This window comes from Spirosoma knui (assembly GCF_054780635.1).
The window spans coordinates 1-57,671 of sequence record NZ_BAAGVY010000020.1; the positions used below are offsets into that span (position 1 = coordinate 1).

Below are 57,671 nucleotides of genomic sequence, written 5' to 3' on the forward strand. Positions count from 1 at the left end.
ACACAGCGTCGGCGAAGTACTTCGTAGTCTGAGTGTTTGTATTTTGCCATACTAACAGCAAAATACAATTATTATAAGCTTATTCACGCATCAATAAAAGTCTACTTGAATATCAGGCTGCGATTGCGCCGTAGAGACGCAACACGGGCAGATTTCCCCAAGTACACCAATATCACGCCTACTATACTGATCAGTGAGGTGATAAAGTAATTTTCCAGGTTGCACAAATACCCATGGAATTCAAACTATGAACCGGAGTGCGTAATTTGGTACAAGCCTCGAAATTTGTAATTCTATTGGGCTTTGGCTCATAATTCAAGCTGACGTTTTTCACTTGTCTCTTCTTCGCCAATAGCCAAATCGTTATTAGCAATTTTGAACGAGACATTCCTTGATTTATACACTTTTACCAGATTTTTCGTCAATGTTATGAAGTACTTTATCGTATTCTTTATATTTCTCGCATCACAGGCAACAGCCCAAGTACCAAAGTTATACAATCATATTGCCAACGATGTCCATTTAATTCATTCCCGGGTACTAAATCAAGACCGTCAGATATACATTAACGTTCCAAAACTCGATTCTACAGATATAGGCAAGGCATTGCCTGTGCTGTATCTCTTGGATGGGGAGAACCATTTTCACATCGTTTCTGCATACGTAGAATATTTGAGGCATTGGAAAGTTATTCCTCCTATAATAGTAGTAGGGATTGTTAGTTTAGACCGGGTAAAAGACCTTACGCCCACTACTAGTTTAATCGACTTTGACGGTAAAGTTGATTCTAAATACAAGACATCTGGTGGCAATGAACAGTTTCTAAACTTTATTCAGCAGGAATTGATGCCTTATATAGAGACTACTTACAAAACAAGTTCTTTCAAAATATTTGCCGGACATTCGTTCGGTGGTCTTACAACTATTAATTGCATGCTTACGCGCCCTGCTATGTTTAATGCTTACATTGCGATAAGTCCTTCGCTATGGTTCGGCAACAAATATTTGTTATCATTGGCAGAAAAAAAGCTACCAAAATTACCAATAAAGGATAAAAAACTTTTCTATAGCGTAGGAAATGAAGACGGAGATTTTCGAAATAATGTATTGAAGTTTGATAAACTCGTTAAACAGAATAATTTGAAAACATTCCAACACAAGTATAAATATTACCCTGATGAAGACCACATGACAGAGCCAATTCACGCCTATTATGATGCGCTACGATTTGTGTATAGTGATTGGAAAGAGAATGCAGGGAAGTGATATATATTAAAGAAGTAAGTAACCTAAAAAACTATCATAACCAGGGTATTACGATAAGTGTGGTACTACGTTACCAACTAGGCAGACGAATTACTGATCAGTGAGGTGATAAAGTAATTCCCCAGGCTGCCACAAAGGCCTTGGCTAGGCTAATTCGGCACGTTCGTCGGGTTGTGGGCGGCAGATTCCTAGAAAGAACTCGACGGCGTTTGAATCAATTGTTGGAAGGGTCTGAAGTGCAGTACAAGAATCTTCTATGCTGAAACTAAAAGAGCGGTTTGACGCGGCCCGCGCTCGGTTAGGCAGGCTTATTGAATCGCTGACCGCTCATTCACTAAAAAAAGAGATCATTTATGTTGGCCGATTTTCGGTGACAATTCATAGTCTTCTACAAACGCATACGTTGCATATGTCTGGTCACCACTACCAGGTTCGATACATTCGAGGTACTTCGATACATTCGAGGTACATACAGCCGAATTTTCCATACCAACAAAGCAGATTTCGACCCGTGGTAAACCCTTAAAACCTCATGCCTTCAACGACACATACTGCCCTTTCGGCGATTGGTAATACGCCATTGGTGCGCTTACGCAACATCGTTCCCCAACCATGTGCCGCTATCTACCTGAAATTGGAATACCTGAACCCAACCGGTTCATTCAAAGATCGCATGGCGCAGGCAATCATCGAAGAAGCGGAACAACGAGGTACGCTCCGGCCTGATATGACCGTAGTCGAATGTACAGCAGGGAGCACAGGCACAGCGCTGGCCTTTGTCTGCGCGGTGAAAGGGTATCGGTTTCGGGTAATTTCGTCAGATGCTTTCGCTAAAGAAAAGCTACAGTCCATGCGGGCTCTAGGAGCCGAGATTCAGCTTGTACCGAGCGAAGGCGGCCAAATTACGCCAGACCTGATTCCACGGATGATTGGCTTAGCGTCGGAGTTAGGCCAGCACCCCGAGAACTATTGGACGCGCCAGTTCGAGAACCGCGATGCTATTGAAGGGTATCGAAAAATGGGGCAGGAAATTATTCAACAGTGTCCAGCCGCGGTGGATGTTTTTGTGGCAGCAGTTGGCACCGCAGGCATGCTTACCGGTGTGTCGCAGGAACTGAAACAGGCCCGTTCTCAGACAAACGTAGTGGCGCTTGAACCGGCCGAATCGCCCATGTTGACGCAGGGCACTAAAGGAAGCCATAGTATTGACGGTGTCGGCGTGGGATTTATTCCCCCAATGTTGTCGACTGATCATTACGACGAGGTACGTGCTATACCTGAAGCCCGCGCTCGCGAAACAGCAAGGTTCCTGGCCGCTCGTGAAGGTATCTTTGCCGGGACATCTACTGGGCTTAACGTAGCCGCAGCGCTGGATATCGGTTGTCAGTTGGGCCCTAATCACACGATTGTGACGGTTGCCTGTGATTCGGGAGTGAAGTACTTGGCCGGGGGCTTATTTGACGGGTAGGAGCTTCACCGCCCATGGGTCAGTTTTCCGCTGACAAGTCGCGGGATAAACGTACCATACCAACCTGTTACGTTATCTACCATCAGTATGCAAAAGTGCTGAGCGCTCCGTCCAATGATGTGAATGTTCTGACAAGATATAACAAAGACTGTCTGACCCGACTTGTGTAGTAAACAAGCTAAAAGTAGCCCTGAGCAAGCCAAACGGCCCAACTCGTTACCTACCTAATTAACACTGCTTATGAATGTTGCACCCCTTACTGTTATTGATATTCAAAAACTAACCGATGCGGTCAAGACCAATTACGCCAATTTCTCTTTAGCGCTGGTCAATGACCACGTAGTAAAGGTGAGTGTGATGACCCAAAGCTTCTACTGGCATTATCATCCCAATTCGGATGAAACGTTTATCATGCTTGAGGGGATTTTGTTGATCGATCTCGAATCAGAAACAATCGAGCTACTGCCGGGGCAACTGTTTACCATTCCTAAAAACGTTGTCCATAGAACCCGGCCGAAAGGTGAGCGTTCGGTTAACCTAACCGTTGAACATGCCCAACTTGAAACGGTGCAGGTGGCGATCTAAGCGGGAAGTCAGCTCAAAGTTCGTTACGTAGCACAAGACGAGCCTTATCAGGTGTTTTCACCAGGATTTTAGAAAAGCAGTGGTTACGTTGGTCTGATTAACGGGATTGGGGACATCAATACGTAGTAAAAAGGATGAAAGCTGATTTGTGGTGATTTAAAGACAAGAGGATGCTGGCAAAATATCTTTGGATTACAGGATCAACCGTAACGGCTCTGTTAGGATTTATTCACCTGTATCTCACGTTTTTCACAAATGCATTTTCGTCAAGGAACGGGAAAATGATTGACGACATGAAATCGTCTTCTCCCCTTCTGACTCCAGACATAACTATGTGGAAATCGTGGATTGGGTTTAATGGAAGTCATAGCGCGGGCGTGATTTTTATTGGCGCGATCAATCTGTATCTGGCCCTTCGCTATTTCCGAGTGCTGCCATCCGACCACCTTTTCTTTGTTATCAATATCCTTACCATTGGCTTTTATGTCTGGCTGGCCGGAAAGTACTGGTTCAGTGTTCCGCTGATTGGGCTGTTACTAACATTAGCCTGCTACCTTACTGCCTACATCCTGACTTTTATCAGTAAATAACTGGATAGGCTGTTCGCTCGCTCCGCGTCCTCTCGCGAAAGCGTTTGCAATGCGTACTACGTAGGTGCATACAGTAGAAGCAAGATCGTTTGCTCTGTCTGAATTCTTATCTGGCTCACCTTCAGGCAATTTTAAGGTAAATTTAAAGTGAGATTAAGTCCTGCTTAAGGTACGTGGCTTTGCTTTGTATTGCCATCCTGCAACAGGAGTGAGGGCAACATTCGGAAGCGTCAGGTTTTGTACTCCCGTTGGAAGTTGTAAACCAGGTCGCTTTTATTTATCAACCCTTTAATTTATCAAGTTATGAAAAAAGTAGTAGCCGCCAGCGCCTTCTTCATCGCGCTTGCCACGTACACAGCAAATGCCCAAACGACCAACACAACCAATTCATCGACCAGCGGCACTTCCGTAGGTACCCAAAGCTCGACCAGTACGACTGGAACCACTTCGGGCAATCAGGGAACCATGAGCAGCGGATCGATGTCCACAAATTCATCGGCCACGAGAGATACAACCCGGAAGTCGGGATCGAGTTCATCTTCGGGCACAACAAGTGGCAGCACCTCAACCCCTGCCACGCAAACTCCGCCCAGCACGACAGGTGCTAAACCACCGCGCCGGTAATCGTATCTTCGCTTTATCCAACAAAAACAGGTTTGGTCGTGGGCTTCCCTCATGCGACCAAACCTGTTTTTTGGTGTATGCCCAGCTACGTAACAACTCAGTTGGCAACGTATTGCCTGGATTAGCTACTCGATGAGCTGTTTTACAGACCAGTGTTCAACGAGCTTCTGCTCCTGTACCCGGAAGATGTCATAATACATGCACTGCTTCAGGTTCACCTTTCCCTCCGACTGAACAACAACAAAATCACCGTCGCCAAAAACGCGATGCAGCGTCCTGGCTGACTGGGTACGCTCCCACTCCAGCAAATACCGGCTCAATCCATCCAGACCGTTACTTATTTCGGGCGTGTGCTGAATGAGATCAGGGGCTACAAAATCGGCCAGTGCCGCAAATCGTCTCTCAACGAATACGTCCTCGAAAAATCGGGTCACCAGTTGCTTGTTAATTGGGGTCAGCTTGGCGTCATCCGTCGGCATGGGTCCATCCATCAGCGCATGGCCATTTAACGACGTTTCGGGGTAATCCTCAACGGCATCCCAATGTTCAGCGATCTGTCCGTCCTGAAACCTGAACAAGTCAACAACGGCTTTCTTCTTGCCGCCCCAATCAATACTCAGGTTCGTAACTACATAATCCCCTTCGGCAAGTAACCGCAAGAATGGGGTTGACGAGCTGGCCGGTTTGGGCAGTTGCTTCATGTAGGCCAACGCTTCGAGCACACCGGCTTTCCCCGGTTTCAGGGCTGTACTGTGCTGGATATAGTCGTCGGCAAGAATTTGACTGGCAAATTCAAGATCGCCCTGCCCAACGGCTCGCCGATAAAAATCGCGTATGATGGTTTTATTAGTTAATGCTGATTGCATGATCTGTCGTCATTTAAGTGTCTTATTCGGCATCAGGGCTCGATGCGATACGAACTGGAACCAGTACGCACAGCAAACCCAAGATGAAACGTTTGTTTTCATCGACTAAAAAATGAATAGAAGAAGGATGTACAGGTCGCTCAAAAGAACCTGCCGTTGCTGCAGCTACAGCAACGTAATAGAGCCGTCCGCCCAGGTTGAGGTGCGGATAGTCGGCGGTGGAGAGTATGTGATGAGATTACGTTTCAGCGAGACAAACGTACTATTTTTTTGGAATACAAGAAACTACGTCAGCCCGGAGAAGCCGACGTAGCACCAGTTGTTCAGATTGAATTCAACAACTAGTGTTCTTCAACCAGGACGGGTCACGCTGGGGTAACCTTCTCGAATACCAGTCGATAATGGTCCATCGTTTCCTGCTGGAAACACACCCGATTCGGGCTGACTCTAAATACTGCAATCAGGTCCCGGAAGGACTTGTTGGTTAACAGTCGGGGCAGCAATGAAACATATAGCCTGTATTTGCGCGGGTGAAACGCCCGAAAGCGCTTCCGCCACTGTCCAATCGTTTCAATATAGTCGAGCCGACCGCTGCTTTGTGACAGCAGCTTGAAATGAGGAGCCGCATTGCGAATGACCTGCTCCGGCCCGTAGGGTAACCAGGAACCCGGAAACTGGGCAATCATCAGCGCCAGGGCGTAGGAAGGGGAATCTTTAGGCGCTTGCAGACTGATTTTCTCGAATGGTATCATGTTCTTGCTGAACACCATCGTTTGCATGTAGAATCGTCCCCCAACGGGCAGCAGATCATTCAGCGTACCGAAAAAATCAGCGTACACCTGATCCTGTTTACCGACCTGGTACTGTTCAACGGAACAAAAATGCTCCATGCCCCCGATGCAGCTAATCCCGTCGAACGTACCGTAATCGGCCCGGGTAATCTGCCGACAATCCTTTACGTCGACCTGCAGACCATTGGCCTGGCAAGCCTCGGCCTGACCACGCGAGAGCGTAACACCACGGGCATCGGCACCGCGCTCCCTAAGATAATTCAGGAAAGGCCCCCACCCACAGCCCATGTCCAGCACCCGCGAGCCGGGTTTCACCTGTAGATTGTCGGCAATGAATTTATGCTTCTGCCGCTGAGCTTCCTCAAGGGTCATCGAGAAATCGCCGTTGTACATGGCCCCGCTATAGTCGCCGGTTTCGCCCATGCTCAGCCGAAAAATTTCGTCAATGGTCGTGTAGGTAAAGTCTAAATCCTGTTGGGTTGCCATGAGCTTAAGGAGAAAGGAATGAGGATAAACATGACAGGCGGGCGCCCAACCTATACGGGCCGTCCTAACTTCTGAAGTACCCGGTAATGCGACGAAAGGGCGGACCCGAAGCTTGCGTTTTCCATATAAGGCAAGCCAAACTCTTCGGCCGTTTGCTTGACAATCGCGGTAATGGCCGGGTAGTGAATGTGGCAGACTTTTGGAAATAGATGGTGCTCGATCTGGCGATTTAGTCCCCCACAGAAAAAAGCCGCCACCGCGCTCTGGGGCGCAAAATTGGCCGTTGTCTGCATCTGGTGAACGGCCCAGGCCCCCTGCATATCGCCTTCTTCGTTGGGCAACGGGAACGTAGTGCCTTCCACTACGTGGGCCAGCTGAAAGATCAGCCCCAGTACCAGTCCTTCGGCCAGGTGCATCACAATAAAGCCAATAATGATCTGCCACCAGGCTGCGTCAAGCACCAGAAAAGGTATAACCAAAAAGAACACGTAATAAATAGCCTTGGAAGCAAATAGCTTGATGTATTCCCGACGAGGATGCGAAGACGTATCGTGCTGCCCAATGCGTTTCTGAAAGAATTTAACGTAGTCCTTCCGGAATACCCACGAGAGCGATGCCAGGGCGTACAAGGGGAAGGTATACCAGTGCTGGTACCGGTGCCAGGGACGTAATGTTTCGTCGGGGTCCAGCCTGACTAGCCCCGGTGCAACCTCAATATCTTCATCGTGGCCGGGAATGTTGGTATAGGTGTGGTGCACTACGTTGTGCGTTATCCTCCAGACATAGGGATTAGCTCCCAGTAGGTAAAAACTTCCGCCCATTAATCGATTGACCCAGTCGTGAGCCGAAAAAGCACCATGCAGGGCATCGTGGGATACATTGAATCCGATAAAAGCGGCAAACATGCCCAATAAAATAGCCAGGCCCAACATGGGCCAGATCGTGAACTGATTGGACAGAATCAACCCGTAGAGTACGGCATACCCCAACAGAAAGAAAATGGCTTTGGCCCACATGGCTCCGTTGGCGTGGGGGGAAAGGGCCTGCTCACTGAAATACGCGTCCACTCGCTTACGCGCCGTAACGAAGAATGTGGAGCGGGTGGTATTCTTAAACTTTAGCTTATTGCTCATCAGTTGATTCCTGGTTAAATAATTTGCCTAGTTTCTGCATCTCCTTTAAAATAGGAAGAGCTAACTGGCCTTTTTCAGTAAGCGCATACTCGACCCGTGGCGGTACCTCGGCATATACCTTGCGCGTCAACACACCGAGTGCAGCGAGTGCTTTCAATTCGCTCGCCAGTACTTTCTGACTTATGTCGGGTAGTTTTTCGCTTAGCTGACTATAGCGAAGCGTGCGTTTATCGAGCAGCAGAATGATATACAGCCGCCATTTGCCACTCAGAATGGTCAGAGCTTTATGAATTAATGCGGGGTCGAAGGGGTCTTCGTTCAGATCGGTTTGTGGCATCGCGTGTAGTCATATACCGGACCGAATCAGGAAAGCCCAAGCCGAGACAGTGTAAAGTATTGCCGTTAATCGTCTATCGAATGTCTTTAGCGAAGTCGACTAAAGCCAATGGTGAGTCTTGTCAGCAACAGGGGTAAGCGAACGTTAAAATTTAAAAATAGGCGTTAAAGTAAGGGATATTAGAGAATGGAAGCGTAAAAAAGGGAAGACTGGCAAGCCAAACATGAAGGCAATACGCTGTCGTGTAAAGTCTCGACAGCACCGTGAAGCATGAAGAGATGATCAGAAAAGAAGTAGCAATATAGTTAGTAACTATCTTTCAGGCCAGTAAGTTTCTTCTCAGGTAACCGCTGGATGAAGAGCAAGCTGTGCTAAAGACACTGGAAAGTGGTAATAAATAAAGTCTACCCTATCCAACTGATCGGAAACCGGTTTTTTGGCTGGCCGACTCCAGAAGCTTGCCAGCAAAAAAACCGGTTTTCACCTTAAAAAAACATTTTGTCAGGGTGGGCCGAACAGAATATTGATCACCTCGCGGGCAGATTTGCTCTTCCGAACGTCCTGCCAGATAGCCGCCCACTCGTGAAAATTCAGGTAGATGACATTATACGACTTAACAGGCTTGGTTAATCCGTATACGGGTGTCTCGGTTTCTTCCTGGAATGTACCAAACAGCCGGTCCCAGATGATGAACGTCGTACCAAAATTTTTGTCGATGTACTGTGGGTTACGACCGTGGTGGACCCGGTGGTGCGAAGGCGTAACAAACACATACTCCAGCCAGCGGGGCAGTTTAGGCACTACCTCCGTATGAATCCAGAACTGATACAGCAGGTCGAGCTGGTAACAGGTGAAAATAATGGCCGGGTGAATGCCCGTTAGCCAGACCGGTACGAAAAACACAATTTTCAGGTACTGCGTCCAGGAGTTGCGGAAGGAGGTGGACAGATTCAGGTGCTCGGAAGAATGGTGCGTTACGTGCGTAGCCCACCAGATCCGTTGTTTATGAGCCACGTAATGAGCTAGGTAATTGCACGCGTCAATACCCACATAAGCGACCAGCCAGACCCACCAGGTGTTGGGCAAGCGCCAGGGAAGATGTTCGTAAACAAACCAGCTTAGGCCTACCGTGACCACTTTCAGAATGGCGTTAATAACCAGACTACCGATTCCGATTCCGAGCGATGCCTTGAAGTCACGACCATCGTATCGGCGATGGTCGTCGTGGCGGGTGAACCACCACTCCAGGGCTATACAAAACACAATAAGCGGCACGGCATACAGCAAAACAGGCTGTGTGCCAGGATTTACTTCAGGAAATTCCATGATCTAATTGTGGTAATAAGCCTCTATCGTCCGGCCAGTCAGACCAGTTCTATAGGCGCGTTACGTTGTATGTGAGAGCGTTAGAAAGTAATTCGTTCGTGAACCGGCGTGCCCCGCTGGGGGTCGATGCCATACATATCTATGAACTGAACCCGTGGGATTACACCCGACTCCGGGTCGACCTGCACGAATACTTTCTGGAGATGGGCGCTCCTCCCGTTGATGGTGGTTACGGCCATAGGCTTACCCTGGCTGTACACTACGTTGATGGGGCGTTTTCGAAATGCATTCAGGCATATATCATACCCTTCGGCTGCCGACTGGCGATGTTTATACCCGTATGCCATTTGCCACTGAAATAGAGTAAGGTCTTCGCGCTGCCCTTTATCCGCGTACCGAATCCAGTATACCGTCACGGGTTTTCGGGCATTCAGCCGCCCGTCGGTTGTCAGATTGGCGTCATACACAATCGTGTTGGCATCTTTGCTACGCTGGATGTAGAATAGCCGCTGCTGAGAACTTGGGGGCGTCGGGAAAGCCGGTTCACGGGCCTGGGCAGGCGAATTACTCTGTACGAAAAAGCCGGTTAGAACGGCCAAAAGAATTACTGATTTCAGTTTCATAATCGCTGTCGGTTTACTTGTACGCTGCGGTTTGGGCAATAGCGAACCCTTCCGCTTTTTGAGCGTAGATGACTAATTCAAAAAGGAGACAAATTTGACCTTACCGCGTGCGCTTAGCACAATGCGCCAGGCGGCACGTAGCACAGGATGAAGGCGCAGACACGGGCAATCCTAAAACCGACCGCTCGATGGCGCTACGTTCCAACGGGTCTGATTGGCCGATTTGGGTAGTATCCACTGGGGACTGCCGTGCATAGGCAGGTGGGCTGGTAGTGGATGGGGCTGACTGGGCGGTTACTTTCAGGTTGTATGGCTGCATGATTTCAATGGTGTCTACTGTTGTTTAACAGCCGTATGACAGCCGCTACAGCTCCTCCCCCTATCCGGCAGCCAAAAAGTTTTCAATCCTAGCCCTAATGAACCGTTTGCCAGACGGGTAAGAAAACAGCCTGCCCAGCCGCCTGAGCTGAGTCCCGCGCAATGATCACATTTTTTTTTGCGCAGCACGTAGGGGGAAGCGCATAACGAGCTGTCTTTATCCTGCTGAGCGACCAAAAGCTGGTGTTTACCCGCCGAATCTCAGCCTGAATTGAGTAGTAACCAGTAATACAATCACGCAAAATCATGAAACGCTTTTTTTCGTATTTAGCCAGTTTATCGCTTCTCTTTTTCGCCCTGACGTCCTGCATTCGCGAAGACGTTGGTCCGTACCAGGACGGTCAGCAAACCTATGCCCTGACCAACTTCAACCGCCTGGACATGGGAAGTGCCTTCACCATTACGGTTGTGCCCGGCACCGCGTTCAACATCATCGCGAACGGTGACCGGCGTAATCTCGACGATCTCGATGTCTACGTACGTAACAATACGTTGATTGCTCAGTATCGAAACAACCGCAACCGCAAGTACGGTACCAGCTTTACCATTACCATGCCCACATTACGGGGCGTTTCATTCTCGGGAGCTAGCCAATCGACCATCCGGGGATTCTCGAACCTCGATCAGCTTGATATTGAACTGACCGGTGCCTCAAAAGGAAATTTTGACATTGAAGCCGCCCGGACTACCATGCGCCTTTCGGGGGCTTCGGTGCTGCGCCTAGATGGAGAGAGTGAAACGTTACAGGCCGACCTATCAGGCGCTTCGAACTTAGATGCATTTAACTACCCCGCGCAACGGGCAGATGTTGAAGCATCAGGGGCCAGCAAAGCCAGCGTGAGCGTAGGATCATCGCTGGTGGTTAACGCCAGCGGAGCCAGCGTTGTGCGTTACCGGGGCAACCCAACGGTTAAACAGCACGTCAGCGGAGCCAGTAAAGTGCAACCCGACTAATCAGCCGGGCTTACCTCGCTATCTGTCAAAAGGCCCTATTCTCTGAATGGGGCTTTATTGCTGGCCTTCGAGCGTAACGGCACTCGGAGCGGCAACGGGTGGGGCCAGTGGGTTGTCAATTCGATCGGTCTGGGCCACAAAGTGCGTAACCACCGGTGGGTTTGGACCCAGGTGAAACTGCTTGACCATCCGTTCGATCGCTACGTCTTCCTGCGTAAACCGCTGATGTTGACGGAGGTGTTCTGCCCAGGACGCGACCATAAAAAATTCGACCTGCCGCGTAGGCTGGGCAATATCCGTGAACACCCCCACCCGCAGCGCGCCATCCCGTAGCCGGATGCGTTTCAACTGCTCCACCGCCCTCAGAAAGCTGGACAACATGGCCGGATCAATCCGATATTCAATCATGACGATTACGGGCCCTTCGTCGGGGCTTACTTGAGCATGATCTTCCGGGTCCGTCCACGGGCTGGCCGGGGACAGATTCAACCGTTCACTCTGCCGGATCGGAAACGGAAACACCAGCAACGTACTGACCAGCAGCCAGGCCGCGGCCATCAACAGGGCCGTCTCCAGACTGAACCGACTGGCCACACTCCCCCACACCAGGCTTCCGAACGCCATCCCGCCCTGAAACACCAAGAGATAAATGCTGAGCACCCGGGCCTGTACCCACTTCGGCAGGTGCAATTGCACCGATACGTTGAAACTAGTGAGCGTTAGCAGCCAACTGACGCCCGCTACGTACATCATCGGGTAAAGGAATGTAACAGAAGGCAATACCCCCAGCGCGACGGTGGCCAATGAGAAGCCGATAAGACCTACAATGATCCGTTTGTTGGTCGACAGCATCTGTCGAATATGATCCATAAGCAGCGCCCCCGTTACTGCTCCGGCTCCCAGACAGGAGAGCATGGCCCCGTAGGCACTCGCATTGAGGTGAAATTTGCGCGCGATGACCAGCGACAGCAACGCCCACAAAGCACTACCCCCAAATGTAAAGGCCGAGGCCCGAATCATGATGGCATGAATCGACGGCGAAAATTGAACGTAACGAATGCCCGCCCGCAGGGCACTCACAAAATTTTCGCTCGGCAGATTCGATGGGGTGTCCGTCCGCTTCCACTGATACAGCACCCAGCAGGTACCCAGAAACGATAAACTGTTGAGCAGAAAAACGTAGCCCGGCGAGTAATACGCGATAATCAGACCACCCACCGCCGGACCAACCGCCCTGGCGGCATTGATGCTCACCCCGTTGAGCGTAAGGGCAGCGGGCAGCAGATTGCGGGGAACCATCTCCGACGCTACTGTTTGCCAGGCGGGTGCGTTAAAAGCGGCTCCGATACCCAGCAGAAACGTTAAGAACAGCACGGATACGCTCGTCGACAGACCCAACAGCGTCGTAATTGCCAGGATGGAAGCGGCCACCGCCATGAACAATTGTGTGATTAGCAGCAATTTGCGCCGGTCCAGCAAATCCGCGATCACCCCCGCCGGTACGCTGAGCAGAAAGACGGGCAAACTGGTCGCCGTTTGCATCAGGGCCACCAGCACCGATGAGTCCGACAGCGTGGTAATAAGCCATACCCCGGCTGTGTTCTGCATCCAGGTTCCAATATTCGACACAAAAGCGGCAATCCAGATCGCCCGAAACATACCTACCTGAAAGGCCTGCCAGATGGTTGGCGGTTTCTCGGCTGGTACATCCATATTTATTGCACTCATGCGCTATCGTTAGAAAGGTTTTGGGAACCAGGCCGGTGATTTGATTCCTTTCAGATAACCGCCAAACCGGCCGAACGTTTGGATTCGTTTCGTGCATACACCCGCTTCCTCCTTTGCGGGAACGTAGCCGAGCAGGCGATACAGATAGCCATTCCGCCGAAGCTTACGTATCTTTGTCTATGCATTTAGAACAGGAACAACCTCTAGTAATGACTCACCCCTTACCCGTTATGGAAGCGTTTTATACCTTACAGGGGGAGGGTGCCCACACGGGCAAAGCGGCTTACTTCATCCGGCTCGGCGGCTGTGATGTTGGCTGCCACTGGTGCGACGTAAAAGAATCGTGGGATGCCGATGCGCATCCCAAGCTGCCCCTTGATACCATCGTAGACGGCGCGTTACGGTACCCCGGACGGATGGCCGTTGTTACCGGTGGCGAACCGCTCATGCACGACCTCACTAATCTGACCGCGTCCCTGCACGCAGCGGGTTTTCAAACCAATATCGAAACGTCGGGCGTGTGCCAGCGCCTGACCGGCTCGTGGGACTGGATCTGCTTTTCTCCGAAGAAATTCAAAAAGCCCAATCCAGCTATTTTCGACAAAGCCGACGAGCTTAAAGTAATCATCTACAACGCGTCGGATTTCGCCTTTGCTGAATCATTTGTTCCCAATCTGCGGCCCGGTTGCAAACTCTTTTTGCAAACCGAGTGGAGTCGTTCCAATGAAATGCTACCTCGCATCGTTGAGTATGTAAAAGACCATCCGCAATGGCAAATTTCGTTGCAGACACACAAATATCTGGATATACCGTAGAAGGAAAAAAAGCAGGAAAGGGAAGATGGAGAAAGGGGTTTTCCCGATGGCTCATTATCCCGTTCTTCCCCTTACTCCTTTCTTCCCTTTCCTCCTTTGCGCAAAACGCTAAAGCCAAAGAACTCTACGCGCAATCGATCAAATTGTTTGGCGAACGCAAGGCGAACGACGCGATTCCGTTCATGGAACAGGCGGTGAAGCTCGATCCAAACTTTTCGGATGCCTACCTCAAACTGGGGCAGTTGTATGAGTTCACCAAACGGTTCGAACCCGCCATAGTCGCCTATCGAAATGCCATCAAGCTCCAGCCCGACAATGCCGCTTCCGGGGCCGCTTACCAGTCACTGAGCAATACGTTGCTTCGCCTGGGCCGCTACAGCGAGGCCATTCCGTATCTCGAAAAGTTTCAGACGATGTTTGCGCCCCAGTCGGCGCAGGCGCAACGCGTTGGTCGCCAGCTCGAAACGGCCCGCTTTGGACAGGAGGCTCTCCAGCGTCCCCAGACCGTCGATCCCAAGCCGCTTTCGTCGGTCTTGCAGACCACCCCGTCGCAGTACTTCCCGGTCCTGACGGCCGATGAACAAACGCTGGTGTTTACCGCCCTCAAACCCGAAGGCGACGAAGACCTGATGACGGCTACGTTCAACGGCGAAACCTGGTCTCCCCCAACCTCTTTATCACCCGACATCAATACGCCCGACAACGAAGGCACGGCGAGCCTGTCGGCCGATGGGCGCACGCTGGTGTTTACGGCCTGCCAGGGACGTAAAGGATTTGGCAGCTGCGACCTGTACTTAAGCCGGAAAACGGGCTCCGACTGGTCGGCTCCCGAAAATTTAGGGCCAATCGTGAACACGGGCTACTACGAATCACAGCCGTCGCTGTCGGCGGATGGACGTCGGTTGTATTTTGTATCTGATCGTCCGGGGGGTAAAGGTCGGCGCGACATCTGGCGCAGCGACTTAGCGACGGATGGCAGCTGGGCCGATCCCGTTAACATTGGTGCTCCCGTCAACACCGCGTATAACGAAGCCTCGCCGTTCATCCACGCCAACGGACAGAGCCTGTTTTTTGCCTCGGAAGGACACGTCGGTATGGGTGGGTACGACCTGTTCGTCAGCGACACGGGTCCATCGGGAACCTGGTCAGAACCGACCAACCTGGGCTATCCGATCAATACGTCAGAAGATCAGGCCTCGTTGTTTGTGGCGGCCAACGGCACCCGCGCCTATTACTCCTACGAAGAGCAGAAAGACGGGGTTTCGCAGAAATCAAGGCTGTATACATTTGATTTACCCGAATCGCTCCGCGAACGGGTTAAATCGGTCAGTTACCTGAAAGGCGTCATTGCCGATGCCAAAACGAAGAAACCCCTCAGCGCTACAGTTGAGCTGATCGACTTAAAGACAAATCAGGTCGTATCGCGCGTACAGGCCGATGCCCAAACCGGGCAATACACGGCCGTTCTGCCAAGCGGAGGTGAGTATGCGCTTTACGTGAGCGTACCGGGTTATCTGTTCAAAAGTCTTTCGTTTGATTTTACGCAGAAAACCAAAGGAGATGGCATGTCGCTGAGCGTACCACTGGAACCAGTCACTACCGGATCGGCCGCCAAAGAAACGCTGAACAATCTGTTCTTTGAATCGGGCCGGTACGATCTGGCCGACAAATCACGTACTGAACTCGACCGGCTGTCGGCGTTCCTGCAAACGAATCCAGGGGTTAGCGTTGAAATTGCCGGTCATACCGACGATAAGGGCGATGCCGCAGCCAACTTAACCCTATCGCAGAAACGAGCCCAGGCCGTTGTCGCGTACCTGACGCAGGCGGGCATTGACGCCAAACGGATCCGGGCGGTGGGTTACGGAAAAACCCGACCAGTTGCACCGAACACAACCGAAGAGAATCGGCGCCTGAACCGGCGAATAGAGTGGCGGGTACTGTAGTCACTGGTCATTGATTGTCATTATGCTGTGCTGTCAAGGTAAACGACAAACGACCTAATGAAATGACTAATGACAATGAATGGCACTTTGCCTGCTAAACCCATTCTTTGCTTTCCTACGGGATTTTTTTCAATTTTGTGTATGTTGTTCGAATAGATTCACGGTTATACCGAGTCTATCTATTCAGTTTTAAGACAACATCGCGCCTATCGCAATGACTTCTGAACACGTAAAGTGCCTGATCATCGGCTCCGGCCCCGCTGGCTATACAGCGGCTATCTATGCAGCCCGGGCGAACATGCAGCCCGTTCTTTATCAGGGTGCTCAACCCGGCGGACAATTAACCATCACGACTGAGGTCGACAATTTCCCAGGTTATCCCGACGGTGTTCAGGGGCCCCAGATGATGCAGGATTTAGAAAATCAGGCGCGTCGGTTCGGCACAGACGTACGGTACGGAATGGTCACCAGCGTTGATTTTTCGGGTCACCCGCACCGCGCCATCGTCGACGAAAAGCATGAAATAACAGCTGACAGTGTTATTATTTCGACGGGAGCTTCGGCCAAATGGCTTGGTTTGCCCTCGGAAATGCGGTTGAACGGACGGGGTGTATCCGCCTGTGCCGTTTGCGATGGATTCTTTTTCCGGGGCCAGGATGTGGCTATTGTTGGCGCGGGCGATACAGCCGCCGAAGAAGCTAGTTATCTGGCCAACCTCTGCCGGAAGGTTTATATGCTCGTTCGGCGCAATGAAATGCGGGCGTCTCGGTTCATGCAGCAGCGCGTAAAAACGGCCCCGAACATCGAAATTCTTTACAATACCGAAACGCTGGAAGTCATGGGTGACGAAGATGTTTCGGGCGTGCTGGTGAAAAATAGCGTAACCGGTGAAGAAACCGTTTTAAACGTGACCGGCTTTTTCGTAGCCATTGGCCACAAACCGAATACCGACATTTTCCGGAACTACCTCGACCTCGATGAGCATGGTTACATTCTGACCGAGAAGGGCAGCACCCGGACCAACATACCCGGCGTTTTTGCCTGCGGAGACGCCCAGGATAACATCTATCGTCAGGCCATTACGGCAGCCGGCACAGGTTGTATGGCTGCCCTCGACGCCGAGCGTTATCTGGTCACCCTGGAGATGCAGGATCAGGAGCTTGTTCATTAACTAAAAACCAATGGGTAGTACACCGTATTTCCTGGCTGGATACGCTCTGGTCGGCCAATACGGTGTACCGGCCATTTCAATATACAATGAGAGAAACCGCTACACGATGGCTGCTGGCCATTGGGTGCTTGTGCATTACCGTAACGGCACAGGCTCAGGAGCGCGGGCGATTTAAGAATAACCTGCGCATTACGCCCAAAAATCAGTCAAATCCCAATACCACGGTCATTGAACAGCCTCGAAAAGCGGATGACCAGTTTGATCAAGAAACCACTCAGCTTCGCTTCAACAGCCAGTTTGAGCCTAAAAAAGAATTAAACCCGGTCGTCAGCGAAGACACCAGTATGATCGACCAGGGCGAAACCAGCGTAGTAGAAGTCATTGATTCCGTGCTGGTTGGTAACGAATGGGTCAAGATTGCCGATTATTACGCCGTTTGGGACTCCCGCCACATCGACCCCTACAACATTAACCCTCTTGAGTTTAACGAAGCCATCGACATTAAGCTGTACGATCCGCCAGCCAACCGCTACTGGTCGGCACCGCTGAACGAAGGCAAAATGACCTCGAACTTTGGGTATCGGTGGGGACGCTGGCATACGGGCACTGACCTTGACCTGGAAACCGGCGACCCGGTGTACTCGGCATTTGATGGCATTGTCCGGGTTGTGGGCTGGGACGGTAACGGTTACGGTCGCTACGTATTGGTTCGGCACTACAACGGTCTCGAAACCCTGTACGGCCACATGTCGAAGCAAACGGTCGAGACGGGTCAGTTGGTAAAAGCCGGTGACCAGCTTGGTTTAGGCGGCAACACCGGACGGAGCTTCGGCGCACACCTTCACTTCGAAACGCGTTACGAAGGCAATCCATTCAGTCCGCTGAATATCTATACCTTTCCGGCGAATACGATCAACTCCGACCACTTTCTGCTGACGGGCAGCGTTTGGGATTACCTCCGGGGCGGGCGTTCATCTTCTGATGTGGTTAGTAGACCCCGCTTTAAGCGCACGGTATTGCACCGAGTTCGGTCGGGCGAAACGCTCAGTTCGATCGCCAGTCGATACGGCATGTCGGTTTCGGCTCTGACGCGTAAAAATCATTTATCGTCCCGGTCAAGAATCAGACCCGGTCAAAAGTTACGGGTCAATTAAGTCTCGTTCAGAACAGTTTCTGCTTATTTGCGTTTGGGCATAGCAACGGCCGACTATCTTCGATACCTTTCCAGATTAGAGATAGTCGGCCGTTGCTGCGTAGGTATTTACAGGTACTGCATGCGTTAAGCTACCAGACATACGTACCAACGGCGCCCTCGGGCAGCGACGTATTGATTACGTTTCCTTTATACCGAATGCTAAACGACTGATTGGCCGAACCGTTGTTGAGGACAATCAGCACCCGCTTGCCACTCGGCGTACTGAACGCTACGTTGGGCAGCGACTCGGACGCAGTTGAGGCAATCCGAACGGAACCGGGACGAACGAATTTAGAAGCCACCGCAATCACGTAATAGCCGGGGTTCCTCGTTACGGTGTTTCCATCAATGGTAAGGGCCCCCAGGCACTGGTCACACCCACCTTCGGTATGCGGTTGCAGCTTCGGGTCGGCGGCTACATTCCACTCCAATACCGTGCGGCTCCAGTTACGGGTAGCGCCGATGATGAGTGTTCTGACGTGCCAGTTCAAATCGCCTTTCCAGTTTCCCGGTGCGCCGATCCATTGCTCGGTGAAGTAAATATTCTTATCCGGATGAGCAGTATGCACTTGCGTTAAGGCCTCAACCGAGCCCCCGTACAGATGAAAGGCCGAACCGTCCACGTATTGTCTGGCCTCCGGATCGTTTAAGATAGAAATCGGATAGTCGGGACGGTCCGCGTTATGATCATACAGCAGGATTTTGGTCTTAATGCCGGCAGCTCGAAACGCTGGTCCCAGGCTTTTTTTGATGAACTCAGCCTGCTGTTCGGGCAGCATCAGGAGGCTGGGGTTATTGCCAGGGTGCAACGGTTCGTTCTGGATCGTGATGGCGTCGATGCTAATACCCTCGGCCTTCATACCCTGAATGTACTTCACGAAATACTGCGCATAAGCCTCGTAAAATTCGGGCTTCAGGCTCCCTCCTTTCGACTGTCCATTCGTTTTCATCCAGGTCGGCGGTGACCAGGGCGACCCCAGAATCTTGATGGTGGGATTGATGGTTAAAATCTCTTTGAGTACGGGAATCAGGTGAGTCCGGTCGGGATCGAGGCTGAACTTGCTCAACGTAGGGTCCGTCTGCCCCTGGGGAAGGTCGTTGTAAGAAAACACGCGCGCATCCAGATCCGAAGCGCCAATACTCAGCCGCAGGTAACTTACTCCGATTGCCTTGCCTTCCGTGGCAAACAACTCATGCAGCAATTGGGCTCTGGCTTGAGTCTCCATGCGATGAATGAGCATAGCACTACCTCCCGTCAGGGTATAGCCAAAGCCATCAATCGACTGAAACGCTTGGGAGTCATCCACATCTAGGGTCAGCGGTTGGGGAGTAGTGGGCGAGAACGCCAACGCAGCCGGTTGCTTCTCGAATAAAGTAGATTTATCAGGATTGGTTAACCAAACCTCAACGGGTTTTGCATCGGTCGAGCGGCTCAGGCTTCGGCGGCATTGTGTATTGAACAGCAGCAAACCTAGGGCGGCTAGTACGTATAAACGGGTAGCGGGTGATCTCATTCTCGGCCAGCATTGAAATTTAGTCCAATACTACGTCAATCTGAGCTGATGTTTAGTAAGGGATTGACTAACATGGCGTTTAACTAGCTTAAGTTCTCCTTACGGCTTCTAGTATATTTCCGGAATGAAAACTTTTATTAGACAAAATTAGTTGATATATCAACAGTGTTTTACATTTGCACCATGATTGGAGATAAAGGATCGAAGATACAGCAGAAGTTCTCGGAGCGAATGGGGCGGTTATCCATTTTCATGATTAGCCACGTAGGTCATTTGATGGGCCGCCAGTCCAATCGAGAACTATCGAAAGCAGGTTTCTCCTTGCAGATTGAGCAATTCCCGATACTCTTTGTCATCTACTTTTCGGGTGACGATGTGTTGTCTCAACAGGAGATTGCCAATATGCTCCAGAAAGACAAATCGGGGATTCAACGGTCCATACGGACAATGGAGCGCGACGGATACCTGAAAATCGTTGCCGATAGTGTGGACCGCCGAAAGAATTTGATTCAGTTGACACCAGCCGGAAAGCTGGTCATTGAGAAAGCCATTGAGACTGCCGAAACCATTGATAAACAAGTAACCAGTCACCTGACCGCCGAAGAACTAACGTCGTTTTTGAAGACGTTACGGAAGATCGCGGACCTCATTGACAAGTAATCTATTTTTTTACCCAACTAGTTGATACGTCTACAGTTGACACATCAACTTTTGTATTTATGAAACGTAAAATTGCACTAGGCTTATTTTTTGCGCTGACCGTACCGTTGGCTGGCTGGGCTCAGGCCCCGTCTGCTTTTCGGTTAAAGGACTGCATTGATTATGGTCTCAAGAATTTTGGCTCGATCCGAATTGCGCAGAACCAGGCAGAAACGGCGAATCAGCAGGCGCGTCAGGCGTTAGGCTTGTACCTTCCGCAGGTATCGGCTACGGGTACGTTCACCGACAATATAAAGTTGCAAACTACCCTGCTACCCGCTGGTTTCGCCGGTCCCGAACCTGTCCGACTCGCATTAGGTTCAAAGTACCAGACCAATGTAAATGCACAGGTTACGCAGGCTATATATGATAAGTCGTTGTTACTGGGATTAAAAGCGGCCAAACCAAATCAGCAGCTTGCGGAGTTAAATACCCGTCAGACCCGCGAAGACATTATCTACAGCATAGCCAGCAATTACTATCAGGTTTTTGTGGCTCAACAGCAGATCGCGCTACTACGTGACAACATCGAACGTACGCAACAGGTGCTGAACATCCTGAAGCTTCAGCGCGATAATGGTGTTATACAGCCCGTTGATTACACCCGAACGGAGGTGAGTTACAACAGTACGCAGTCGCAGCTGGCGCTGGCCGAAAATGATCTGAATCTGGCCCTGAACCGGTTGAAGTACCAGATGGGCATGCCTCAGGATCAGAATCTTGTGTTGTCTGACTCGACTTTATTGACGCAGTTGCCCGTGCTTGAGCAAAATTCGTTCGATGCTAAAAATTTGGTTTCATTCCAGCAGGCTGAGACGAATTTGGAGCTTCAGAATTTGCAATTACAGCGGGTAAAGGCGGGTTATATGCCGACGCTTAACTTAGCTGCTAACTACGGTTCACTGGTTCTGGCCAATGAATTCCGGAACTCATTCAGCAACTTCACCGGTTTTGGCAGCTTTAGTCTGCGGTTGAATATTCCGATTTTCGACGGCTTCCAGCGCGACGCTCAGATTAAGCAGCAACGACTCACGGTGCTCACCCAACAAGAGCAGCAGAAGCTGAATGTGTCGGCCTACCGACTTCAGTTCAACAGCGCTCAGTCGCAGATTCAGCGGGCGCAGACCAGTCTGCAAAACGACGAACGTAACGTCAAGCTGGCGCAGGAAGTGTATAACATCACTACCCTACAATACAAACAGGGAACGAAGCTGCTGACCGACCTGATCAACGCGGATAACTCCTACCGCGAAGCCCGAACAAATTACATCAACTCCCTGATTAATCTGTACCAGGCCCGCCTTGATCTCGAACAATCGCAGGGGCAACTTCTTACGTTCTACAACCAACTTTGATCAATACAACCGCATACTAGATCATGAAAAAGACAACGCTAATCGTCGTCGCAGCCATACTAGCCATCACGTCTCTGATTGGCTTCCGATTGTCGTCTAACAAGAAAAAAATTGATGAGCAGAAGAAACCGGTCGTTAAAGCAAACGTGGCTATACCGGTAACCGTTGCCCAGGTTTCGGAGGGTACGGTGAGCCAGCAGCTCGTTAAAACCGGCAACCTGATTCCCTTCAAGGAAGCAGATATTATCGCCACCACGGCCGGTAAGGTAGCGTCGGTAAACTTCAACCTGGGCTCGACCGTACGGCCGGGTGCTACGTTGGTGCAACTAGACAACCGGCTGAAGGAACTGTCGCTGGAATCGACTCAACTGACGATCGACAAGCTCAAGAAAGACGTAACACGGTACAACACCCTGCTGGCGGGTAACGCAACGACAGAGCTTCAGGTGAACGAAACCAAATACAACTACGAAAACGCGCTGAATCAGGCCGATCAGATCAGAAAGCAGATCGCCGATGCAAACGTGAAAGCGCCCATTGGTGGCCGGATCGTACAGAAAGACATCGAGCCCGGCGAATACATTACGGTGGGTAAAGTGTTGGGCCGCGTGCTGGATGTTGCCCGCCTGAAAGTGCAGGTGCCGGTCAACGAAAGCGACGTGTATCAGCTACGCGAAGGCCAGTCGGTGAAAGTAACCGCCGACGTGTTTCCAGGCCGGACGTTCAACGGACGTATTACTTACATCGCTCCGCAAGGCAGTGAAGAGCATAATTATCCGGTTGAGATCACGGTCGACAATGCCAACGGTCTGAAAGCCGGTACGTTCGTTAACGTCGATTTCTCGCAGAAGTCGAACCAGAAAGCCTTACAGATTCCACGGGCTGCGCTGGTCGAAAGCATCAAGAACCCGTACGTATACGTCATCAACGGGAACGTAGCCAGTCGGCGCACGATTAAAGTAGGCCGGGACTTTGGCGATTCGATTGAAGTGCTCGACGGTTTGTCGGCAGGTGACCAGGTCGTAACCACTGGTCAGTTGAACCTGAGCGATGGCAAGCCAGTGCAAATCACAAAATAAGCTTAAGAAATCATGTCAGTATCTGAAATAGCGGTTAAACGGCCCCTGCTGATCACCACGATCTTCACCGTTCTGATTTTGTTCGGCGCGTTGAGTTATCAGCAATTGTCCTACAACCTGTTGCCGAAGTTCGAAGCCAACGTGATCAGCGTCATGACCACGTACCGGGGCGCTTCGGCCGACGAGGTAGAAACCAACGTAACGAAACGTATCGAAGACGCGATTTCGGCGCTGGAAGGTCTCGACCGGATGACCTCAACCTCGCAGGAAGGCGTATCGAGCGTAATCATTCAGCTGAAGAATGGGGTGAACACAACGCTGGCGCAGCAGGATGCTCAACGCAAGATTGAGCAGATCATCAACCTCTTGCCCGACGGTGCCGATCGGCCCATTCTGAATAAGTTCTCGACCGACGAAATTCCTGTATTACGGATGGGGGTTACGGCCAACCTATCGCCAACCGCCCTCTACGACCTGATCGATAACAACATCAAACCCCAGCTATCGAACGTGTCGGGGGTTGGTCAGGTGAACATCATTGGTGGGAACGAGCGGGAAATCCAGGTAAACGTAAACCCCGAAAAACTGCGGGGCTATGGCGTAACGATCGGCCAGGTGTCGCAAGCCATCAACGCAGCCAACGCCAGCTACCCGGCTGGTCAGCTGGAAACGCGTGAGGCTCAGTACTCGATCCGGTTCGATGCGTCGGTGCAAACGGTAAAGCGCCTGCGGGATCTGATTATTGCCCAACGGACCGATGGCAGCCAAGTGCTGCTCAAAGACGTAGCAGAAGTGGTTGACGCCAGCACGAAGCCGACGGCTATTAACCACATCAACGCCCAACCGTCGATTGGTTTGCAGATTCAGAAGCAGTCGGACGCAAACGCGGTGTCGGTTAGCCAGCTTGCCCAGACCAAGATTACCCAGTTGGAAAAGCAGTTCAGCAATGTAGGCCTGAAATTCAATATTGCCTCTGACCAGTCCGTGTACACGCTGGCTTCGGCCCACGCGGTGGTTGAAGATATGGGACTCGCCGTGGTGATCGTATCGCTGGTGATGCTGTTGTTCCTGCACAGCTTCCGGTCCGCCTTGTTCGTACTAGTCGCCTTGCCTTCGTCGATGATTCCGACGTTTGCCTTGATGTACCTGATGGGCTTTTCGCTGAACCTGATGACGCTGATGGCCCTTTCGCTGGTGGTTGGTATTCTGGTCGATGACTCGATTGTGGTCCTCGAAAACATCAACCGACACCTGGAGATGGGCAAAGACAAGCGGTCAGCCGCCCTGGACGGTCGGAGCGAGATCGGCTTTACGGCACTCGCGATCACACTGGTCGACGTAGTGGTATTCGTACCGCTGGCCATGACTGGCGGTCTGATTGGTAACATTCTGCGGGAGTTTGCGCTGGTGGTTGTGTTCTCAACCCTGATGAGCTTACTCGTGTCGTTTACTCTGACTCCGTTGCTGGCGTCGCGTTTCGGAAAGGTGGAAGTCCTGAATCCCAAGTCGCTGTGGGGTAGCCTGAACCTGGGTTTCGAGCGTTTACTCGACCGTCTGACCGCTTCTTACGGCCGTATTCTGGCCTGGGTATTGGGTCACAAACGGTGGATATTCCTGGCGGTCATCGCCTTGATGGTGGGTAGCATCTCGCTCGTACCATCCGGGTTCATCGGGGCAGCGTTTATGCCACAAAGTGATCAGGGTGAAATGAGCGTGCAGATTGAGCTGGCTCCCACGGCTTCGATCTACCAGACCAACGCCGTGGCGCAACGGGCCGAGCAGATCATCATGAAGCATCCCGAAGTGACCAACGTATTCACGAACGTGGGCTACAGCAGCAACGGACTGGCGACGGCGTCCAACAGTAACCTCGCTGACGTGAACGTGAAGCTGGTTGATAAAAAACAGCGCGCGCTTTCGACAGAAGCCTTTGGTCAGATGCTCAAAGAAGAAGTCGGTCAGATTCCGGGCGTAAAAGTAACGGTTAGTCCGGTCGGTATCGTAGGTGCCTCGCAGGCACCGATCATGATCGCGGTAAAAGGTACGAACCTGACCGACATCCGGAAAGCCGCTGAGCAGGTGAAACAAGTAACGCTCTCCGTGCCCGGCACGCAGGATGTGAAGTATTCGGTGAAAGATCCGAAACCCGAAGTGACGGTTAACCTCGACCGGGAAAAGATGGCCCAGTTGGGTATCAACGCGGCCGAAGTCGGTATGGCTCTGCAAAACGCCTTCCGGGGTAACGACCAGTCGAAGTTCAAGCAGGGCGGTAACGAGTACGACATTCTGGTGAGTCTGGATCAATTCGACCGGATGCAGCCGACGGATATCAGCCGCCTTACGTTCATGAACAACAAAGGGCAAACGTTTGAGCTGTCGCAGTTTGCCAAGGTACAGGAGCAGATCGGTGAAAGTGTGCTGGAACGTATTGACCGGCTGTCGTCCATTACTATCAACTCGCAGGTGGTTGGTCGCCCTGTGGGTACGGTAGGTGCCGACATTCAGGCGAAGATGGCGCAGGTAAAACTGCCTGAAGGCGTTTCGATTCAGTACCTGGGCCAGTTGCAGCAGCAGTCCGATGCGTTCGGTAGCCTGGGACTCGCGTTACTGATTGCCATCCTGCTGGTGTACTTCATCATGGTGGCGCTCTACGAAAGCGTTGTGTATCCCTTTGTGGTCTTGTTCTCGATTCCGGTCGCCCTGATTGGTGCCTTGCTGGCCCTGGCGCTGACGATGGAAAGCCTGACGGTGTTCTCGATTGTGGGGATGATCATGCTGCTCGGTCTGGTAGCCAAGAACGCGATTCTGATCGTTGACTTTGCCAACCAGTTGAAAGCCGAAGGGCATGACGTAATCGACGCGCTGATCGAAGCCGGTAAGGAGCGGCTCCGCCCAATTCTGATGACCACATTGGCCATGATTTTGGGGATGCTGCCGATCGCGTTAGCCAGCGGTGCCGGTGCTGAAACCAAAAACGGTATGGCTTGGGTGATTATCGGTGGCCTGACTTCGTCGATGGTTCTGACCTTGTTGGTGGTACCGTCGATGTACCTCGTCGTTGACCGGCTCATCGCCCGCTTCACCCGGAAGAAGGTAACGCCGAAGAAACCGCAGGAACTCGAAGTCGCGAAAGCAATCAGTTAAAGTTTCATCTGTTTTTTGTCATCTTTTTGTCATCCCGACCAAAGGAGGGATCTTCTCTAATAGCAATAGTCATACTAGCTACAGAAGATCCCTCCTTTGGTCGGGATGACAAAAAATAGATATAGCTCTCGTAATGTCGACCTATTCGTTTTACATATACATCACAACAAATCCCGAGAAGAGTGTACTCTATATTGGTATGACGAATGATTTATTACGTCGATTAGACGAGCACTATCAGTCCAGAGGCCAAGCTGATAAGTTTGCTGGACAGTATTACTGTTATAACTTAATTTACTGGGAGCATCACCGCTATGTTCAGAATGCCATCGATCGCGAAAAAGAACCAAAAAAAATGGAGTCGGGTAAAGAAAGAAGCCTTGATTTCCTCATTCAATCCTGAATAGCGATTCTTGAATGAAGAAATCAAATCCTGAAATTAGTGAATTAGCGTTTCATACAAGGCTAGTCCTTTTTGGGTCAGAAGCCCTCGAACAAATTGGTGTTTGAGGGCTTCTTTATAGGGTGCTCCCGGTACGTCCCATTGGCTTTGCTCAGCCCACAGCCAGGCCAGGATGGGTTCGTTTAAATCGGCCCGGTAAAGCCCCTGCTGAATGCCCTCCCGAAGATTTGCCTTAAGAATTGTGTCGATGTACTGGGTCCGGAACTCCTGAAAGAAATTCCATACTGTCGGATAATGCCGTTCGATGTCCCGTAGCAGATTGGGGTTCACGGTTTGGCTGTACCGAATCAGCCGGTCCCAGATCTGCAAAGCCCCCACAACAGCATTGGCCGCCTGATTGTGAATAACCGTAGCTTCAGACAGGTTTTCGTTCAACTGATCTTCCAGCATGAGCCGAACCAATTCTTCCTTATCGGCAAAATGCTGATACAGCGTTTTTTTGGAAATGCCCAATTGCTGCGCAATATCATCGAGCCTGACGGTTTTCACGCCAAATTGACTGAATAACTGTCGGGCTTCCGCTATAATCCGTTCTTTTATCAACTGTGGCGGCACAGGTTTTCGCCTGTAGTAAGGAATGAGTACTTGATTTAGTCTATGCTGCCTAATGCAAAACGGGCACAACGCAATAAATCACGCAGTGCCCGTTTTGTTTCAGGTTTAGCTTACGCCTGCTGTCCCCTACGAGGATAGAGAAGGTTTATGCACTTATTTCTGCTGGTACTTTTCTTTGTACGTATTGTAGAGCCGCTTGTGCCGGTCGTCCAGATTTACGGTTCGGCCCTGAATAAACACCCGCTCAATGACATTGGTCCGCATATCCAGCGCATCACCGGCCGATACAAACAGGGTCGCCTGTTTGCCCCGTTCAAGCGTTCCCACTACGTTGTCGACACCCAGAATTTTAGCGGTATTCGACGTAATCATTTTCAGGGCTTCTTCCCGGTCAGTTACACCAAAGCCAACGGCTGTTCCTGCCAGAAACGGCAGGTTACGTGTCCGCCACCACTCATCGGCATAACTCAGGCTCACCAGAACACCCGCCTTGTGCAGGATTCCCGGCAGCCGGTACGGCAGGTCAACGTCTTCATCTTCACGATTCGGCAGCCGATGCAGGGCGCTCAGAATGACTGGTACGTTATTATCTTTCAGGAATGTAACCACCCGATTGGCCTCTTCTCCGCCAACGATAACGACTTTTTGCACACCCGCCGACCGGGCGAACGTAACGGCTTCGATAATGTCTTTGCCGTAATCGGCCCGGACGTACAGGTTTTGCTTACCCGAAAATAAGCCTCGCATAGACTCGAGCTTGAGGTTCATAACCTCCGGACTGGGCAGGGCGGCATACGCTTTGGCATCAGCAAACGTGGCCTGCAAGGCGCTAATAACTTCGTTCCGTTTCTCGTTTTTCCTGACGACAGTTGTGAAATCGGCGATGTCGAACTCCCGGGCGAAGTAGGTAGGCCAGTTCAGCCAGATGCCATCGTCCTTTTTCAGCACGGCATCTTCCCAATTCCAGCCATCGGCCATCATGACGCTCGAACTGCCCGACACGGTCCCGCCCTGCGGCATAGCCTGCGTTAGCAATACGCCGTTGTTACGTATCGTCGGAATAATCTCGGAATCAGTATTATAGGCAATCAACGTCCGTACGTTTGGGTTCAGAATGCCGGTTTCCTGTTTGTCGACCGTTGCCCGGACGGATGCAAACTCCTGTAGACCAACCGTCGATGCGGGTGAAATCAGGCCGGGATAGATGTGCTTTCCCGCTACGTTGATTACGTCCATCTGATCCATCGCCAGCCGAATCGTGGTCGCGTCGGCAACGGTCGAGATGATGCCGTTTTCGAAGATGATGACACCGTTCGGAATCACTTGGCCATTGCCAATATGGATGGTTCCGTTCAGCAGGGCAATCGGCCGCGTCTGCGGTTTGGCCGGCGCGGGATTCTGACCGAAGCTCGTAAGCGAGGCCAGGGTAAGTATCGAAATAAAGAGTTTCTTCATCTGAATTAGTAGTTAGCTCGCTGGCGTCAATTGTCGTTTTCTATTCTTGCGTCAATTAATGACAGGAATGAATGCCCCATCAATGACTGGTTTCTTCTCCTTCGGCGACAACGCCTTCAATGTCTTCGCAGTGGAACATACGAGCCCGTTTAAAACTAGCCCGCTGCGTGGCTGACCCACCCGCTTTAGCCGCCAGCATCTTCTGAATCAGCCGGGCCCGTTCAGCCTGCATAGCATCGCGTTTGAGTTCTTCGTCTTTCAGGCTGAAATAAACGGTTCCGTCGATGATGGTGTACTCTGGCCGGGCGTAAATGGCGAGCGGATTCGCATTCCAAAGCACCAGATCAGCATCTTTACCGACCCGGATACTACCCAACCGATTGTCTAAGTGCAGCAGCTTAGCCGGGTTGAGCGTAACCATCTTCCAGGCATCTTCTTCGGTCATGCCCCCGTACTCGACGGTTTTAGCCGCTTCCTGATTGAGACGACGAGCCATTTCGGCATCATCCGAGTTGATCGATACGGTTACGCCCTGCCGGTGCATCAGCGCTGCGTTGTACGGAATCGCGTCTTTCACTTCCATTTTATACGCCCACCAGTCAGCGAACGACGAGCCACCGGCGCCGTGCTTGGCCATCTTGTCGGCCAGTTTATACCCTTCCAGGATGTGGGTGAACGTATTGACTTTGAACCCCAGCGAATCGGCCACTTTCAGAAGCATGTTGATCTCCGACTGTACGTACGAGTGGCACGTAATAAACCGCTTGTTCGCCAGAATTTCGGCCAGGGCGTCCAGTTCAATGTCCCGGCGGGGTGCCACAGCAGCCGCCTTTTCTTTCGTACTCAGCTTGTTGTAAGCCGCCCAGGCTTTGGCGTATTCCCGAGCCCGCGTAAAGTGGTCCATATATACCTGCTCTACCCCCATCCGAGACTGCGGGAAGCGCGTCAATACGTTCGGATTCGGGTAATTGGCCTGCTTTACGTTCTCCCCTAAGGCAAATTTAATAAAGCCATCCGCGCCCTTAATGAGCATCGCATCCGGGGCGTCCCCCCACTTTAACTTCACGATCGCCGACTGACCACCAATGGCATTTGCCGAGCCGTGAAGCAACTGTGAGGCCGTTACCCCACCCGCCAGTTGTCGGTAGATATTTACGTCTTCCGAATTAATAACATCGGCCATACGTACCTCAGCCGAACTCGACTGCCCGCCTTCGTTGATCGATAACAGGGCGATATGCGAGTGCTCATCGATGATGCCGTTGGTCAGGTGCTTACCCGTCCCGTCGATTACGCTGGCACTGGCGGGAGCGGTCAGGCCTTTACCGACCTGCGCGATTTTACCGTTCTGCACCAGTACGTCAACGCCCGGCATGATTCCGTCTTTTTCGTTCGTCCAGACGGTTGCGTTGCGGATCAGCAAAGTCTGCGCCTGCGGTTTGCGCACGTTCCCCATCCCAACAAATGGATACAGCAGGGCCGATTGGGCCGTTAGCGACGTAGCCGTTGTCGATCGGCCCGCGGTTGCAGTGCCCGACGTAGCCGTAGTTGACGGGGACGCATCCCCTGTGCGGGTAGCCGACCACGTAACGACTTTGCCATCAGGCGTTTCTCCATCACCGACAAAGCGGGTTGGTGACGTCTGATAACCCGTCAAACGTGTGGTTCCGGCCGGGTCGCCAGCCCTCGTTTTTTTGTCGAGCTGCGCCTGGATAGAGATCAGATCACCGCTAACGGCCACCTTTGGGGTAACTTTGGTGGTATCGATCAGAATCTGGTACTCGAGCTTCACCGGCGTTTTCCCCGTAATGTTCAGTTTCAGATTGTTGGGGTTGCGGCCATCCGGACTGACTACTGCGAGCGTCCAGCTCCCGCGCAGGTCCGCAGCGTCTTTCTTATTTACGATATACTGCTTCCCGCGAATCCAGTTTTCGTAGATCACATTGTCGGCACTGAACACATTCCCTGAAGTAATGATGAAGTTAGCGATCCGCCCCTTCTGCAACGTACCGACCTGATCGTCGGCGTTGATCAGGCGGGCGGGCACCGTGGTCAGGGCCTCCAGCGCCTTTTGTTCGGACAAACCGTTCTCGATGGCTTTGCGCAGGTTAGCCCAGAAATCGGCTTTCGATTTCAGACCCGCCGACGTTAAGGCGAAGGAGACATTCGCGTTCGCGAGCCGCCCCGCATTGGTCGGAGCCAGTTCCCAGTGCTTCATCTCCGCCAGCGATACGTTGTCGGCATCCCAGGCATCTTCGACATCATAGGCCTGTGGAAAATTAACCGGTACAATGAGCGACGCGCCCGTTGCTTTGATTTCATCCAGCCGCTGGTACTCATCTCCCCCGCCCCGAATCACGTATTGAATGCCAAACTCATCCCCAATCTTGTCGGCCCGCAGCACACTGAGCTTATCCGAAGCCTCAAAAACAGCGGGCAACGACCGAATGCGGTTGAACGCATCCAGCGACATATTCGCCTGTTCTTTGGCCCCCGCCCGTTTATACCAGTCGGCATCATACATCGTCTGACGCAGCAAGGCAACTGAGCCCATCAGCGAGTTGGGGTACGTCTGTCCCGAACTTCCCTTGCTGAACGAATAGTGCGCCGTAGCGTTGGGTTTCAGCACCAAGGTATTTTCCCGATCATCGGCGAGGGTCACGAGTGTGCCCGTACCCCGAACGATACCGTCGTGCGGATGCGCCAGTACCGCGCCGAAACCCAGCTTACGAAGCTCATCGGCTTTTTTAGCATCGGCCTTGAATAAAACACTGGCATCGTTTTCGGGCTGAATTGCCTGGTTCCAGTAGTATGCGCCTTTCTTGTTTGATTCGTACTGGGGAGGAGCCGTAAACGCCCGGCGCTCGGCTTTTACTTCCGGCATCCCGTAATCCGAGTCGATGTCGATAAAGGCTGGATAGATGCGCTTTCCTTTGAGATCAGCGACCACGGCCCCGGCTGGCAGGTTGACAGTAGTACCAACAGCCTCCACCCGCCCATTCCGGATTAATAAGGTAGCGTTTTGCAGGGTAGTCTGCGGGTCAACGACGATAGTCGCATTCGTAAAGGCATATAGCCCCGGTCGATCGTCATACACGCCATTACGCGGGAAGGTCGTCTGGGCCACTGCCCCATACGTCAGACCAACGGCACAGAGTGTCGTCAGGAGATGTTTTGTCATGAAGTAGGTAAATTGAGATTTGGCTGAAACGGCAAAAATAGCCAACCCCTATCCCTTCCTCAGAAAAAACAAACGTTTATTTTGTTGAAACTATAAAACGAGGTGATTTTGGACAAGCCAATTATAAATCGCGCAGGAGCTAACATGGCCTAGTTAGATGAATAACTAAGCTTAAAATTGTCTAGTCAATAGACATAGATTTTGACAAAAATTACTAAATACGAAGAGTCTCATTTGAGTAGATTCACACTTTGTAACCGCATATATACTCACAATATAATTAATTATTCCAATTATTTATTGAACTATTTTTATAATACAGATTTTAATATACATTAAAATTAGATTAAAATAATAGTTGTAACCTATGGTTACCCCATCATATTACAAAATTTTACGCAGCTACAAACATTTATTTATATTAACATTCCTTTGTTTCGTATTAATTATTATAGTTACAAAAAGATTATTTTATTTGAAGTTAAGATACCGTTTCATTTATAAGGTAAATAAAAGTGAACTGATAAGCGTCAACTTTATAATTACATAGTTTTTTCAGTATGTTTGCCCAGCTAAGAAATTCTTTCACCCAAGCTTGATCAGCTATAATTATGATCTTTAACACGCCAACTGCCATGCAATTGACTCCTTTTCGGTCAACGCAAGGACATAAGATCCCCTCACCCAAAATTTTGGGTCTATGGAGATGATCGCTTCTATTTTCAATACATACGGTGGCTCTTGTCATCTGGATTTATTGGGAAATATTTTTTTAAAATTTTAACTGGAGTTAAGCCATCTGTATGAGTCGCCTGTAGACCTCTGTGTCAAGTAAAGAGTATGAGGTAACCTCTCTGCTCCCTGAATACAGACTACTGTTAAGCCATTGTTAGCACATGACTGGGAAACATGGGTATTCAAGCTCTATGGAGTGGTAAAACCTATGGCTTTTGCAGTAAACTTATAATCATACTAGACTATGTTCAATTTTCTGTATAAGCCCTTTTTAATCCTTCTCTCTATGTCTAACCAACGCTCAATTCATTAACTAACCCTTATTCATATCACACAACCTTATAAAAAACGCTACATGAAAGCTGCAAAACCAAACTTAAGGCTGATTGCTTCAGGACTGATGCTAGGCGCTACTCTTTACAATTGCAAAACGAAGGATGTTGAATCGCTCACACCCTTTACCTACACCTTTAAAGGTCTCGAGGATGTGAAGCTGCCGGAAGTGAAACCTACAGCACCAGCCGCCGTTTCCGTTACTGCGGCTTCTGTAACCTCATCTACCGCAGCCGCAGCCGTTACGTCCGGTCTGGCTGATCTGAGCGCAACAGGTCAGGTACCAGCCGCCGTTCAGCAGGCTGCCGCCGATGTCAGCAAAGCGGTGTCTCCCGAAAAAGCAGCTCAACTTGCCGCCAGCTTTACGCCAACCGTGCTGACCAACCTGGCTACAACCGGGGCTTTGCCCGCTAGTTTACAGACTGAGGTGAAAGCGATTACCAGCAACCCAGCCCTGAAGGCGTATCTACCCACCTTCACGTTACCGACTGTTAATGGTAAGCCCGTCGGTGGTCGTTTACCCGCGAAATCGGGGAACACGGTTGTACCTGTAACGCCTGTCGCTTATTCGACGATGGATGACGACGCTTGCAAAGCTGCCGCTAATGCTGCCTATACGACTGCTACACAGAACTTAGAGGCTGCAAGAACAAGCCAGGCAGGTACCATTAACAGCGCCTACACGCAGAATACTGCTGGAGTTGCCGCAGAAGCCGCGCCCTGCAAGGCTGGTCTTCCGGCTAAATATGATCCGATGCGGGCTAGCGCGCAGCAGACTCTGAACAGTGCGCTGGCGAACCTTGAAGCTGGGCGGTCGGTGCTCGGAGAAGAATCTTATTCTCTACTGAGAATACTTCAACTAGCGGCTTATGCTGAGGCAGTTGGCGTATATAGCACATTGCAAGCGGCCGAAACGGCGGCCTGCGATGCAACGGGAACAGCAAAACTGGCCAACGCTCAGGCAGCTCGTGATGCTGACTTAGCTGCAATCACCAACAACTTTAATGCAGCCGTGGCGCAGTTGACAGCCGCCCGGAACACGGCGGTAGCCAGTTGCCACAACCAAGGCGGTGGCCGCCAGGGAGCGGACCAGTAGTACCAGCAGTTTTGTCAAGACCATAACCTCATTCAGCCGATATAATGACTACCAGATCTCTTTTCCTATCATTCGCTACACTGGCCACCGGCTTATTTGTCGCTCCCACTGTTACGCAGGCTCAGGTAAATCTGAAAAGCATCAGCGTTGGTGCCAGCTATTGGCAGCCTTCACTCGATTATTGGAACAACCAGTCTATCCTTGTCGACTACAACGCCGGTAAAGGGGCTAAACTAGGCGGTAGCGTTATGCCGACAGCAGCCATTGAAGTAGGACTTACCAAAGGCCTGTCAATTGGTGGTCGGGTTGGTTACTGGAATCAATCGGCTTCCAGCGACCTGAGCATTGCCGGGATCAACCGCTCCGAAAAGCTGACGCTGTCGATCATTCCCGTATCGCTCGACCTGAAATATACGCTTGGCAGTCAAGCGTCCAGCGAAGAGAAAACGCCGTTCCTGACGCCTTACGTGGGAATAAGTGTGGCCCGTTATTTTATCAATAATAAGTTCGATCGGCAGGTAGTGAACAACACCGGTTCACTAAACGAAACGCAGGCGGGTAACAATTACGGGGTGCAGATCTTTGTCGGGGCCGAAAAACAACTGGTCAAGAAACTCTACGTAGGTCTGGATGTGCGCTACCATCTTGGCAGCTACAATCAGGCGGTACGTACCGAAGCGGCCAGCACGACCGAGAAGGTTAGCCTTAATGGGGTTGAAGCTGGGCTATCGCTCCGCTACAAGTTCAACTAATCGGGACTACGTACTTCCTGGGATAACTCAGCCCCGTTCACGAACGGGGCTGAGCCACCCGCGACCTGATTTGCCGAAATACCTCTTTTTAATCAGTCCTATAGACTATAACATACAGGACGACTTGACGTATATGCATCTACCGTTCGAAAAAGCCCGACTAAACAGGACCGCAGAAAAAATTTTTCTGGTCCTCCTGCTTGCTGTCTGTGTAGGTTCGCCGTCACAGTTATGGGCGCAGATGAACATCTCCGGTAAGCCGGGGCTGATGTATATACCGTCGGCGGAGGTGCAGCAAGATGGTACGTTCTCAATTGGGTATAATTATAATCCAGTCAATTACGCGTTCCGGTTCAATCCAGCAGCCAATCCTTTAGTTACAACTCATAACTCGGAAAGTATTGCGTTTGTCAATTTATCGATCCTACCAAGATTTGAGGTCAATATCAATCTATTAAACCCAAACGGTCCAATACAATTTAGCGCCAAGGGAATAGGTGACCGGCAGATTGATCTGAAGTATGCTCTACTCACGGAGAAGGCGAAGCGACCATCCGTGGCCGTCATTCTGTCGGCTCCATTCGGTATTGACAACTCACTCGTTACGTATGCGCTGGTTGCTACCAAGCATGTTGCGCTGAGTAAGGCCATAACGGCGGGGATTACGGCAGGTATAGGAAGCCCCTATTCCATTTATCGGGCAGGGGTTAAGAACGAAGAGAATTCAGATATTTTCTCCGGATATACCCTACGTGATAAACGGGATCGTCCTTATCACTACTTAAGTGGTCCGTTTGGCGGTGTCAACCTCAATGTTGCTAAAAAAGGCGGGCTGGTGGTTGAGTGGGATTCGCAGCATCTGAACGTAGGCGCTTACGCCCTGCTGCTTAAGCACTGGACCGTTCAGGCTGGCCTGCTGAACGCTGATCAGATCACCTTCGGTACGTCGTATGCCGTGCTCTTGCTTCGGTCGCTTAAACCGGCTAACCGACTCAGAACGTCGGCGCAGGAGCCTGAAACGATCGCACAGAAGCGGGATGTCTTGCTGGACTTTGAGAATCTGTCGGTAGACAGTGCCCAACACAGCGTCTCCTACGAGCAGCGGCTGTATCGCAATCCAATGGTCGGGCTGCGAAATCTGGCAGAATCCGTTTCGGCGGAGGGCATCAACGAGTTTATGCCGCTCTACCAGGGTATTCCTATTGCTCGTTACCACTTGTCATCTACGCTCAACACCAGTCTGCTATCGAAAGCGGATCGGAGAGCATGGGCCAAAACCCATCCGTTCAACAGCCGGGCGTACAAATTTGATTTTCGGTTACAGCCCGACTTTATTGCGCAATTTGGCTTTCGGGAAAGCCCAGTGGAAAGTAAGGTTAATCTCTTGCTACAAAGCCAGTTGTTCTTAAGCCGGGGGTTGGTGCTGAACTGGGGGGTGCTGCTGCCGATCGTAAATAAACTGGATAGCCAGGAGATGAACGTACGGCCCGCGCCTACTTTTCTGAACCAGTTTCTGGCGTTGGACGGGGCCAATTTTATGAGTGTGTCGGCGGGTCTGTTTTACAATGATCAGTATGGGCTGAACGCTCAGTATCGCCACGCGGACCTGACCAAAAACTGGTCGTTTGGTGTAGAAACGGGTTTGACCGGCTTCTACTTCTTCTCGGCCAACGGTCTTTATTATGAAGCACCGGATCAGCTTCTGCTACTGGCCGACATAGCGTATCGTATTCCTCTGCGGGATATTACGGTAAAGCTGTCGGGTGGTCAGTACATGTACCAGGACCGCGGGGTACGGCTAGACCTTATCCGGCAGTTGGGGAACGTAGAGGTTGGCTTTTACGCCCTGAAAACAAATAATGGCGGAACGGGTGGTTTCAACTTTGCCATTCCGATCGCGCCCGGCCGTATCGTACAGACGCAACGGTTCCGGGTACGTAGTACGGAAGAGTTTCGCTGGGAATACAATTACAGCCGGGGGTATCGAATTGGCACCCGGTATCGGACGGGCAATCAACTGGATGCGCTCCTTCGCCAGTACCATAGCAGTTATTTACAGAATCAATATCGTTGAGTTTAACTAGCAACCAGTATGACAGTAGGAACAATGCGTAAGCAGGCGGGGCTTTGGTTCGTGGGGTTGTGTACGTGCCTGTCGAGCTGCATTTCCAGCAAAGAGCTGGTCTTATATCAGGGCGACGGTGCCGGTAAAGATTCGATGGCGGTCGCTCCCCGCTACATTCCGACCATTAAAGCCGGGGATGTGCTCTCCGTGCAGGTCAGCAGCCTCAGCCCGGAAGCTACCATGTTTTTCAATCCGTACGCCACGATTTCGATGGCCGAACGAGGTGGGTCGGCGCAAACCCCTACCCCAACAACGCCTATCCCGTATACCCCCGGCTATCTGGTTAACGAGGAGGGGCAGATTGAACTGCCGCTTGTGGGTAAACAAACCGTTCAGGGGTTGACCAACACAAAGGCTGCGGCCCAGATCCGGCAAAAGCTGCTTGATTACCTGAAAGAGCCCACGGTGAACGTCCGCAACCTGAATTTCCAGATTTCGGTCTCCGGCGAAGTAGCCCGTCCCTCGCTGTTCTCGATTCCGAATGAGCAGATTACGTTACCAGCAGCCTTGGGGCTGGCCGGTGACATTACCATCTACGGGCGTCGGGACAACGTGCTGATCATTCGTGAAGAAAACGGCCAGCGGACCTTTAACCGCATTGACCTGACCAAACGCGATCTGTTCAAATCCCCCTACTACTACTTACGCCCCAACGATATTGTGTACGTGGAGCCCGGCAAAGCCCGTGTGGCCAATGCCGACCGAACGTACCAGGTCTTACCCATTATGTTGAGTGCTCTATCCGTTATCGCCATTATTGTTACTCGCCTTTAACACCCACGAACATGGTTACAAATAACCCATATACCCCCTATCAGGCTTACGAAGTTGAACCGCAGCTAAACCTGCGCGCCATGCTGATGCGGTACGTGCGCAACTGGCCCTGGTTCGTGCTCTCCTTGCTAGTAGCGGCCGGGGCAGCGTATGTGTATTTACTCTATCAATCGCCGGTATACAACGTAAAGGCCAGTCTACTGATCAAGGATGAGAAAAAAGGCATAACCGGAGAAAGCCTCATGAAGGAAATGGATCTGTTCAGTTCCAGCAAGGTGGTGGAGAACGAGATGGAAATCCTGAAGTCCTTTACCCTGATGGACCGCGTCGTGAACAGCCTGGGCCTGGATGTACACTATTATCATCCGACCAGCACAGTAAAGAAAGAGATCTACGCGGAATCACCGATTCGGTTGCTCGTTGAAAAGCCAAGTCCAGACGTATATGAAACAGAACTAGAATTTAGCTTTGTGGATTACAAAACGGTAAGCCTGAACGGGCAAACATATCCGGTCAACCAAAGCATCCAAACACCCTATGGCCAACTGCGCATATTCGCCCGGAAGCCACTCAATGCTAAGATGGAACCCGTTGTTGTGGCAGTGTCAGACCATGCGGGTACGGTTGAGGATTATTTAACTAAGCTAAAGGTTGAACCAACGGCAAAGCAATCGACCGTGCTGGTGATGAATCTGGAAGAAGCGGTACCGGATAAAGGTGAAGCTATTCTGAACCAGCTTATTCAGGAATACAACAAAGAAGCTATTGTCGACAAGAATAAGGAAGCCAGCAATACGTTAAGCTTCATTGAAGATCGGCTGGGCCTGATTTCGGGTGAGCTATCGAGCGTAGAAAAACAGGTTGAACTGTATAAATCAACGCAGGGTATTACTGACCTGGGTGTGCAGGCGCAGACCTTTCTGTCGACCGTAAAAGAAAACGACACGCAGTTGAACGAGGTCAACATCCGGCTTAGTGCGCTGGAAGACGTGGCGCGGTACGTGCAGAATCAATCGGGTGAAAAAGGCGTAGCGCCCGCTACGCTGGGGTTCAGTGATCCGATCCTGACGGGCTTGCTAACAAAAGCCGCTGAACTGGAAATGAAGCGCGAAGAAGTGTCGCGCACCATGTCGCCGAATAACCCGCTGCTTCAGTCGCTGAACAGCCAGTTGAAGACCATGAAGGCCAGCATCAGCGAAAACATTCAAACGATGCGGCAGCAGTTGACCAGCAGCCGCAACCAATTACTGGCCAATAACCAGCGTATTGAAGGAATGATCCGCACCGTGCCAGGTAAGGAACGGGCGCTGTTGAACATTACCCGCCAGCAAGTCATTAAGAACGGACTCTATACGTACCTGCTCCAAAAGCGGGAGGAGACAGCCCTGTCGGCCGCTTCTACGGTTTCGGATAGCCGCACGGTTGACGTTGCCCGAACGAGCAGCAAGCCTGTAAAACCGGTGAAACTGATGATTTTCGCCTTGTTTGCAGCGGCTGGCATATTCTTTCCCATTGGGCTTATAACCGCTAAAGATGCCCTGAATAACCGCATTTTACGTCGGTCAGACGTAGAAGAGGCTACGCAGGTGCCTATCTTAGGCGAGATTGTAAAAAGCAAACAGGTATCGGCCGACAATCTGGTGTTCAAACCCCGCATGCAATCCGTGATTGGTGAGCAGATCCGGGCGTTACGTACAAACCTTCAGTTCCTGCGCTCTGACCCGGAAAAAAGTCAGGTATTGTTGTTCACCTCCAGCATTAGTGGCGAAGGCAAATCGTTTATTTCGTTGAACTTGGGCGCTAGCCTCGCACTCGTCGACCGGACAACGGTCATCCTGGAAATGGACATGCGCAAGCCTAAGTTGCACAAGAGCCTGCACATGGAGAACCGGGCGGGGTTGAGCAATTACCTGATCGGTGAGGCAACGATTGACGAGTTGCTGCGTCCAATTCTTGGCTACGAGAATTATTACATCATCACGGCTGGGCCACTGCCCCCAAACCCATCAGAACTGTTAAGCTCTCCCCGACTGGCGCAACTGTTCGATGAGCTAAAAGCCCGTTTTGACTACGTACTGGTCGATTCACCACCGGTTGGATTAGTGACTGACTCCCAATTGATTGCCCCTTTTGCCGATGCAACCATGTTCCTAGTACGCCATGACCATACTCCCAAGAATTCGATAAAAATGGTCGATGTGTTGTATAAGGAACATCGCTTCCAGAAGCTGAGCATCATCCTGAACGGCGTAGGTGAAGGGGAATCCTATTATTATAACTACGGCTACGGCGACTATTACGACGGGTCTGATAAAAACAGGCGTCTGAACAAAGGAGCTTAGTATAAAGCACCGATAACTGTTTTATTTTCAACCTAATACACTTAACATAACTTAGCTTTTATGCTTAGTCTTGACTCACACTACAAAACGCTGTACGTGTACGCTGAGCCACGGACCCGGCAAAGTGAATTCACGTATCAACATGCAGGAAAGCGAGTATTCGATATATGCTTCTCCTTATTAGTTATTGTTCTTGTCTTGTCATGGTTAATACCTTTATTAGGCATATTGATTAAGCTCGACTCAGCAGGGCCAGTGTTTTTTGCGCAAATACGTACAGGCTACCGTCGAAATTTGTTTTACTGCTTAAAGTTTCGAACGATGTCGCATGATCCCAACGCCCCGTTCAAACAGGCTACCAAACAAGACATACGAGTAACAAGATTGGGGCGCTTTTTACGTAAAACCAATCTGGATGAAATGCCCCAATTTTTAAATGTACTCATTGGGAATATGAGTATTGTAGGCCCTCGTCCTCACCCAATACAGTTAGACGATCAATATTGGAATACGTTACCCAAATATCGAAGCCGGTACCGTACCAAGCCAGGCATAACGGGCTTAGCTCAAGTGCGTGGATGCCGTGGTGAGACCGATAAGGTTATAAAAATGGCGCATAGGCTCAAATACGATCGGCTTTACAATCGGAAGCAATCTTTAGGATTAGACCTTAAAATCTGTTATTGGACAGTATTGAAGATGGTCACAGGCGATAAGACAGCCTGGTAGATTTTCGCACCAATTGGCAGCAAAATAATGGTAGGACAATTGATTTACAGGCGCGTAGTTGGCAAGACTGGGGAGAGAAGCAGTAAAGTCATTGGCAACATACTGAAGTCATTTGTTTTTAAAGGACTCAGTATTTTACTGTCGCTGTTAGTAGTTCCATTATCGATAAACTATCTGGATACAGAACGATATGGAGTCTGGCTTACACTTAGTTCAGTTCTTACGTGGATCAACCTAATGGATATTGGGTTAGGAAACGGGTTGCGCAATAAACTTGTGAAGGCCTTAAGCGAAAGGGACTTGATTGCAGCCAAAAAGCTTGTAAGCACAACCTATGTTCTGGTAACTCTAATGAGTTGCGTAGTCGTTGTTCTGTTCCTAATCGCTCTGCCGTTTATGGATCTGAATGCCATTTTCAACATTCATACCGTAGATAGAAACGAATTGGCTGCGGTTGCCCTAGTCGCCTTCTTGGCCTTCTGTACACTGTTTACACTAAAACCGCTAACTGCTGTCATTATGGCCACGCAGAATGCTGCGCTTGATAATCTGATTCTACTCGTTGGTAATGTTATTAGCATCTCCTGTGTGGCAGCATTAGTCTACGGTACTAGCGGTCATGGAAATCTATTCAGCATAGTGTTAGTTTTTAGCATGGCACCTGTGGTTGCCTACATCGCTGGTAGCTTGTATCTATACAAACGGCTGTATCCATCGCTGATGCCGTCGCTAGCCTATTTTGACCGCACTCACATTCGATTCCTAGCCGGAACAAGTATTCAGTTCTTTGTTATTCAGATTGCAGCAACAATTGTATTAACATCTAATAATATCATTTTAAGTCAGTTTTTTGGGAATGCAGAAGTAACAAAATACAACGTAGTATTCCGCTATTTCAGTGTCATTACCATCATACAGACAATTGTGTTGACTCCCATCTGGTCGGCTGTAACAGAAGCTTATCAGAAAGGCGACTTTTTATGGATTAAATCAACGTTGAATAAATTGATTCGTAACTCACTTCTGCTTTCGGCTGTGACGATCATGCAAGTGATAGCTACACCTTGGGTAATGGAGAAGTGGTTAGGCGAATCCTTCACCGTTGATTCAAATTTAGTTTTAGCTGTAGGGGCTTACACAATATTAATCACATTCGGCAGCACATTCACCTACATTATTAATGGCATTGGTACAATACGGATTCAGATGTGCACCTCCATACTTACAACCTGCTTAAGTATTCCCGTATCTATTTTCCTAGCCGGGGAAATAGGTCCTACAGGAGTAGTATTAGCAAATTGCATCTGGCTTACGCTTTGGCTTCCGCTTCGTATAATTCAATATCAAAAAATTGTAAACCAAACTGCAAGTGGCATTTGGATATTATAACCTTTTCAATAATGTTGAACATTATCAATACAAACCCTTATATCTTCCCCTACAACTATGTGAAATTATCAAGACAAAATAACTATAAAATTAAAAGTTACACATATCCATCAGCAGTTTAGGTCAATATTCGTTTCCACAAGACATGAACACTACACAAAAAATAATAAAAAAAGTTCTGAATAGAAATTATCTTAATTTTCAATTAGAAGAAAATGCAATTCATACAGAACATAACTTATACCCTAAAAATACAATTAACAATTTTAGAGAAAGTAACGAAGAGTTGAACAAAATATTTAAAGGAGCGAGTGACTTCAACTATGTAAGTGTATACGTACACGGAAGTTGGGCAGACAACACCAAAACATTTTTTTCAGATTTAGACGACTTAATAATCATTAATCGATCTGAATTGCGTAATCAACCTGAAGAGATTAAAAAACTAACTAAATGGCTAAAAAAAGTGGATATGACGTTTTGTAAAATTGACCTATTACAACATCATGGACATTGGATCATATACCAGGACTTACTCAACAACTATGATGAGTCTTATATGCCATTAAATGTGCTTAAAAACTCAGTTCTTATCCATGGCATGGATGAAATTTATTATAAAATAGATGACGAAAAAACAAAGGAAGGATTATTGAAAAACATAATCACTACAGAAAACAACATAAAAATTTGGGCAAAAAAATATATAAATCAAAAAATAACTTCTTACGACATGAAATGTTTAATTGGATCCTTTCTCCTAATGCCTGCTTATGCCTTTCAGTATAAAGGGTATAACATTTCTAAAAGAGAGGCTATTGAAAGAAAACAAGAGATATTCAGCAAGAATACATGCATTTTTTTAGATAAATGCAGCGATATACGGTACCATTGGAATATCATAAGTAGAAAAAAATCATACAAGATGTTAAAGGCTTTCTCTATAATATGCAATGATGCTGATTTATTTAGAAGAATTTCTAAAAGATTTTCTCCAGTGTTCCCCAAACATGAATTTGTAACACTAGAAAAAGCCGAAATAGACCAATTTTTACATGAAATTGCTTCCTTAAAAAAACAACAAACAATATGAAAATAGTAAATGATTTAAATCTCGATTTAACACAAGCAGATTATAAGAATTACACAAATAAATTTTTTGAGTTATGTAAGCAATGTGATATAGACGAAAAGAAGGTCGCATTATTTGGACAAGTGGGATTTCCAGGCATCTCAGATATTGATGTGTTAGTAATAAACTCATCAGAAAACATTAAAAGATTGAGTTCCATCTTTGAAAAGGAACGTACAATTTCTAAAAATTTTAGATACCTATTTTGTCACGAACCCGCTTACGTTATAGAAAATACAATTGAAGACGTTTGTAGAATTCATAGCCTTGAAGGTGTAACTTCAATTGAAGAGGATTTTACAATGTTGGAGAGTTACAAACAAAGTATAGCCCCGCAAGAAAAAGATATACTAAATATTGTTTGGTTTATTACACTAACATACTTAGTTGCAGACATGCAAAAGAAAGCCGTAATAGGGCCGCCCATTAGTTTAAGATTAATCTTATTAACTTACAAAAACATTTTACATTCTTTAAATTTGTTCAATATAGACGATTATGAGATACCTAATACCATCATGAGCTCTACAGAACTTAGGACGTGGGTTAAAAATAATTATTCTGACAAAACAAGTAATTATGTTTGGAATAAATTCATATTAGCATATAATTTTACTACTAATATTTTTGACATTTTTTGTCAAAAAAAAGTGACCAATAATATTAGTAGTAACAAATCATCACTTATTATTTCAAAAGATCTAATCTGTAAAGAAGCTGATCATACAAAAGTTAGTATTAAATTAATTATTAGTAAAATACACGTCAATACATATGCATTTAAAATTATAAATGATTATTATAATGGGAGGTCTAACATCAAAGAGATTAATGATTATATAAAATCAAGCGCAAATTGCAAAAAGGCGTTTATGCAAGCTTCCATAAGGTACTGTTACTTAGAACCTTTTATGTTTCCACCAACCAGGCTAAAAAATGAAGTTTTGTTTTATTTAAACAGAATAAAGCTTAGCAGACTGCTAACATAATTAACCTAGATAAGGCACATTGAAGAGTTAGAATATTATTACTTAGTCGATAAACATATATCATGAAAGTATTGTGGATTGCTCCATTACCGTATATAAAAAAACCTAAGGGGCATCCGGCTCCTTGGATTATGACACTTTCGCAAGCTCTGTCTTCGTGTATAGACTTAGATATTTTAGTCTGCAACTCAGATATTGACAAAGACGAAACGTTTACAGTTAATAATGTAAACTACATCTACTTAAAAACACCAAGGGGAGCCATTGACTTGATAACATTTCACAAATATAAAGTTGGGTTATTACGTAAGTACTTAAAAAGACAGCATCAAAAATATGATATAATACATATACATGGTTCAGAGCATCAATTCGAACAAGCTTGTTGGGATATACCAGTCCCGAAGTTGCTATCAGTACAAGGTATAATTAGTGAATATTATAATCACATCTCTGATAAGATTTCTTATAGAAAGTTAAGCTGGTATTTAACACAGCTTTCAGAGAAGCGATATTTGCCACATATTAAACACTTTATGTGTAGAACTGATTGGGATAAACGCTGGGTCCATCAAAATGTAAAAGATGCTGTTGTTCATCATTGCTGGGAAACTATAAGGCCCAATTTTTTCGAATTAAAATTTGATTCCACACTTAACAAAAATATTCTTTTTCTTGGCGGCATTAATGACATAAAAGGCTACGAAAAAGCGTTAATCGCTTTCGACCTAGCCGCCGAATCTAATAAAGACATAAAATTACTATACGCTGGATCGCGCGTAAACGAAACGAATAAAATAATCAAAGAGGCAATTTCGAAACATAACTTACGTAATATAAATGATAATAATCTCAAATTGCTTGGATTTTTAAACGCTCAAGAATTAGCCATAACTTTTACAAAGTGTTATTGCTTATTACATCCTTCATATATCGACAATAGTCCTAATAGTATATGTGAAGCTCAAATATCAGGTCTGCCAGTTATAGCCTCGAATGTAGGCGGTGTAGGTTCACTAATCGAACATAACAAAACAGGTTTACTTACGACGCTATCACCAGAGGATATTTCAACTAGCCTTTTAAAAGTATACGATGATAAACCATTAGCTATATCATTAGCTAAGCAAGGAAAAATCAAAGCCGAAAAACGCCATGATACAGAGTCAATACGAAATATTACCTACTCAATCTATAAAGAAGTTATCCATTCTTTTTGGAATCAGGATCATCTACAAGGTGTATAAAACTATTTTGCAGTATTTACATATAGCTTACTGCAAAGTGTATACGTATATACTTTTTATAGCCAATGGGGTCATATTCCATGATGATTTCATAGCTAAAGGAATTCCCATTGTCAACGTGAACCTGAAAGGCATATTGAGGATTGGTAGAGAATTTTCTATGCATAATGGAAATCGCTATAACCAGATAGGTAGGCAACAACCCTCTTACTTTATAGTTGGCGCAAATGCAGCTCTTAGAATTGGTAATAACGTCGGTATAAGCTGTACTTCAATAATTTGTGAAAAAGAAATCATTATCATGGATAATGTAAGGATCGGAGGGAACTGTGCTATATATGACACTGATTTTCATAGTCTTGACATAAGCAAACGTATAGCGACCGTCGAAGATAAAAGTATAGAGGCAGTAAAGCGGGCTACAGTTATAATTGAAGAGAATGTTTTTATAGGCGCTCACAGCCTGATCTTGAAGGGTGTCAGGATTGGTCGTAATTCAATTATAGGTGCAGGATCAGTGGTAACTAATAGCGTCCCAAACAACCAAATATGGGCTGGTAATCCAGCTAGGTTTATTAAAGAAATTTAAACTTAGTTTGAGAATCAAAACATGTAAAATAAGAGTTTTAGCATGCGAACAACGGTTAGTTTACACAAATCAAATCTTAACAGATATAAGACAGGCTTATATTTAACGATTATTTATACGTTTTTCAATAATTTTGGCTTACCAGATGGGTTAACATTTATGAGTATATTGAGCCCTTTATTTTACTTGTGGCTTGTTAAAAAAAGAAGAAAATTCATTGTACTTAAATTCTCACTTCCCTATTTATTACTTTCACTATTTCAAGGATTGAACGGCATTGAATTAGCAACTGATTTTTTACGCTCTTCAATTTTATATTTCACAATCTATATATTTATTTACACTGTCTATATATTCATATCTAATCCCTCTAACTTTACCCTGTTACCTAAATATTTCAAAACCACAGTTCTTATAAATTTACTATTCACAATCATAGCTTTTTCAACTCTATATACTCCTTTTGATAAAACATTTTGGTACTATAATGAATTAACTGTAGTATTAAATTTTCCAAGATTAAAATTACTAAGTACAGAGTCGTCTATATATGCACAAACATTTATCCCTATATTTTTTTATTATTTTATGACTACTTATTATAATGGATTGACTTATAATCCCAAAATGCTTTTCCTTTCAATTTTACCAATATTGCTATCCTTTTCTATGGGTGCATATCTTACGATACCACTTGTATTGTTACTATTCTGTATAATCAAATTTTATCAACAACCTAAATCCTATATAAATTTTCGCTTTGCTTCTGTATTAGTGTATTCTTTAATCATCTTATTATGCTTTTTAATATTAATTTATCCTGATAATTTTTTCACTAATAGAGTAAATAATATTTTTAATGGCGAGGATTCTTCAACTAATGGTCGCACATTTGAATCATTTCTTTTAGCATATAAAATAGCAGAGAAAAAAAGTTTATTTTTTGGTGTCGGGGCAGGCCAATTAAAGATTATCGGCAATGATATTATCAACATGTATTATCAGTACCAAGAAGGTAGTTCGAATAACATTCGTCAGGCAGTACGTATTCCAAATTCCGTTGCAGAGACTTTTGCCATTTTCGGATTTGTAGGCCTATTTTTCAGATTTGGTGTTATCATTACTTTGTTCATCAGAACAAAAGTTTTAACAAGCTCCTACAGGACTCTTGTCTTTTTATATGCATTTATTTCACAATTCACTGGAGGAAATGTAATTTACTTAGCTGAATATATACTCTGGATTTTAGCCTTTTCGCCTATTTTGCCAGATGATGTTTTTTCAAGGCGTACTTTGGCACTTCAGAAAACAAATTCTATGATGAAAGAAAAAATTTCGCCTGTAAAAAAACAGTATACATATGAATCGGACTAAGAAAATAACGATTATTACTGCCACTTACAATGCTGAGCGATTTCTTCAACAGTCAATTGAAAGTGTTTTAAGTCAAAATTTTTCAAACATAGAATACATAATTATTGATGGCGGTTCAACTGACCAAACCGTTGATATCATCAAACGCAATTCGTCAAAGATAACGTATTGGATTAGCGAAACAGATAAAGGCATCTATGATGCCTGGAATAAAGGTATAAGCAGAGCTACTGGGGAGTGGATCATGTTTCTGGGTAGCGACGATTTATTGTTACCAGGTGCCTTAGCTATGTATGTTAACTTCATTGGTACTTTACCGGCTGATACAGAGTATGTGTCTTCCCGAGTGCAGATGGCTGATGAGGAGTTAAACCCGACACGTGTCAAGGGATGGCATTGGGAGTGGCCTCGTTTTTTAAAAGACATGACAGTAGCGCACCCGGGTTCGTTACATGCTTGTACTTTATTTCAAAAGTATGGTATGTTCAATACAGACTATAAGATAGTTGGTGATTATGAATTATTGCTCCGTCCAGGTAAAGCGCTTAAGGCAGCTTATATAGATGCAACTACAGTAATTATGCGGGAAGGGGGAGCTAGTGATAGTTGGGCTGCTATTCAGGAACATTACCAAGCTAGCACTTTAACAGGTAAGTCACCCGTTTTGCCTGCTTCTGCCAACATGTACTATGTCGGGTTGAAGTTTTGTACAAAAAAGATACTCCACTCAATAGGCGTTAATGCCTATCTCCGCCGATAAGCACTCGTAACGATACCACTTTGCTTATGAAATCGAACGTAAAAGTGTTCGTTGATGCCCATGTTTTTGATGGGGAGTACCAAGGTACTCGAACGTACATTCGTGAATTATACCGTCGTCTGGCTACCTACGCTGGAATTGATCTGTATTTAGCTTCGTACGAAACCGAAAATTTAAAGAAAGATTTTCAGCAAGGAGAGAATGTCCATTTTCTCCAATATAGTACTCCTAAACGCACCCGACGACTAGCCGTAAACATTAATCAGTTAATTTGTAAACATCAGATTAACGTGGCTCATTTTCAGTACGTAGTTCCGCCTATTAAGACTTGTAAATATATTGTGACGACCCACGATATATTGTTTAAAGATTTCCCAACTGAGTTCCCACTTGCATACCGGTTGTCAAAAGGGTTACTGTATCAATTGTCTGCCCGCATGGCTGACGTCGTTACGACGGTATCTGATTACTCAAAGTCAGCAATAAGTCGACATTTCAGCATACCTGATGAAAAAATCCACGTTGTACCAAACGGAGTCAGCGAACATTTTTTCGACGATTACGGTAGGCAGGTCTGTCAAGCGCAGATTGCTTCCCGATACGGGGTAAATAATTATATATTATATGTTAGCCGTATTGAGCCCCGTAAGCGTCAGGCTAGCTTGCTAAAAGCTTACCTAGACGCGCAATTATATGAAAAGGGAATTCAATTGGTTTTTATTGGACATCAATCTCTTAGTGTTCCTGAACTCGACGGGGTTTATGAAAACCTTCCGGAAAAGGTAAAACAGTCAATCCACTTTTTACACGGTGTAAATGATCAAGACTTATTAACGTTTTATCGGGCGGCTCAATTATTTGTTTACCCATCAGTTGCTGAAGGGTTTGGCATCCCACCTCTGGAAGCAGGAGCGATGAGAGTTCCTACGCTCTGTTCGAACACCACAGCCATGAGTGACTTCTCTTTTTTCGGAGAACAGCACTTTTATCCATCAACAGAAAATATTAAAGAGCATCTGATTCGCTTTTTTACTAGTTCGAGACGGAGCTCTGATGAGTTGAATCAGATCGCTGATGCTGTACGTCAAAAATATTCTTGGGATCAATCAGCCCGGATTTTATACAACTTGATACAATCACTTAATTAAATAACTAGCAACCAACATGCGTATTGGCATTATCGGTACTCGTGGAGTGCCTAATCATTATAGTGGTTTCGAACAGTGCGCGGAATTTTTGTCTGTTGCACTTGTTGAGAAAGGTCACCAAGTAACGGTGTATAATTCCCACAATCATCCACACCAACAAAAGACATTCAAGGGAGTGGATATCGTTCACTGTTACGATCCTGAGTATCGTATAGGCACATTTGGACAATTTATTTACGACCTTAATTGCATTATAGACTCTCGTAAACGAGATTTTGACATAATACTCCAGCTAGGTTATAATAGTAATTCTATATGGCATTGGCTATTACCCCGAAAGCCGGTAGTTATAACTAACATGGATGGTTTAGAGTGGAAGCGTACTAAATTCTCACCAAAGGTGCAGCGCTTTTTGCAACAGGCTGAATCCTGGGCGGCTCATACGAGTGATTACCTTGTTGCTGATTCAAAGGGAATTCAACATTATCTTAAAGATAAATACCGTATAGACTCAACGTATATACCCTATGGTTCATACGTGTTCGACGAGCCTGATGCATCTATATTGGACGAGTATAAACTGGTTCCATACACCTATAACATGCTTGTGGCGCGGTTAGAGCCAGAAAATAGTATTGAGTTAATCCTTGATGGCGTTGCAAGATCAGAAGACAAGACACAATTCCTAGTTGTCGGCAAATGTCACACCAAGTATGGCCAATTCCTAATTGAGAAGTATAAAGAGCACTCAAATATTCGATTTATGGGTGGTATTTATAATTTAAAGCGGTTAAACAATGTACGTTTTTTTTCAAATCTATATTTTCACGGTCATACTGTAGGAGGTACCAATCCCTCGCTATTAGAAGCAATGGGGTCTGACTGTCTAATATGCGCGCATAATAATTCGTTTAACAAAGCGATTCTTGGTAGTGAAGCTTTTTATTTCACAGAAGCTTCAGAAGTCGCTAGTTTGTTAGAAACTATTTCTAAGAAGCAATATAGCGAGTATGTAAATATAAACCGAACCAAAATTCGTGACATTTATCATTGGCCATTGATTGTTGACCAATACGAAAGTTTGTTTATCTCTACTTTAGAAAGAACTCATATCTCTCAATCTAAAAAAGTAATATCGGAATCTGTTGGTTAAATATGCAAAGCAATATACACTTGTTAATACACTAGAGAATGGGTTTATAGTTGAATTGTAAAAATATACTGGCTGTATTATTTTTCAATAATAGATATCGCTCATAAATTATCAATACTTTATGAAACAACGGTTTGAAACTCTCGATGTTTTTCGTGGTTTTGCCGCTCTAATTGTGGCTGTTTACCACTTTTCAGAATCAAAAGGCAATTTAGGTAATATATCTTTAATTGGTGAAGGGCATCGCTTTGTTAACTTCTTCTTTGTATTATCAGGGTTTATTATTCACCATAACTACCAACATATAGTAAATGATTACCAGCTTAAAGATTTTGTGTTCAAGCGCCTTTTAAGGCTATACCCACTCCATCTCTTTATGCTAGTTCTGTTCCTGACTTTTGAAGTGCTAAAAGCTGTGCTCTTCCAAATGGGAATTTTTAATAATCATGCGTTTAGTGCAAACTCCTTTGTGGCTTTACTGCAACACTTGTTCATGTTACAAGGTATTGCGCGTACACCCTATGACTTTACGTGGAACTATCCAAGCTGGAGTATATCAACTGAAATGTTTGCGTACGCGACGTTTGCTTTAACCGTTATTTATACTAACCGGTTGGTTCCAAAATGCCGTATGATTAGTCTGCTAATGGTATTGGCAATAGCTCTTTTAATAGAAATACTCGGGGCAGGCTATGCACACTTCATCGCTTTATGCATATTTAGCTTTTTTTTAGGCTGCATAACCAATCGTGTTTACTTTTGGCTCCAAACGTATTCTTTAACTAATAGTCTTTACACTTCATTAGAAATTACAGGGATTTTAACTTTACTTGCATCAGTCTGTTACCTACATCAAGCATACGATCTGCTGTTGTCTCCTTTATATGCTATAGTTATACTGATTTTTGCTGCTGAAAAGGGTAAATTATCGAGACTTATCACTAATATATACACAGTTTGGTTAGGCACATTATCATATAGCATTTACATGACTCATGCTTTAATTGCGTCCGTTTTAAAAGTAGTTCTGATTAATATACTTAACGTTAGCGATTCGGCTTATGATTTTAGTTCAATTCTGTTCCTAATTATAGTTATAAGCTTTTCATTTCATACATATCGATATATTGAAACGAAGGGGAGAGTTGTCTTAACTGCAATTTTTGCCTATTGATGCGTGGCTAGTTCATAAAAATTCAACTTATTAAAGTAGCTTCAGTTGTTCAGCAGCAATATTTATTTGAAAGGCTTTTTACGTGTCAGTAAATGAATTATGCTTGCAAAGAAGTAAAGTGTTTACTTCTCAACCAAACCAGATAGCGTTCGTAATCTTTTGAAATAATTCTCCCAGGCTTTGTTAGCTCCAACTAAGGCATCTGTTGGATTTGCATTATCAGCATAAAGCCATACCGTCGTTATCTCCCCTTTATTATTCCGTTCGATTCCTTCGGATGTACACCAGGCTATCTCAAGTAGTTTCTTTTCTGCCAGATTTTCATAGCTTGTGTATATAGGTAAGTTCATCATCATAAACTTACTTTGATACGTATGATCGTTGAAGCCAATTGGTAAATACTCCCGGTTGAATGCGTACCACTCACCGGAATCGTTACGACGGATGCCATAAGGAAGGTTAATTCTAAAAAAGTCGCCAAGCATGCACGGTGGATTTGCAATTAAACCTACTGTTTCAATCTGCGAAGAGCCGTAGTTATAGAAGAGCTACGTTATCGTATAAATACGCCAATGTTAATATTTTAACAAATTTAGAAACGAATATTACAATATAACCAAAACTATGTTACTTGACTAAATTATTAATACATATATAGGGACAACATAAATGTGTAGATTACTATTTGAGCAACAAAGATTATGTAAGTTGCTGCTGGTAAAAGCATGCAGTCACTCGTCTGAACACACAGACCTTGCTTAGACGCGGGCATGAACCCTTGTCCACTACGTTTTAAGCAGCAGGTAACGTTCATGAGTAAACGCCATTGGAGCACTCCCGCCCTTTGGCTCTCGAAAGAAGTCAGTAGAATTTATCGATCAGGCGCTGCAAGCTTACGTAGCTCCTCCGCATGGCGATGCCCTATAAAGATTAGCGGTGCCACGTGCTGGTAACTTTACATATACTTGAGCAGGTTAGACTTCCCTCATCTGCCTATTTCTTAGGGATTTTTCACTAAGTTTGAATCGCCAAAATCTCAGAAACAAAATTAACCCGACAATCTATGCCATTTTGTTTACTACAAATCCAGACAAGCAGCTCTCTATCTGTATTCGACTGGGAATGTACTGGTCCGTCGATAAAGTGAATCCAACGTTGAATTATTGGTAGAGCTGGCCAGTTAGTCTGACTTGTTACGTGTCTGGTTTAGGGTAACTATGACGATAAATTAACTCGACAAGAGAAGCCAGGTCCAGAAGCCGCCCGGTACTTCTCAGTAAGACTCACCTAACCTCATAGCAGCTACATACGTAAACTATTGGTTCAGTACTTGTCAACTATCCCCGCTTCATCAACGTAGTCAGATCCACTGACAAAGCCAGCATCGTTATTATTTTGAAAAATGGGTTTATGAACTTAAGAAGACTATACACTCAGGCAGGACTTTACTTCATCGGGTTATGCATGTGCCTGTCGGGTTGTATATCCAGTAAAGAGCTCACTCTTTACCAAAAAAACGGCTCTGGCACCGATACCATTTCTTTAGCGGCCCGTTACGTTCCTACTATCAAAGCAGGAGACGTATTGTCCGTGCAGGTAAGCAGCCTGAGTCCGGAAGCTACGTCATTCTTTAACCCGTATGCCGTGATTTCGGCCGCATCGGGACCATCAGGTGTTCAAAGCCCAACAACGCCTATACCGTATCTGCCGGGTTATTTAGTCAGCGAGGATGGGCAAATCGAGTTGCCGTTAGTCGGCAAACAACCGGTACAAGGTTTAACGAGTAGTCAGGCATCAGCCGCCATCAAGCAGAAGCTACTCACTTACTTGAAAGAACCGACCGTAAATGTCCGGAATTTAAGTTTCCAGATTGCGGTCCAGGGCGAAGTCGCCCGCCCATCCCTGTTTCTGATCCCAACCGAACAGATCACTCTTCCCGCAGCGCTAGGCCTGGCCGGGGACATTACCATCCAGGGACAACGGAATAACGTATTAATCATTCGGGAAGAAAACGGGCAGCGTACCTTTAACCGGGTTGATCTGACTAAACGGGATGTATTTAGGTCGCCATATTATTATCTTCACCCAAATGATATTGTGTATGTAGAACCGGGCAAAGCCCGTCTTGCCAATGCCGATCGAACCTATCAAATCTTGCCCATAGTTCTTAGCGTTTTATCCGTATTAAGCATCATTTTAACTCGATAGTAGGCAGAATCTTATGGTACCCAATTCATATACTCAATTCTACGATGTGGATCAGCAGCCTAATTTCCGGGCCACATTGATGCGCTATGTGCGAAGCTGGCCCTGGTTTTTGCTGTCAATGATTTTAGCCGTAGGGGCTGCCTACCTATACTTATTGTACCAGGTACCTGTGTATAGGGTTCAAACTACGCTACTGATCAAAGACGATAAAAAAGAAGGAGCTTCTGCCGATGCGAGTATGTTGAAAGAGCTTAATCTGTTCAGCACGAGCAAGATTATTGAGAATGAAATTGAAATACTGAAGTCGCATACCTTAATGACACGGGTGGTCACGAGTTTAGGACTCGATGTTCATTATTATCAGCCAACTACCACTTATAATAAAGAAATCTTCAGTGAATCGCCGATTCGTATACTCGTCGAGAAGGCCAACTCACAGCTATACACGGATAAACTTGAGCTTGCTTTTGTAGATGCAAAGACGGTACAGTTGAATGGCAAAAACTACCCCGTAAACCAAAGCATTCAAACCCCATACGGTCGACTACGGATTTTTGTGCGAAAGCCACTTAATGCTGGTCTGCCTCCCCTGCTGGCGGAAGTATTTCCGCGTTCTATCGCGGTAAAAGATTATCTGAAGCGCTTAAAGGTCGAGCCTGTGACTAAACAGGCAACTGTCCTTACATTAAGCCTAGAAGAAGCCGTTCCGGATAAAGGTGAATTAGTGCTGAATCAGCTCGTAAACGAGTACAACCGGGAAGCGATTGTCGATAAAAATAAGGAAGCGAATAACACGCTTAGTTTTATCGAGGAACGGCTGGGGCTGATATCCGGCGAACTTTCGACTGTTGAGAAAGAAGTAGAACTTTACAAATCGACACAGGGTATAACGGACCTGAGCGTCCAGGCCGAAACGTTTCTGGCTTCTGTACAGGGAAATGATGCCCAGTTAAACGAGATCAACATGCGCCTGGGTGGCCTAGGTGAGATTGAGCGCTATGTGCAGAATCAATCGAACGAGAAAAGTATCACCCCTGCTACGTTAGGATTAAGCGATCCGGTTCTTACGGGCCTGCTCACCAAGGTATCGGAGCTTGAGTTGAAGCGGGAAGAAGCCTCACGAACGATGGCGGTCAATAGTCCATTGCTTCAATCGCTGGACAGCCAGATCAAAACGATCAAGGAAGGCATCAATGAGAATATACAAACCATACGTCAGCAACTCACCAGCAGTCGGAATCACCTGGTCGCCAACAATAAGCGGATGGAAGGTATGATTCGTACCGTGCCGGGTAAAGAACGCGCCTTACTAAACATTACCCGTCAGCAATCCATCAAAAACGGATTGTATACGTACCTGCTGCAAAAACGGGAAGAAACCGCGCTGTCTGCTGCCTCAACTATTTCAGACAGTCGTGTCATTGATGCTGCCTTCACCGACAACCTCCCGATCCGCCCTGTGAAGAGCACGGTTTTTCTGCTGTTTGGGATGATTGGTATGCTTATTCCGGCCGGGTTGATTATGGTCAAGGATTCCCTCAACAACCGAATCTTACGCCGGAAAGATGTAGAGGCCGTTACGCAGATACCGATTATCGGCGAAGTGGTTGAAAATAAAAAAGATGCTGGCGAGAGCTTAATATTCAAGTCACGCATGCATTCCGTTATAGGCGAACAGATCAGGGCGTTACGTACCAACCTACAATTCCTACGTAGTGATCCACACAAAAGTCAGGTACTTCTGTTCACGTCCAGTATTAGTGGCGAAGGCAAGTCGTTTGTTTCCTTAAATCTGGGAGCCAGTTTAGCCTTGGTCGGCCGCAGGACGGTGATTCTGGAGATGGATTTGCGCAAGCCCAAACTCCACAAAAGTCTCCATATCGAGAACCGGGCGGGTATAAGCAATTACCTGATCGGCGAGTCGACCATCGACGAGTTGATACAACCAATTCTAGGCACTGAGAATTATTTTATCATTACGGCCGGGCCTCTACCCCCTAATCCCTCTGAATTGTTAAGTTCTGACCGGTTAAGTCAGTTATTCGAGGAACTCAAAGCTCGTTTCGACTATGTCTTAGTCGACTCCCCTCCTATTGGGCTGGTAACGGATTCGCAATTGATAGCGCCTTTTGCGGATGCAACAATGTATATGGTACGTCACGATCACACGCCAAAGACCTACATTAAAATGGTCGACACGCTATACAAAGAGCAGCGTTTTCAGAAGTTAAGTATTATCCTGAACGGAGTTGGCGAAGGCGAATCGTACTACTACAGTTATAGCGATTACTATGAAGAACCGACGAAAAAGCGTCGCCTGGGGAGCGGTAAGGCCTAACGTACTGTTTCAGCCGTGTCACAACTATTCACAGCTTTTTGTCTAAACGTGATTCTCATTTTCTATGCTAAGTCTTGACTCGCACTACAAACCCTTGTATGTCTACGCAGAGCCACGGACCCGGCACTCTAATTCCGTTTATAGAAACATCGGTAAAAGGCTGTTTGATATCAGTTTTGCCCTGGTGATCACGCTCTTTGTATTGCCCTGGCTGATACCATTGGTCGGGTTACTAATTCGGATAGGCTCACCAGGACCCATTTTTTACATTCAAAAACGTACCGGTTACCGGGGTAGTAGTTTTCATTGTTTGAAATTTCGAACAATGGTCCACGATCCCAGAGCAAAGTTTAGACAAGCTACTCAAAACGACAATCGCGTAACGCCGATTGGCCGTTTCTTACGACGGACCAATCTTGACGAAATGCCACAATTTCTCAACGTCCTGATTGGTGATATGAGCGTTGTCGGGCCACGTCCCCATGCCATTCAGCACAGTGCTCAGTTTTGGAATGTAATGCCTGACTACCGAAAGCGCTACCGGGTTAAACCGGGCATTACAGGTCTGGCTCAGGTACGGGGCTGCCGGGGCGAAACATCGGATCTGATGAAGATGCAGCACCGGGTTAAGTATGATCGCTTCTATAATCGAAAAAAGAATCTGATACTGGATTTGTGGATCTGTTGGCTAACCATCAAATCTATGGTCAAAGGAAATATGAATGTCTGGTAGAAAGTACAGTCAACTAGCCGAATTGATTGATAATGCAGCCTGACCTTACCCGAATAACTGTCTAAAACTACGTAACAAGCGCATTGACTTTGTCAATCCCAGTAACGCCATAAGCCATGGAGCTCAAGAAAATATTGCTGAGAAACACGTTTGCGAGCGCCTGGGGGAAACTATCTGTTGTTATATTCCGGGTACTACAAATACCCCTATTCCTACATAGCTTATCCGTTGAAGATTTTGGCCGATGGATGGTTATCTATTCGCTGCCCGCCTGGCTCCAACTGGCAAGCTTAGGTTTCGGCAGCGTCGGTGCCAACGAACTAGCCATGGCCCATGCCTCTGGCGAACTAAAGAAGGCACGAGAAGTTTTTTCTACTAGTCTGTTATTAACTGCTATCATCAGCCTAATTGGGACCGTACTGATAGGCGTAACTGTATACATTGTTCCCATTTGCGCATATCTAGGCATTGATCCGTCAAGACGTAACGAGTTATCGCTTACAGTTATCTACTTAACAATATCCGTATTCATATCCTTCTCAAACGAACTGTTCGGCGGAAGGCTGCGTGCCGGTAGAAAGGCTCATTATTACATAGCGCTCTCAAGCTTCAGGCCCTGGCTCGAACTGCTAGTAACGTTTATTATCCTAAGGCTCACAACCAGGTTTGACATACTCGCATTGGGAATACTGGCTTCAACTATAGTACATAGTTTTGCCTTACAGATAATTAGCGTAAGAGCTTTACCCAGCATTAAGTTTTCAAGCAAAGACGCTGATTTTACGAGTGCGAGGTTTTTGTTTAGAAAAGGAATGGCATTTCAG

The 57,671-nt window shown here is 47.3% G+C and carries 48 protein-coding genes (1 of these 48 running past the window's edge); 35 read left to right on the forward strand and 13 right to left on the reverse strand.

Annotation, left to right across the window (positions count from 1 at the left end):
- Positions 1-429 precede the first annotated feature (429 nt).
- The 5 genes from ACYVIY_RS26870 to ACYVIY_RS26890 all read left to right on the forward strand — a co-directional run bounded on the left by ACYVIY_RS26870 (position 430) and on the right by ACYVIY_RS26890 (position 4,533).
- Complete coding sequence (locus ACYVIY_RS26870; RefSeq protein WP_460979682.1) at positions 430-1,266, forward strand: alpha/beta hydrolase; 837 nt, start codon at positions 430-432, stop codon at positions 1,264-1,266.
- Between the two features lie 532 nt (positions 1,267-1,798).
- Positions 1,799-2,734, forward strand: coding sequence for a PLP-dependent cysteine synthase family protein (locus ACYVIY_RS26875; RefSeq protein WP_460979684.1), 936 nt, complete (start codon positions 1,799-1,801; stop codon positions 2,732-2,734).
- Positions 2,735-2,974: 240 nt separating this feature from the next.
- The gene (locus ACYVIY_RS26880) at positions 2,975-3,319 is read left to right on the forward strand and encodes a cupin domain-containing protein (RefSeq protein WP_460979685.1); all 345 of its coding nucleotides are present in this window, start codon (positions 2,975-2,977) and stop codon (positions 3,317-3,319) included.
- A gap of 170 nt (positions 3,320-3,489) precedes the next feature.
- Positions 3,490-3,909, forward strand: a complete 420-nt coding sequence (locus tag ACYVIY_RS26885) for an LIC_13387 family protein (protein WP_460979687.1) — start codon at positions 3,490-3,492, stop codon at positions 3,907-3,909.
- Between the two features lie 303 nt (positions 3,910-4,212).
- On the forward strand, positions 4,213-4,533 hold the full coding sequence (locus ACYVIY_RS26890) for a hypothetical protein (protein WP_460979688.1): 321 nt from the start codon (positions 4,213-4,215) through the stop codon (positions 4,531-4,533).
- A gap of 125 nt (positions 4,534-4,658) precedes the next feature.
- Here ACYVIY_RS26890 and ACYVIY_RS26895 read toward each other — a convergent pair whose 3' ends face one another.
- The 7 genes from ACYVIY_RS26895 to ACYVIY_RS26925 form a co-directional block, all read right to left on the reverse strand.
- Positions 4,659-5,399, reverse strand: coding sequence for a nuclear transport factor 2 family protein (locus ACYVIY_RS26895; protein ID WP_460979689.1), 741 nt, complete (start codon positions 5,397-5,399; stop codon positions 4,659-4,661).
- Positions 5,400-5,764: 365 nt separating this feature from the next.
- On the reverse strand, positions 5,765-6,676 hold the full coding sequence (locus ACYVIY_RS26900; RefSeq protein ID WP_460979690.1) for an SAM-dependent methyltransferase: 912 nt from the start codon (positions 6,674-6,676) through the stop codon (positions 5,765-5,767).
- 50 nt (positions 6,677-6,726) lie between these two features.
- A complete protein-coding gene (locus ACYVIY_RS26905; RefSeq protein WP_460979691.1) occupies positions 6,727-7,809 on the reverse strand; it encodes a fatty acid desaturase family protein in 1,083 nt (360 codons plus the stop codon).
- Positions 7,799-8,146 carry a winged helix-turn-helix transcriptional regulator gene (locus ACYVIY_RS26910; protein ID WP_460979693.1) on the reverse strand — a complete coding sequence of 116 codons (348 nt, stop codon included), beginning with the start codon at positions 8,144-8,146 and terminating at the stop codon, positions 7,799-7,801. The genes ACYVIY_RS26905 and ACYVIY_RS26910 overlap by 11 nt, the downstream gene beginning before the upstream one ends.
- A gap of 501 nt (positions 8,147-8,647) precedes the next feature.
- The gene (locus ACYVIY_RS26915) at positions 8,648-9,472 is read right to left on the reverse strand and encodes a sterol desaturase family protein (RefSeq protein WP_460979695.1); all 825 of its coding nucleotides are present in this window, start codon (positions 9,470-9,472) and stop codon (positions 8,648-8,650) included.
- Positions 9,473-9,552: 80 nt separating this feature from the next.
- Complete coding sequence (locus tag ACYVIY_RS26920) at positions 9,553-10,095, reverse strand: DUF4833 domain-containing protein (protein ID WP_460979696.1); 543 nt, start codon at positions 10,093-10,095, stop codon at positions 9,553-9,555.
- A 100-nt stretch (positions 10,096-10,195) separates the two neighbouring features.
- Positions 10,196-10,414, reverse strand: a complete 219-nt coding sequence (locus tag ACYVIY_RS26925; protein ID WP_460979697.1) for a hypothetical protein — start codon at positions 10,412-10,414, stop codon at positions 10,196-10,198.
- Between the two features lie 305 nt (positions 10,415-10,719).
- On the opposite strand from ACYVIY_RS26925, the gene ACYVIY_RS26930 reads away from it, so the two are divergent.
- On the forward strand, positions 10,720-11,427 hold the full coding sequence (locus ACYVIY_RS26930; RefSeq protein WP_460979698.1) for a head GIN domain-containing protein: 708 nt from the start codon (positions 10,720-10,722) through the stop codon (positions 11,425-11,427).
- 54 nt (positions 11,428-11,481) lie between these two features.
- Here ACYVIY_RS26930 and ACYVIY_RS26935 read toward each other — a convergent pair whose 3' ends face one another.
- Complete coding sequence (locus tag ACYVIY_RS26935; protein ID WP_460979699.1) at positions 11,482-13,155, reverse strand: MFS transporter; 1,674 nt, start codon at positions 13,153-13,155, stop codon at positions 11,482-11,484.
- Positions 13,156-13,334: 179 nt separating this feature from the next.
- Between ACYVIY_RS26935 and ACYVIY_RS26940 the strand changes: the two genes are divergently transcribed.
- From ACYVIY_RS26940 to ACYVIY_RS26955, 4 genes are all read left to right on the forward strand, one after another.
- Complete coding sequence (locus ACYVIY_RS26940) at positions 13,335-13,970, forward strand: 7-carboxy-7-deazaguanine synthase QueE (RefSeq protein ID WP_460979700.1); 636 nt, start codon at positions 13,335-13,337, stop codon at positions 13,968-13,970.
- Positions 13,925-15,916: an OmpA family protein gene (locus ACYVIY_RS26945; RefSeq protein ID WP_460979701.1), complete on the forward strand. Its 1,992-nt coding sequence runs from the start codon at positions 13,925-13,927 to the stop codon at positions 15,914-15,916. The genes ACYVIY_RS26940 and ACYVIY_RS26945 overlap by 46 nt, the downstream gene beginning before the upstream one ends.
- 214 nt (positions 15,917-16,130) lie before the next feature.
- Positions 16,131-17,087 (forward strand): thioredoxin-disulfide reductase, encoded by a 957-nt coding sequence (trxB, locus tag ACYVIY_RS26950; protein ID WP_460979702.1) that lies wholly within the window; start codon positions 16,131-16,133, stop codon positions 17,085-17,087.
- A gap of 86 nt (positions 17,088-17,173) precedes the next feature.
- Positions 17,174-18,241, forward strand: coding sequence for a peptidoglycan DD-metalloendopeptidase family protein (locus ACYVIY_RS26955; protein ID WP_460979703.1), 1,068 nt, complete (start codon positions 17,174-17,176; stop codon positions 18,239-18,241).
- Between the two features lie 130 nt (positions 18,242-18,371).
- Here ACYVIY_RS26955 and ACYVIY_RS26960 read toward each other — a convergent pair whose 3' ends face one another.
- Entirely contained in the window at positions 18,372-19,796 is a 1,425-nt protein-coding gene (locus ACYVIY_RS26960; RefSeq protein ID WP_460979704.1) for a glycoside hydrolase family 30 protein, read from the reverse strand.
- 183 nt (positions 19,797-19,979) lie between these two features.
- Between ACYVIY_RS26960 and ACYVIY_RS26965 the strand changes: the two genes are divergently transcribed.
- From ACYVIY_RS26965 to ACYVIY_RS26985, 5 genes are all read left to right on the forward strand, one after another.
- Entirely contained in the window at positions 19,980-20,456 is a 477-nt protein-coding gene (locus ACYVIY_RS26965; protein WP_460979705.1) for a MarR family winged helix-turn-helix transcriptional regulator, read from the forward strand.
- Positions 20,457-20,515: 59 nt separating this feature from the next.
- A complete protein-coding gene (locus tag ACYVIY_RS26970; protein ID WP_460979706.1) occupies positions 20,516-21,850 on the forward strand; it encodes a TolC family protein in 1,335 nt (444 codons plus the stop codon).
- A 23-nt stretch (positions 21,851-21,873) separates the two neighbouring features.
- Positions 21,874-22,929, forward strand: coding sequence for an efflux RND transporter periplasmic adaptor subunit (locus tag ACYVIY_RS26975; RefSeq protein WP_460979707.1), 1,056 nt, complete (start codon positions 21,874-21,876; stop codon positions 22,927-22,929).
- 12 nt (positions 22,930-22,941) lie between these two features.
- A complete protein-coding gene (locus tag ACYVIY_RS26980) occupies positions 22,942-26,073 on the forward strand; it encodes an efflux RND transporter permease subunit (RefSeq protein WP_460979708.1) in 3,132 nt (1,043 codons plus the stop codon).
- Between the two features lie 199 nt (positions 26,074-26,272).
- Entirely contained in the window at positions 26,273-26,476 is a 204-nt protein-coding gene (locus ACYVIY_RS26985; protein WP_460979709.1) for a GIY-YIG nuclease family protein, read from the forward strand.
- Positions 26,477-26,512: 36 nt separating this feature from the next.
- On the opposite strand, the gene ACYVIY_RS26990 is transcribed toward ACYVIY_RS26985, so the two are convergent.
- The 3 genes from ACYVIY_RS26990 to ACYVIY_RS27000 all read right to left on the reverse strand — a co-directional run bounded on the left by ACYVIY_RS26990 (position 26,513) and on the right by ACYVIY_RS27000 (position 31,727).
- Entirely contained in the window at positions 26,513-27,091 is a 579-nt protein-coding gene (locus tag ACYVIY_RS26990) for a TetR/AcrR family transcriptional regulator (protein WP_460979711.1), read from the reverse strand.
- Between the two features lie 153 nt (positions 27,092-27,244).
- On the reverse strand, positions 27,245-28,546 hold the full coding sequence (locus ACYVIY_RS26995; protein WP_460979712.1) for an amidohydrolase family protein: 1,302 nt from the start codon (positions 28,544-28,546) through the stop codon (positions 27,245-27,247).
- Positions 28,547-28,625: 79 nt separating this feature from the next.
- The gene (locus ACYVIY_RS27000) at positions 28,626-31,727 is read right to left on the reverse strand and encodes an amidohydrolase family protein (protein WP_460979713.1); all 3,102 of its coding nucleotides are present in this window, start codon (positions 31,725-31,727) and stop codon (positions 28,626-28,628) included.
- A 1,090-nt stretch (positions 31,728-32,817) separates the two neighbouring features.
- Between ACYVIY_RS27000 and ACYVIY_RS27005 the strand changes: the two genes are divergently transcribed.
- The 16 genes from ACYVIY_RS27005 (at position 32,818) to ACYVIY_RS27080 (ending at position 51,568) form a co-directional block, all read left to right on the forward strand.
- The gene (locus tag ACYVIY_RS27005) at positions 32,818-33,891 is read left to right on the forward strand and encodes a hypothetical protein (protein ID WP_460979714.1); all 1,074 of its coding nucleotides are present in this window, start codon (positions 32,818-32,820) and stop codon (positions 33,889-33,891) included.
- Between the two features lie 44 nt (positions 33,892-33,935).
- The gene (locus ACYVIY_RS27010) at positions 33,936-34,643 is read left to right on the forward strand and encodes a hypothetical protein (RefSeq protein ID WP_460979715.1); all 708 of its coding nucleotides are present in this window, start codon (positions 33,936-33,938) and stop codon (positions 34,641-34,643) included.
- A 133-nt stretch (positions 34,644-34,776) separates the two neighbouring features.
- Complete coding sequence (locus ACYVIY_RS27015) at positions 34,777-36,717, forward strand: YjbH domain-containing protein (protein ID WP_460979716.1); 1,941 nt, start codon at positions 34,777-34,779, stop codon at positions 36,715-36,717.
- Positions 36,718-36,735: 18 nt separating this feature from the next.
- Positions 36,736-37,542, forward strand: a complete 807-nt coding sequence (locus ACYVIY_RS27020) for a polysaccharide biosynthesis/export family protein (protein ID WP_460979717.1) — start codon at positions 36,736-36,738, stop codon at positions 37,540-37,542.
- Positions 37,543-37,553: 11 nt separating this feature from the next.
- Positions 37,554-39,884: a GumC family protein gene (locus ACYVIY_RS27025; protein WP_460979718.1), complete on the forward strand. Its 2,331-nt coding sequence runs from the start codon at positions 37,554-37,556 to the stop codon at positions 39,882-39,884.
- Positions 39,885-39,944: 60 nt separating this feature from the next.
- Positions 39,945-40,613, forward strand: a complete 669-nt coding sequence (locus tag ACYVIY_RS27030; RefSeq protein ID WP_460979719.1) for a sugar transferase — start codon at positions 39,945-39,947, stop codon at positions 40,611-40,613.
- A gap of 27 nt (positions 40,614-40,640) precedes the next feature.
- The gene (locus ACYVIY_RS27035) at positions 40,641-42,002 is read left to right on the forward strand and encodes a lipopolysaccharide biosynthesis protein (RefSeq protein ID WP_460979720.1); all 1,362 of its coding nucleotides are present in this window, start codon (positions 40,641-40,643) and stop codon (positions 42,000-42,002) included.
- A gap of 145 nt (positions 42,003-42,147) precedes the next feature.
- Positions 42,148-43,095 carry a hypothetical protein gene (locus tag ACYVIY_RS27040; protein WP_460979722.1) on the forward strand — a complete coding sequence of 316 codons (948 nt, stop codon included), beginning with the start codon at positions 42,148-42,150 and terminating at the stop codon, positions 43,093-43,095.
- Positions 43,092-44,123 carry a hypothetical protein gene (locus ACYVIY_RS27045; protein ID WP_460979723.1) on the forward strand — a complete coding sequence of 344 codons (1,032 nt, stop codon included), beginning with the start codon at positions 43,092-43,094 and terminating at the stop codon, positions 44,121-44,123. The genes ACYVIY_RS27040 and ACYVIY_RS27045 overlap by 4 nt, the downstream gene beginning before the upstream one ends.
- 62 nt (positions 44,124-44,185) lie before the next feature.
- Positions 44,186-45,370 (forward strand): glycosyltransferase family 4 protein, encoded by a 1,185-nt coding sequence (locus ACYVIY_RS27050; protein WP_460979724.1) that lies wholly within the window; start codon positions 44,186-44,188, stop codon positions 45,368-45,370.
- A gap of 118 nt (positions 45,371-45,488) precedes the next feature.
- Positions 45,489-45,959, forward strand: a complete 471-nt coding sequence (locus ACYVIY_RS27055; RefSeq protein WP_460979726.1) for an acyltransferase — start codon at positions 45,489-45,491, stop codon at positions 45,957-45,959.
- 42 nt (positions 45,960-46,001) lie between these two features.
- On the forward strand, positions 46,002-47,333 hold the full coding sequence (locus tag ACYVIY_RS27060; protein ID WP_460979728.1) for an O-antigen ligase family protein: 1,332 nt from the start codon (positions 46,002-46,004) through the stop codon (positions 47,331-47,333).
- Entirely contained in the window at positions 47,320-48,093 is a 774-nt protein-coding gene (locus ACYVIY_RS27065) for a glycosyltransferase family 2 protein (RefSeq protein WP_460979729.1), read from the forward strand. The genes ACYVIY_RS27060 and ACYVIY_RS27065 overlap by 14 nt, the downstream gene beginning before the upstream one ends.
- 26 nt (positions 48,094-48,119) lie before the next feature.
- On the forward strand, positions 48,120-49,241 hold the full coding sequence (locus ACYVIY_RS27070) for a glycosyltransferase family 4 protein (RefSeq protein ID WP_460979730.1): 1,122 nt from the start codon (positions 48,120-48,122) through the stop codon (positions 49,239-49,241).
- 16 nt (positions 49,242-49,257) lie between these two features.
- Positions 49,258-50,394, forward strand: a complete 1,137-nt coding sequence (locus ACYVIY_RS27075; RefSeq protein WP_460979731.1) for a DUF1972 domain-containing protein — start codon at positions 49,258-49,260, stop codon at positions 50,392-50,394.
- A 121-nt stretch (positions 50,395-50,515) separates the two neighbouring features.
- Positions 50,516-51,568 (forward strand): acyltransferase family protein, encoded by a 1,053-nt coding sequence (locus ACYVIY_RS27080; protein WP_460979732.1) that lies wholly within the window; start codon positions 50,516-50,518, stop codon positions 51,566-51,568.
- A gap of 122 nt (positions 51,569-51,690) precedes the next feature.
- Here ACYVIY_RS27080 and ACYVIY_RS27085 read toward each other — a convergent pair whose 3' ends face one another.
- Positions 51,691-52,053 carry a hypothetical protein gene (locus ACYVIY_RS27085; RefSeq protein WP_460979733.1) on the reverse strand — a complete coding sequence of 121 codons (363 nt, stop codon included), beginning with the start codon at positions 52,051-52,053 and terminating at the stop codon, positions 51,691-51,693.
- A gap of 925 nt (positions 52,054-52,978) precedes the next feature.
- Between ACYVIY_RS27085 and ACYVIY_RS27090 the strand changes: the two genes are divergently transcribed.
- From ACYVIY_RS27090 to ACYVIY_RS27105, 4 genes are all read left to right on the forward strand, one after another.
- The gene (locus ACYVIY_RS27090; RefSeq protein WP_460979735.1) at positions 52,979-53,776 is read left to right on the forward strand and encodes a polysaccharide biosynthesis/export family protein; all 798 of its coding nucleotides are present in this window, start codon (positions 52,979-52,981) and stop codon (positions 53,774-53,776) included.
- 13 nt (positions 53,777-53,789) lie between these two features.
- The gene (locus ACYVIY_RS27095; protein WP_460979737.1) at positions 53,790-56,114 is read left to right on the forward strand and encodes a GumC family protein; all 2,325 of its coding nucleotides are present in this window, start codon (positions 53,790-53,792) and stop codon (positions 56,112-56,114) included.
- 64 nt (positions 56,115-56,178) lie between these two features.
- Positions 56,179-56,847 carry a sugar transferase gene (locus ACYVIY_RS27100; protein WP_460979738.1) on the forward strand — a complete coding sequence of 223 codons (669 nt, stop codon included), beginning with the start codon at positions 56,179-56,181 and terminating at the stop codon, positions 56,845-56,847.
- 116 nt (positions 56,848-56,963) lie between these two features.
- Positions 56,964-57,671 carry the 5' portion of a lipopolysaccharide biosynthesis protein gene (locus ACYVIY_RS27105; RefSeq protein WP_460979739.1) on the forward strand. Its footprint extends 684 nt past the window's final position, so 708 of the gene's 1,392 nt are visible here — the first part of the coding sequence; it begins with the start codon at positions 56,964-56,966; the stop codon falls past the right edge of the window.

Bases quoted from the DNA above. Each gene is read 5' to 3' on its own strand.
- ACYVIY_RS26920 (WP_460979696.1), bottom strand. From the start codon at position 10,095: ATGAAACTGAAATCAGTAATTCTTTTGGCCGTTCTAACCGGCTTTTTC.
- ACYVIY_RS26955 (WP_460979703.1), top strand. From the start codon at position 17,174: ATGAGAGAAACCGCTACACGATGGCTGCTGGCCATTGGGTGCTTGTGC.
- ACYVIY_RS26970 (WP_460979706.1), top strand. From the start codon at position 20,516: ATGAAACGTAAAATTGCACTAGGCTTATTTTTTGCGCTGACCGTACCG.
- ACYVIY_RS26870 (WP_460979682.1), top strand. From the start codon at position 430: ATGAAGTACTTTATCGTATTCTTTATATTTCTCGCATCACAGGCAACA.
- ACYVIY_RS26890 (WP_460979688.1), top strand. From the start codon at position 4,213: ATGAAAAAAGTAGTAGCCGCCAGCGCCTTCTTCATCGCGCTTGCCACG.
- ACYVIY_RS26880 (WP_460979685.1), top strand. From the start codon at position 2,975: ATGAATGTTGCACCCCTTACTGTTATTGATATTCAAAAACTAACCGAT.
- ACYVIY_RS27060 (WP_460979728.1), top strand. From the start codon at position 46,002: ATGCGAACAACGGTTAGTTTACACAAATCAAATCTTAACAGATATAAG.
- trxB (WP_460979702.1), top strand. From the start codon at position 16,131: ATGACTTCTGAACACGTAAAGTGCCTGATCATCGGCTCCGGCCCCGCT.
- ACYVIY_RS27025 (WP_460979718.1), top strand. From the start codon at position 37,554: ATGGTTACAAATAACCCATATACCCCCTATCAGGCTTACGAAGTTGAA.
- ACYVIY_RS26945 (WP_460979701.1), top strand. From the start codon at position 13,925: ATGGCAAATTTCGTTGCAGACACACAAATATCTGGATATACCGTAGAA.
- ACYVIY_RS27015 (WP_460979716.1), top strand. From the start codon at position 34,777: ATGCATCTACCGTTCGAAAAAGCCCGACTAAACAGGACCGCAGAAAAA.
- ACYVIY_RS27090 (WP_460979735.1), top strand. From the start codon at position 52,979: ATGAACTTAAGAAGACTATACACTCAGGCAGGACTTTACTTCATCGGG.
- ACYVIY_RS26960 (WP_460979704.1), bottom strand. From the start codon at position 19,796: ATGAGATCACCCGCTACCCGTTTATACGTACTAGCCGCCCTAGGTTTG.
- ACYVIY_RS26995 (WP_460979712.1), bottom strand. From the start codon at position 28,546: ATGAAGAAACTCTTTATTTCGATACTTACCCTGGCCTCGCTTACGAGC.
- ACYVIY_RS26925 (WP_460979697.1), bottom strand. From the start codon at position 10,414: ATGCAGCCATACAACCTGAAAGTAACCGCCCAGTCAGCCCCATCCACT.
- ACYVIY_RS26940 (WP_460979700.1), top strand. From the start codon at position 13,335: ATGCATTTAGAACAGGAACAACCTCTAGTAATGACTCACCCCTTACCC.
- ACYVIY_RS27000 (WP_460979713.1), bottom strand. From the start codon at position 31,727: ATGACAAAACATCTCCTGACGACACTCTGTGCCGTTGGTCTGACGTAT.
- ACYVIY_RS27095 (WP_460979737.1), top strand. From the start codon at position 53,790: ATGGTACCCAATTCATATACTCAATTCTACGATGTGGATCAGCAGCCT.
- ACYVIY_RS27035 (WP_460979720.1), top strand. From the start codon at position 40,641: ATGGTAGGACAATTGATTTACAGGCGCGTAGTTGGCAAGACTGGGGAG.
- ACYVIY_RS27040 (WP_460979722.1), top strand. From the start codon at position 42,148: ATGAACACTACACAAAAAATAATAAAAAAAGTTCTGAATAGAAATTAT.
- ACYVIY_RS26875 (WP_460979684.1), top strand. From the start codon at position 1,799: ATGCCTTCAACGACACATACTGCCCTTTCGGCGATTGGTAATACGCCA.
- ACYVIY_RS27065 (WP_460979729.1), top strand. From the start codon at position 47,320: ATGAATCGGACTAAGAAAATAACGATTATTACTGCCACTTACAATGCT.
- ACYVIY_RS26915 (WP_460979695.1), bottom strand. From the start codon at position 9,472: ATGGAATTTCCTGAAGTAAATCCTGGCACACAGCCTGTTTTGCTGTAT.
- ACYVIY_RS26985 (WP_460979709.1), top strand. From the start codon at position 26,273: ATGACGAATGATTTATTACGTCGATTAGACGAGCACTATCAGTCCAGA.
- ACYVIY_RS26980 (WP_460979708.1), top strand. From the start codon at position 22,942: ATGTCAGTATCTGAAATAGCGGTTAAACGGCCCCTGCTGATCACCACG.
- ACYVIY_RS27005 (WP_460979714.1), top strand. From the start codon at position 32,818: ATGAAAGCTGCAAAACCAAACTTAAGGCTGATTGCTTCAGGACTGATG.
- ACYVIY_RS26905 (WP_460979691.1), bottom strand. From the start codon at position 7,809: ATGAGCAATAAGCTAAAGTTTAAGAATACCACCCGCTCCACATTCTTC.
- ACYVIY_RS26885 (WP_460979687.1), top strand. From the start codon at position 3,490: ATGCTGGCAAAATATCTTTGGATTACAGGATCAACCGTAACGGCTCTG.
- ACYVIY_RS26895 (WP_460979689.1), bottom strand. From the start codon at position 5,399: ATGCAATCAGCATTAACTAATAAAACCATCATACGCGATTTTTATCGG.
- ACYVIY_RS26900 (WP_460979690.1), bottom strand. From the start codon at position 6,676: ATGGCAACCCAACAGGATTTAGACTTTACCTACACGACCATTGACGAA.
- ACYVIY_RS26935 (WP_460979699.1), bottom strand. From the start codon at position 13,155: ATGAGTGCAATAAATATGGATGTACCAGCCGAGAAACCGCCAACCATC.
- ACYVIY_RS27080 (WP_460979732.1), top strand. From the start codon at position 50,516: ATGAAACAACGGTTTGAAACTCTCGATGTTTTTCGTGGTTTTGCCGCT.
- ACYVIY_RS26930 (WP_460979698.1), top strand. From the start codon at position 10,720: ATGAAACGCTTTTTTTCGTATTTAGCCAGTTTATCGCTTCTCTTTTTC.
- ACYVIY_RS27100 (WP_460979738.1), top strand. From the start codon at position 56,179: ATGCTAAGTCTTGACTCGCACTACAAACCCTTGTATGTCTACGCAGAG.
- ACYVIY_RS27045 (WP_460979723.1), top strand. From the start codon at position 43,092: ATGAAAATAGTAAATGATTTAAATCTCGATTTAACACAAGCAGATTAT.
- ACYVIY_RS26910 (WP_460979693.1), bottom strand. From the start codon at position 8,146: ATGCCACAAACCGATCTGAACGAAGACCCCTTCGACCCCGCATTAATT.
- ACYVIY_RS27070 (WP_460979730.1), top strand. From the start codon at position 48,120: ATGAAATCGAACGTAAAAGTGTTCGTTGATGCCCATGTTTTTGATGGG.
- ACYVIY_RS27030 (WP_460979719.1), top strand. From the start codon at position 39,945: ATGCTTAGTCTTGACTCACACTACAAAACGCTGTACGTGTACGCTGAG.
- ACYVIY_RS27010 (WP_460979715.1), top strand. From the start codon at position 33,936: ATGACTACCAGATCTCTTTTCCTATCATTCGCTACACTGGCCACCGGC.
- ACYVIY_RS27075 (WP_460979731.1), top strand. From the start codon at position 49,258: ATGCGTATTGGCATTATCGGTACTCGTGGAGTGCCTAATCATTATAGT.
- ACYVIY_RS26965 (WP_460979705.1), top strand. From the start codon at position 19,980: ATGATTGGAGATAAAGGATCGAAGATACAGCAGAAGTTCTCGGAGCGA.
- ACYVIY_RS26975 (WP_460979707.1), top strand. From the start codon at position 21,874: ATGAAAAAGACAACGCTAATCGTCGTCGCAGCCATACTAGCCATCACG.
- ACYVIY_RS27085 (WP_460979733.1), bottom strand. From the start codon at position 52,053: ATGCTTGGCGACTTTTTTAGAATTAACCTTCCTTATGGCATCCGTCGT.
- ACYVIY_RS27020 (WP_460979717.1), top strand. From the start codon at position 36,736: ATGACAGTAGGAACAATGCGTAAGCAGGCGGGGCTTTGGTTCGTGGGG.
- ACYVIY_RS27050 (WP_460979724.1), top strand. From the start codon at position 44,186: ATGAAAGTATTGTGGATTGCTCCATTACCGTATATAAAAAAACCTAAG.